Origin of the sequence: Lonepinella sp. BR2271, from assembly GCF_051851515.1 — a bacterium.
In the GTDB taxonomy this organism is placed as follows: Bacteria; Pseudomonadota; Gammaproteobacteria; order Enterobacterales; family Pasteurellaceae; genus Lonepinella.
Genome location: NZ_JBPDVF010000001.1, coordinates 1 through 57671 on the forward strand (window position 1 = coordinate 1; position 57671 = coordinate 57671).

Genomic DNA, 57671 nt, shown 5'->3' on the forward strand with positions numbered 1-57671 from the left:
AGTGGGCCGTTAGCTCAGTCGGTAGAGCAGCGGACTTTTAATCCGTTTGTCGAAGGTTCGAATCCTTCACGGCCCACCACTTAATGAGATTGAAAAATTTGCTTTAACGCTAGAAATAAGCAAAACTAAGAAAACCCCAGTGGGCCGTTAGCTCAGTCGGTAGAGCAGCGGACTTTTAATCCGTTTGTCGAAGGTTCGAATCCTTCACGGCCCACCACTTAATTAAATACCATTTTTTAATCCTAAAAGTAACAACCTCCCAGACGGGTCGTTAGCTCAGTTGGTAGAGCAGCGGACTCTTAATCCGTTAGTCAAGGGTTCGAATCCCTTACGACCCACCATGATTGTTCATTGATAAATTTTTGGCATAGTAGACAAAAGTGTTGCTATTTTCCACAATCTCGCCACATTTTCTGCGGTGGAAATTAAATTTTTACGCCCTGAATTTAGAATGTTTTCAAGACTATCCACTTGGCGAATAATCGGGAACACGGCATCAATACCTTGCTCATAAACAACCGGATAATCTTCTCGCAAACTGCCAACTATGGCAATTACAGGCTTGTTAAACCGTTTGGCTGTTCTGGCTACGCCAATCGGGGTTTTACCATGAATGCTTTGTGCGTCCATGCGTCCCTCTCCCGTGATTACAAGATCGGCCTGTTGTACGGCGTTGCTTAACTGTACGGCCTCTATCACGATTTGTACGCCAGCTTTGAGTTGCACGTTAGGGAGCAATAACAAGCCACCACCCATGCCACCTGCGGCGCCCGCCCCGGCTTGATCTCGGATATTTAAACCAAGATCCCGTTGTACGATATAGGAAAAATGTAGCAAGGCTTGATCAAGTGTTTGAACCATTTCCGCTGTGGCGCCTTTTTGTGGCCCGAATACGGCAGAGGCACCTTTTTCACCACATAAAGGATTATCTACATCACAGGCCACTTCAAAAGCCACCTGTGATAATTCGGGGTTGAGTTGGCTAACATCAATATGTTGAATCCGAGCTAATTGTTCACCCCCCAAGCCAATTTCGTTGCCTTGTTCATCTAAAAATTTTGCCCCTAGGGCTTGCAACATGCCAACGCCACCGTCATTGGTGGCACTGCCGCCAATGCCTAAAATCACTTTTTTTACACCGCAGTTTAGGGCGGCATTAATCAATTCACCGGTGCCGTAGCTCGTGGTATGCAACGGATTGCGTTTATCCATTGGCACTAAATGCAAGCCTGATGCAGCGGCCATTTCAATAAATGCCGTTTGTTTATCGCCAGATAAACCCAAAAATGCGGTAATTTTATTGCCTAGGGGAGCAGTCACCCCCACATGAATGCGTTCGCCTTGTGTGGCATCAACTAAGGATTGTACCGTCCCCTCGCCGCCGTCGGCCATGGGGATTTTGCCATATTCGGCTTGTGGAAATACCTTTTTAAAGCCAGTTTCAATGGCTGCAGCAACCTCAAGCGCAGAGAGGCTTTCTTTAAAACTATCGGGGGCAATGACAATTTTCATTTTTTCTCCTAGAATAGATGAAACACGCCAAAAATCAGGGTTGACACGATTGTCATGATCAAGCCCACCGCTGTTTCATAAGGAATTAATTTCAACCGTTCTTTCATCTCCATATTGACACTGCCGCCTGTCGCATGGAAGAACGAACCATGTGGCATATGATCGCCGACGGTAGCGCCGACATGAATCATTGCCGCAGCCGCAAGTCCGCTGACCCCCAATTCCATTAAGGGTTGACTAAATACATTCGCCGCAACCACGGTACCCGCCGTGGTAGAGGAAGTGGCCAGTGACATCAGAATACCCGAAATTGGCGCCAGTAAATAAGAGGGAAGTCCCGAGGAGGACAGGGCCTCAATAAGCACATCTTTTAGCGCAGAATGCGACACAATGCCCGCCAAGGTGCCTGTGCCTAATAACATGATCGCAACGGGCGCCATTTTGCTTAATCCACTGATGGCATATTGATTACTGTGTCGACCTTTTCCCATGGCAATGGCGCCGACGATACCACCAAGGGGTAAGGCAATTAAGGGATCTACAACAATACCGAACAAGGGGCGCAAGGCGAGCAGTAAAATTGCACACAAAGGCGCTGTGATGGCTGCGGTAAAAGAGGGAAGGGCGCTAGAATGCAGAATGACTTCCTGTTCACTGACCTTACTCCCTTTATGGATCAACTTTTTCGCCAAGAAGTAGGTCATCATTAAGCCAAATATTGCTGGAATAATACCCGCCGCCATCAACGACGTTAAGGGAATATGGAACACGTCAGAGGCGGCAATGGCATTCGGGTTCGGTGACATAATATTCCCCGCTTTACCACCGCCAACCATGGCAATTAAGATCGCCATTTTAGACAGATTGCCTCGTTTGGCTAAGGCAAGTGCAATGGGGGAAACAGTGATGACCGCCACATCAATAAACACGCCAACCGCAGTTAAAATGAGCGTAGCCAACGCTAAGGCTAATAAGGCACGAGTTTCGCCGAGCTTTTTGACAATGGTTTCGGCAATGGTGGCCGCTGCGCCAGATTCAATTAACACACCGGCTAACACCCCTGCGGCTAAAATTCGCATTACAGCGGTTGTAATGCCTTGCGCCCCGCCAATCATTAATTCGACTGTCTCTGTCAGATTGGCACCGCCGATTAATCCGCCCATTAAGGCACCGGTTAACATACCGTAGGCAGGGGAGACTTTTTTTAGAATAAGCAAAATCGCAACCGTGAGAGCCACGATAGCGCCTAATGCCGAGATAGTGGTCATGATAGATTCCTTTATTGTATCAAGGTGAGGAGCATAATATAACATAAATTGGGGTGGGAATGATAACCTTGAATATTATTCCAAAACGCTATATCAAATAATCTTTAATTCTTTCCTTACGGCGCTCAACTTTTTTATAATCCCTTTCACCAAATCACTCTTATAAAGGATCATCATTATGAAAAACGTAAAAAAAATCACCGCACTTTTAGCCACTTTATTGTTAGCCGTGGGCGTCACCGCTTGCGACAATAACAGTAAAGAAACTGCCAAAGCGGAACCGACCAAAGCCTCTGCTGTTGAACGCATTAAGCAAGCGGACAAAGTGCGTATTGGCGTGTTTGGCGACAAACCGCCATTTGGTTATGTGGATCAAAATGGCAAAAACCAAGGTTTTGATGTGGAAATCGCCAAAGATTTAACCAAAGATTTACTCGGCGATGCGAGCAAAGTGGAATTTGTGGTGGTGGAAGCGGCAAACCGAGTAGAGTATTTAACCTCTAACAAAGTAGACATTATTTTAGCCAACTTCACTGTGACGCCCGCTCGTCAAGAAGTAGTGGATTTTGCTAAACCTTACATGCAAGTGGCTTTAGGTGTGGCCTCCAAAGATGGCGCCGTGATTACTGACGTGAAAGATCTTGAGGGCAAAACGTTATTAGTCAATAAAGGCACCACCGCAGACGCTTTCTTTACCAAAAACTATCCACAAATCAAATTGTTAAAATTTGAACAAAATACCGAAACTTTCCAAGCCTTAGTGGATGGACGTGGCGATGCCTTAGCGCATGACAACACTTTATTATTCGCTTGGGCGAAAGAAAATCCAGGTTTCACCGTGGGCATTAAATCCTTAGGCGACCAAGACACCATTGCGGGTGCCGTGCGTAAAGAAGACAAAGATTTGCTTGAATGGTTAAGTGCAGAAACCGAAAAATTATCTAAAGACGGTTCATTAAAACGTGCTTATGAGCAAACATTATTACCGGTTTATGGTGATACCATTAGTGAGAAAGATATTTTAGTGGAATATAAATAAAACCATACAAATTGATGAAAAGTGCGTTCTATTTGGAACGCATTTTTTATGCGTGTTCGATAATAGTTTGTTAATTATGTAGAATAAAAATGTTAATAAAATGTTATATTTAGTTAATTTTTACTAAATTATTTTGAAATAAATCAAGTTATTTGAATTTATCGGCGAAATTGGCTTGATTTTAGTCAAAAATAGTTGAAAGAATCAAATTTTTTGATAAAATTCGTGCATCTTTTAGAAATGACATTATTTAAATAAACAGCCAAATGGAGGCACTTTATGATTAAAGGTATTCAAATTACACAAGCAGCGAATGACAATTTATTAAACTCATTCTGGTTATTAGACAGCGACAAAGGTGAAGCCCGTTGTTTATGTGCAAAAGGCGATTTCGCTGAAGACCAAATCGTTGCGATCAACGAATTAGGTAAAATCGAATATCGTGAATTACCGGTTGACGTTGCGCCAACGGTAAAAGTAGAAGGTGGTCAACACTTAAACGTAAACGTTTTACGTCGTGAAACCTTAGAAGATGCCGTGAAACACCCTGAAAAATACCCACAATTAACCATTCGTGTTTCAGGTTATGCCGTACGTTTCAACTCATTAACCCCAGAACAACAACGTGATGTTATCACTCGTACTTTCACTGAAAGCCTATAATTGGTTTCGTTGAAATCACATTTCGCACCCTGATCCTTGGTCAGGGTGTTTTATTTTATAAAAATCAACGAAAAAAAGACCGCACTTCTAGCTTAGTACCGCTATTTCAGGTACAATTCCCCGATTATCTTTTAGGAACTTATTGTTAACTTATTTTATATGCAAAATATTCGTAACTTTTCTATTATCGCTCATATTGACCACGGAAAATCCACGCTTTCTGATCGTTTGATTCAAACTTGCGGGGGCTTGTCCGATCGTGAAATGGAAGCACAGGTGCTGGATTCCATGGATCTGGAACGTGAGCGTGGTATCACGATTAAAGCACAAAGCGTCACCTTAAACTATAAAGCAAAAAATGGTGAAACTTATCAGCTTAACTTTATCGACACACCAGGGCATGTTGACTTTTCCTATGAAGTATCTCGCTCTTTGGCTGCTTGCGAGGGGGCATTGTTGGTGGTGGATGCAGGACAAGGGGTGGAGGCCCAAACCTTGGCCAACTGTTATACCGCATTAGATATGAATTTGGAAGTGGTGCCGATTTTAAATAAAATCGATTTGCCTGCCGCAGAACCTGAACGTGTCGCCGAAGAAATTGAAGACATTGTAGGTATTGATGCTATTGAGGCCGTACGTTGTTCTGCCAAAACAGGCGTCGGGATTGAAGATGTATTAGAAGAAATCGTGGCAAAAATTCCGGCCCCAGAGGGTGATCCTAATGCACCGTTACAAGCCTTGATTATTGACTCTTGGTTTGATAACTATTTGGGCGTGGTGTCGTTGGTTCGAGTAAAAAATGGTTCAATTAAAAAAGGCGATAAAATTAAAGTCATGAGTACTGGACAAGCCTATAATGTAGATCGTTTGGGTATCTTCACGCCAAAACAAGTAGATACCACTGAGCTAAAAACCGGCGAAGTGGGTTGGGTGGTGTGTGCCATTAAAGATATTTTAGGCGCACCAGTGGGGGATACCTTAACTCATCAACATCATTCAGCAACAGAGGTCTTACCCGGTTTTAAAAAGGTTAAACCACAGGTTTATGCCGGGTTATTCCCGATCAGTTCAGACGATTATGAGGCGTTTCGTGATGCCTTGGGCAAGTTAAGTTTAAATGATGCCTCCTTGTTCTATGAACCGGAAAATTCCACTGCACTTGGCTTTGGTTTCCGCTGTGGATTCTTGGGCTTGTTGCACATGGAGATCATTCAAGAACGTTTAGAACGTGAATATGATCTGGATTTAATCACCACCGCACCAACCGTCGTATATGAAGTTGAACTCACTAACGGTGATGTTGTCTATATAGACAGTCCTGCGAAATTACCGCCGTTGAGTAACATTGCGGATATTCGTGAGCCGATTGCAGAATGTAATATGTTGGTGCCACAGGATTATTTAGGCAATGTGATCACCTTGTGTATTGAAAAACGTGGGGTGCAAACCAATATGGTGTATCATGGTAATCAAATTGCCTTGACCTATGAAATTCCCATGGGCGAAGTGGTGCTTGATTTCTTTGACCGCTTAAAATCGACCTCACGAGGCTATGCGTCATTGGATTATGGTTTTAAACGTTTCCAATCGGCCAATATGGCACGGGTGGATATTATGATTAATGGCGATCGTGTGGATGCGTTGGCGTTGATCGTTCACAAAGATAATGCCCCATATCGTGGCCGTGAATTAGTGGAAAAAATGAAAGAATTGATTCCACGTCAGCAATTTGATATTGCCATTCAAGCAGCGATTGGTAACCAAATTATTGCACGTTCCACGGTGAAACAATTACGTAAAAACGTCTTAGCAAAATGTTACGGTGGGGACGTGAGCCGTAAGAAAAAACTGTTGCAGAAACAAAAAGAAGGTAAAAAACGCATGAAACAACTCGGCAATGTCGAAGTGCCACAAGAGGCGTTTTTAGCCATTTTACACGTTGGAAAAGATTAAATAAGGAAGACTATGTCAAAACTTTTTCTCCCCATTTTATTAGTTGTGGGCTTTGCGGTTTGGAAAGTGTTAGATTATCTACAATTACCAAACACATTTTCCATTTTATTGATTTTATTCACCGCACTTTCTGGCGTGCTGTGGTGCTATCATCGTTTTTCCGTGTTGCCACGTCGTCGCCGTCAAATTGCACGTACCGAACAACGCACTGGAAAAACCTTAAGCGATGAAGAAAAAGCCGTCATTGAACCCATTGGCGAGGGCGAAGAATTTATTTCTTCCTTGTTCCCTGTGTTGGCGTTCGTATTGATTCTGCGTTCTTTTGTGTTTGAACCGTTCCAAATTCCCTCGCAATCCATGGAACCGACTTTACGTGTCGGGGATTTCATTGTGGTGGAAAAATATGCTTACGGCGTGAAAGATCCGGTATTCCAAAATACCTTAATGGAAACAGGCAAAGTACAACGTGGTGATGTGATTGTGTTTAAAGCACCACCACAACCCAATATTGATTATATCAAGCGTGTGGTGGCCATGGGCGGTGACCGAGTGCTGTATAATGAGCTAGAACGCAAATTGACCATTGTTTATGGCAAAGACGGCAAGGCTTGTGAAGATGAGTGCGAAAGCAAAGAATTCACGTATAGCGAACCGCAACAAAATGATGAATTTAAAGCCATTATTGGTAAAAATCCCGACGGCAGTTTTATTTATGGCCCAAGTATGCTAGAACTCACCGAAACAGGGGATGTGAGCCATCAAATTCATTGGTTCCCTGAGCCGATTTCTGAAGGCTATCGCTACAAAGACTATGTGAAACAAGAATATTATATTACCGAATGGGTGGTGCCAGCAGGGCAATATTTCGTGATGGGCGATAACCGTAATATGAGTGAAGACAGTCGTTTCTGGGGTTTTGTACCAGAGAAAAATATTGTCGGTAAAGCCACTTATATTTGGTTGAGCTTAGATAAAAAACCAAATGAATGGCCGACCGGCATTCGTACTGAACGTTTATTTACGAAAATTAAATAATGAATGATTTAACCCGATTACAAAGCAAGATCGGCTATCAATTTACTGATCTTGCGTTGTTAAAACAAGCCTTAACGCACCGTAGTGCGGCAAAGGTGCATAATGAACGCCTTGAATTTTTGGGCGATGGGATTTTGAATTTAACCATTGCACAAGCCCTTTATCAGCAGTTCCCAAAATGTAACGAGGGCGAACTCAGCCGTATGCGAGCCACCTTAGTGCGAGAACCCACATTGGCCGAGTTAGCCCGCCAGTTTGAGTTGGGGGATTATTTAGTGCTAGGTTCAGGCGAGCTAAAAAGTGGTGGATTTCGTCGAGCTTCCATTTTGGCCGACTGTGTAGAGGCCATTATCGGTGCCATGTCCTTAGACAGTGATTTAGTTCATGCCATGTCGATCATTTGCCAATGGTATCAGCCACTTTTAGCCACCATTAAACCAGGCGAAAATCAGAAAGATCCGAAAACACGCTTACAAGAATATTTGCAAGGCAAAGGATTAAGCCTACCAAGCTACCAAATTATCAAAACCACAGGCGAGGCTCATTGTCAAACTTTCACCGTAGAATGCCATGCGGAAAATTTTGACCACACTTTTATTGGGGTGGCCAATAGTCGTCGCAAAGCGGAACAAGCCGCTGCCGAACAAATTTTAAAAGAACTGGATATAAAATAATGACAGAAGAACAGTTACCCACTGACCTAAACAACGAACAACCTACCGACACCTATTGTGGCTTTATCGCCATTGTGGGTCGCCCGAATGTGGGAAAATCCACCTTATTAAATAAAATATTAGGGCAAAAAGTTTCGATTACTTCACGCAAAGCCCAAACCACTCGCCACCGTATCGTTGGCATTGATACTGACGGTGCCTATCAAGCGGTTTATGTGGATACCCCCGGATTGCATATTGAAGAAAAACGAGCCATTAACCGCTTAATGAACCGTGCGGCCAGCAGTGCTATTGGTGATGTGGATTTAATTATTTTTGTGGTGGACGGTACTCATTGGAATGAAGATGATGATATGGTGTTAAACAAATTACGCCAAGTCAAAACGCCAGTGGTGTTAGCCATTAATAAAATTGATAACGTCAAAAATAAAGATGAATTATTGCCATTCATCACCGAATTAAGCAAAAAATTTAATTTCAAAGACATTGTGCCGATTTCTGCTCAACGTGGAAATAACGTACATAATTTGAAAAAAATCGTGCGTAATGCGTTGAAAAAGGGCGACCATCATTTCCCCGAAGATTACGTGACTGACCGCTCACAACGTTTTATGGCCTCCGAAATTATCCGTGAAAAACTCATGCGTTTTATGGGCGAAGAATTGCCGTATTCGGTAACCGTTGAAATCGAACAATTTAAACTCAACGAACGAGGTACCTACGAAATCAACGGCTTAATTTTGGTGGAACGTGACGGTCAGAAAAAAATGGTGATTGGTCAAGGAGGACAAAAAATCAAAGTGATCGGCACCGAGGCTCGTCAAGATATGGAACGCTTATTTGATAACAAAGTGCATTTAGAGCTTTGGGTTAAGGTCAAATCAGGTTGGGCAGATGATGAACGTGCCTTGCGTAGTTTGGGGTATATGGAAGAATATTAGTTTTTCTAAGCCAATGAACATGAATCCCTATGCTTGTGTATAGGGATTTTTATTTCTCCTGAATTCTATTGATAATTAGAATCAATTCGAGTATATTAAAGCATCTTTCTACGGAAAATAATCTGAAAATCAATAGGAAACGTATTATGACACAAGAACAACAAACCTTTTCTGAACGTTTAAAAGCCGCTAACCGTACCACACATGATAGTGTAGATAATCTTGTGATGTCGGTGGAACCGTTTAAGAATAATGAGAATTATGCGAAATTTTTACAATTACAATCCGTGTTCCACAAGATTGTAGATGATATTTACAAAGATCCTGAACTCAATAAGAAAATTCCAGAATTAGAATATATGGCACGCTATGATAGAGTGTTGAAAGATCTTGCCGTGTTAAATAGTCAACCTTATGAATTTAAAGGTCATTTACCCCATCCACAAGGCAATGCCGCCATTGGTTGGTTATATTGTGCAGAGGGTTCCAATCTTGGGGCGGCGTTTTTATATAAAGCCGCCGAAAAAAGATTAAGTTTTGATGCCGAAAATGGGGCAAGCCATTTAGCCGGCCATCCTGATGGGCGAGGTAAACATTGGCGTGAATTTAAAGTGTATTTGGATAATTTAGGCCTAGACGCCCAAGCAGAAGATGAGGCCATTCAAGGGGCAAAAGATGCTTTTGCATTTTACAAGGTGATTGTGCGTCAGATTTTTGGTTTACCAGAAAATTATGAGGCACCGAATCAAGGGCCGTTTCATCCTTAATTTTCACCTTTAAATACATATCATAAAATAGGGCGAGTCTATTAGAACGACTCGCCCTTTTGCCCATTATGTCGAATATAGTTTTTTTTGATAGAGCCCCAAAAATATAGTACATTTGGATTGTGCTTTTTTACATGATAGTTCAATTATACCATTGCAATATAGCCATATAACAGGCAATCATTAATAATATCCATGCCAATAATCTTGTCGTTACCTGTGGGCTGAGTTTTCCCCTTAATTTCATCGAAAAGAAACTCATTGCAAAGGAGGCGGAGACTACAATGGCAACAATGGTAAAATTGACGTAACCAATTTGCCAACTACCACTTAAGGCTTTAGGTAAATCAATGTGACGTGATATATAACCGATAAGGCTACCGAATCCGCCAATAAACATCATATAATTGGTGTAAACTGCAATCTGCTTGGTTTGGACACTTTTTAATTGATTAACCAAAGGTGCCATTATAGAACCACCACCGATCCCTGTAATGCCTGCGATAAATCCCCCAAAAGCACAAACTAACATCCCTGTAATATATTCTTTTTTATCAGCTTTTTGTGTATTTTCTTGATTTCTTTTTTTAGAAAAAAATGTTTTGATCGCCAATAGGATTAAAGTGACAACAAAAATGCTCACAATACCAGTTTCTGCCAAGATGAAACTTAATTCAAAGCCAAGTTGTACACCGATAATCATTCCGATTGACCACAGTAACATACTTTTGATGTTAATATTAATATGTTGATGGCGAAATAAAATCAGGTTAATTAAGGAGGTGGACATCACAATGGTTAATGATGTGGCAGCAATAATCTGCATGGGGATATTGGGAAACAGGGTTCGCAAAATCGGCACCATTAATACGCCTCCACCAATACCAAAGAGTGCGGAAACGATATTCGTCATTATCCCACTTAGTATTAAAACAGCAATCATTGTTATTGTCATTGTTATCTCTCACAAAATATTTTTTGGGTATTTTGCCGTTGTCTTATTTGTTGATGTTATGATAGGGATCATAATGAGTCAAAATTATTGCCATTTATACTTAAGTTATATTCCTAAAGTGCGGTTAAAAAATAAGGATATTTTATGCAAATTCATCCCTTTCAAATTATGGCAAAGCCCGCAGGTTCAATCTGTAATTTAGATTGCCATTATTGCTTTTATTTAGCAAAACCGCACCTTGCTCAACGCCATATGGATTTTGACTTATTGGAAAGATATATTGAAAGCTATATTCGCCAAGCTCCACAACAAGAAGTCACCTTTCTCTGGCAAGGGGGCGAGCCCACATTGGCAGGCATTGATTTTTATCGGCAAGCGGTGAAATTACAACAGCGTTATGCTAACGGAAAAAAAATTTATAATGCGTTGCAGACTAATGGTGTGTTACTCAATTCAGAATGGGTAGATTTCTTGCGAGAACATCAATTTTTAGTTGGGCTTTCCATTGATGGTACGGAAGCAATGCACGATGCTTATCGGGTGAGTAAAAGTCAGAAAGGGACATTCAAACAGGTGATGGCAGCCTTGAACTTACTCAAGCAATATCAAATAGACTTTAATACGCTCACTGTTGTGCATAAAGCCAATGTGCAATCAGGGGCGGAAGTCTATCAATTTTTGCGAGAAATCGGCTCAACCTATATGCAATTTATTCCTTTAATGGGAGAATGGGAACAAAAAGCCACCGCCAAAGACTACGGAAAAATGATGCGAGATATTTTTGATCAATGGTATCCCCATGACATTGGACGTATTGGTGTACAGTTTATTGAACAATGGTTAATGGCATATTTGGGATTAGAGCCAAGTCTTTGCATTTTTCGCAAAGCTTGTGGCGATCAAATGATTATTGAGCAAAATGGCGATCTTTATAGTTGTGATCATTATGTTTATCCTGAATACAAACTAGGCAATTTAATAGAAACGCCGTTGCGAGATATGACCTATTCTTCACAGCAACAGCGTTTTGGCAAAATGAAATCACAGCTTTCTCAACGTTGCCAACAATGCCGTTTTCAATTTGCTTGTCACGGTGGTTGCCCGAAACATCGTACCGTACAGGGTTTTGGCGAACCCCATAATCAACTTTGTGAAGCCTATTATTCTACCTTGGAATACCTTGATCCTTACTTGAAACAGTTAGCAAATTACCTAAAACAACAGCATAAATATTCTCATTAAATTTAAACTATTTTCTTATTTTGTGATCTAGCTCACATTCCAAATATGACAATGATCATACTACTTCTCTAAAATCTTGGTTATGCTAATCCCCATATTAACAACACAAAGGTGAACATTATGAAAAGTTGGAAAAAAATGTTGGCAACCCTGGTTGCTGGAGTCTTGGGCTTATCCTTATTAAGCGGTTGTAAAGACGAGAAAAAGGTTGAAAATGCCAGTTGGCCAACGCAACCTGTGACCATTATCACTCCGTGGGCGGTGGGTGGTTTAGCCGATCAAATTGCTCGAGCAATGACGGAATATGGCAAAGATCAATATGGTCAACCCTTGTTGGCGGACAATATTTTAGGTTCAGGCGGTGCGGTGGCGTTGACCGAATATTTGAAAGAAAAACCGAATACCCATAAATTGATTTTAGGTGGTGAAGGTAGTTTTGCCATTGCTCCGATTTCAATGAAAGTCGCCTATAAATTTGAAGATTATGTGCCAATCATCAATATTTATTCATCTACTTTTGTTCTATTGGCAAACCCTAAAGCCGGCGTAGCCAGTTTTGATGATTTACAAAAACTGATTGCAGAAGGTAAAGACGTCAAAATTGCAGCTAATGGCACAGCATCCAGTGAGGCAATGCAAGCGGCAGCATTGTTCACTGAAATGGGCGGCAAATTCAAAATTATTCCTTATGAGGGGGCGAACGAAGCCTTAACAGCGGTGGTATCGGGTGAAGTGGATTTTGCCGTCACTCACGCATCGTTGGCTCGTGAATTTGTCAAAGCAGGCAATGTAAAACCTGTGGTGGCATTTGATGAAAAACGCTTGGTGGATGATGTGTATAACCTAGATAGCGTGGTGCAACACGGGCACGATACGTGGATGACCAACATTTGTGCGGTCTTTATGCGTGCAGGTACCGATCAAGCCATTATTGACAAAAATTACACCGCACTAAAAGCGATTTTGGAAAATCCGAAATTGCAAGCTACCGCAAAAAATATTGGTTTAACCCTTGATATTAAAGATGGTGCGGCAGTGAAAGCCTACATTGATTCAACCATTGCGAAAGCGGAGAAATATTCCAAATTAGTGAAATAAATTCGCTCCATTGCCCTGATTTGCTAAGCGAGTCAGGGCGATTGGCTCGATGTGCAAAAGGTGCAATAAAAAGTGCAATAGGAGTGTGGCAATGAAAGTGCAATTTAGACAAGATTTAGTGGGTGCGGTGGTTTTTCTCGTGGTTTCAGCGGTGATTTGGTGGTTGATTCCGAGCCAAATTGTGCTGAGCCACGATGATCCGATTAATTCCCAAACTTTTCCCCGTTTGATTATTGGCTTAATGGGGTTATGTAGTTTGATTTTGTTGATTAAAGAACTGATTAAATGGGGACGTAAACAGCCCGTTAAAATGGTGGAACTCCAGTTTAAACAGGAATCCCGTTCCCTGATGGTGCTGCTGTTGCTGGCGTTATATTGGGGGTTAATGCACTGGTTGCCATTTGCTATTGCATCAATGCTTTTTTCTGCGGCAATGTTGCGGTTCTGCGGTTGTCGCAATTGGCGATATTACGCCATTGTGGCGGCAGTGATTGTGATGATTTCCGTGCTATTTGAATATGTGTTAAACGTGTCATTGCCATAAGGAGATTTCTATGTGGGATTTAATGGTTTCAGGTTTTGGCGAGTTTTTTAACTGGGGTAGTTTTCTGTGGATGAATCTTGGACTGTTTTTAGGCATTGTGTTTGGTTCTATCCCCGGTTTAACCGTAATGCTCTGTTTGGTATTATTTTTGCCGATCACCTATTCTTTAGGGGCAATTCATTCCTTTATGTTCCTGTTGGGAATCTATTGTGCTGGGAGCTACGGCGGTTCTATTTCAGCAATTTTAATTAAAACCCCTGGTACACCGCACGCTGCCGCCACAATGTTAGATGGACATCCCCTTGCGACTCACGGGCAAGCTCAAAAAGCCTTGAATATTGCCCTGTATGCGTCTTTTGTCGGTGGCATTGTCAGTGCGTTAGTATTGCTGTTTTTAGCACCCGAAGTGGCCAGCGTAGCAATGAAAATGGGATCGCCCGAATATTTCTTAATCTGTGCTTTTGGTTTAACCATTATCGCTGGTGTGAGCGGAGAAAGCCTATTGAAAGGCATTATTTCGGGTTGTTTAGGCTTGTTTTTATCCTTTATTGGAATGGATTTAATCAGCGGCAGTACAATGCGATTTGCCTTTGATAACATCAATTTATACAGCGGATTTGATTTGGTGGTGGTGTTGATTGGCTTATTTGCCTTGATTGAAATTATCAACAAAGGATCGACGTTAAAACCCGATCACACCGAGAATGTGATGAGCAAATCATTGGATAAGGGTCGACTACAAAAAGGCGAATGGGGACGATTAATTAAACCAATGGGAATTGGATCCTTGTCGGGGATTTTAGTGGGGATTATCCCAGGAACAGGGGCATCCATTGCGTCTTTCTTAAGTTATGACACATCACGCAAAGTGTCCAAAAAGCCCGAAGAATTTGGACACGGATCCATTGAAGGCATTGCTGCTGCCGAATCCGCCAATAATGCCATTACGGGAACCGCATTAATCCCATTGCTCACCTTGGGAATCCCTGGTGATGCGGCTGTGGCGTTAATGTTGGGAGCCTTGATGATTAACGGCTTAACCCCTGGGCCGAATCTCTTTGAAACTCACGGATCATCGGTGTATGCCATTATGATCGGGTTGTTATTCGTCAATCTGTTTATGCTGCTTCAAGGCAAATATTTGCTGCGTTTCTTTGCTAAAGTGGTGAAAATTCCACAGGAAATTCTGATTCCGATCATTGCCGTATTCTGTTTTGCGGGGGCGTATTCACTCAAAGAATCAATGTTTGATGTGGGGACAACCATTGTGTTTGGCTTGATTGCCTACCTTATGGAAAAACTCGGTTTTTCTGCGGTGCCAACCTTGTTGGGAATGGTACTCGGGGCATTAACCGAGAAAAATTTCCGCCGTTCCTTAATGATTTCAGATGGCAATTGGGATATTTTCATCAATCGCCCATTTTCATTGGTATTTTGTATTTTAATTGGCTTAGTCATTTTGAGCATTATTTGGAATAACACCCAAAAAGTGCGGTCAAAAAATCCATCATTTTAGAGAAGGAAACCTATTATGAGCAAACCGAATATTTTATTCTATTTTACCGATCAACAACGTTGGGACACCGTGGGGGTATATGGTCAACCCCTTGATATTACGCCGACCTTAGACAAATTAGCCGAAGATGGCGTGGTGTTCGAGCAAGCCTATTCATCACAACCTGTGTGTGGACCTTGCCGCTCCATTTTCCAATCGGGTTTATATCCAACCCAAACAGGCTGTTTTCGCAATAATGTCGCCTTGCCATTGAATATTAAAACCTTGGCGGATTATTTCACCGAAGACGGCTACGACACCGCTTATGTGGGCAAATGGCATTTAGCCAGCGATGGCGAACTGGAAAAAGCCCCTGAAATTGATTACACCGTCACCGCCATTCCCCCTGAACGACGGGGCGGTTACAAAGGCTTTTGGCGTGCGGCAGATGTGTTGGAATTTACGTCGCACGGTTATGACGGCTTTGTATTTGATGAAAATATGAATAAATGCGAATTTAAAGGCTATCGGGTAGATTGTATCACTGATTATGCCTTGGAGTATTTGGATCAATACAACGGTGAAAAACCGTTCTTTATGACCATTTCCCATATTGAACCGCACCACCAAAACGATCACCATTGTTACGAAGGTCCTGAAGGTTCAAAAGTGCGGTTTAAAAATTTCCAACTTCCGCACGATCTGGATGTGTTAAAAGGCAATGCCGCAGAAATGTACCCTGATTATCTCGGTTGCTGTCGCCGTTTGGATGATAATCTCGCTCGAGTCATTGAGAAACTCAAAGAAAAAGGCTTATATGACAACACCATTATTATATTCGCATCCGATCACGGTTCGCATTTTATGACCCGTAACCGAGATGAAAATCTCAACGGCTATGATGATTACAAACGTTCTTGCCATTCTTCCGCAATGCACGTGCCACTGGTGATTACAGGTGGTGCATACAAAGGCGGCAAACGCATTAAAGATTTGGTGAGTACCGCCAGTCTACCAAAAACTTTCTTGGCAATGGCAGGCATTGATGTGGGCGATAAAATGATCGGTGAAAATTTGCAAAACGTGGTGGAACACAAGGATCCAAACCGTTTAAATGAAGTCTTTGCTCAAATCAGCGAAAGCCGAGTGGGGCGTTGCATTCGTACCGAAAAATACCTTTACAGCGTGTTTGCACCGAATAAAAACGGGGGAGAATATGCGGCAAGTGATGTGTATCAAGAAGATTTTCTGTATGACTTGGAAAAAGACCCGTATGAGTTGACAAATTTAGTCAAAGATCCGAATTATGAAACGGCAAGAATTGAGTTGCGTGAAAAACTGTGTCAGCATTTAGCGATTGCGAAAGAAGCGAGACCAACGATTTTACCTGCGGTGTAATCGATCCGATTTTTTTTCAAAAAAGCACCACCTAGTTGAAATTTGTGGTGATTTTTTCACAAAAATTTAAAAAGAAATGTGAGCTTGCTCACAAATTTATGATTTAACTGTGTGTTTTTAGTGGAATCTTTAATATTATTTATTTTAGTAATAATGGCAACCAATGAGATGATAAAGAAAAAATGGATTTTTTACCGAACGAATTGAAAAATTGCAAGTTATCGCAATCTGAAATACAAGAAAAAACGACTGTCATTTACAGTCAAGGTCAGCGAGCAACCGAATTTTATTATGTTAAAAGTGGTTTAATTGGTTTATTCCATTTATTGGAAAATGGAAAAGAAAGTTTGTTACGTATTTATCAAGCGGGTGACTACTTTGGCTTTCGTACCTTGTTTAGTCATGATAGTTACCATTGTAGTGCTAAAGTATTGCAAGATGCGGTGTTAGAGAAAATTGAATTACGTGATTTATCTGCTTTTATTACGTCGAATCCTGATTTCGTCCACCATTTGATAATTCAACTAGCAGATGAGTTACAGGAGGCGGAGCAACGTTTAGCCAAAGCATCTTATACTCGTAGTCTAGATCGTGTTGCTGACAGCATTATGTATCTTAAAAAAGCATTTCCAGAATATGCTTGGACACATCGTGAAATTGCTGAATTCTCAGGATGTGAGACAGAAACAGAGATCAGGATAAATCAAGAGCTAAAAAGAAAAGGAATAATTTAAATTTGACAGTACTAGCTTGTAGTATAGTTTATACTACAAGCTAATATCATTAATGATAAAAATTCGCACACATCACTTGTGCCACCGTACCAAGGGTTGATCCATCACGTGGTTTCACTTGATGTTCACGATATTTTTTCGGTGTAAACACCGTTCCTTCACCCCAGAAATCGGAATATAAATGCGATCCTGTGTGTTTCATGGTGTTGGTTTGACAATCTAACACTTTGTGTTGGCGTACTGATTTGGTCATCAGGTTTTTATCTTCAAAAATGCGATGGCCAATGTGTAAATTAATCACCGTGTCGAAATTAATCAGATTATTTTTGCTACTGTCCACCCAAATAGAAGAGGTATCCACATAATATTGTGAATTTTGTGACAAGCGAATAAAACCGACTTCGGTTTTTTGTGGGGTATCTAGTTGTTCACCGTTAATTAACGCTTGCCGTTCTTCGGAATTGCTACAAGCACTGATGATAAACGCAGTGAGTAATAAAATAACTTTTTTCATATAATCTCCTTAGTGCTAGGTAGTAAGAAATTCAATGCTACTTTTCAGTCTATTATGGCACATTTCCCGTAAATGTGACGTTTTTTATTTATTTTCATTGTAGGATAAATCTACATAAATGAAAAGTGCGGTAGAAAATTCGTCGATTTTTCACCGCACTCTAAGCCGAGAGAACAGGCATTTAGCGTTTTAATATCCCTCCTAAACCGCCAAGACCACCCAGTCCTCCCATGCCACCGCCCATTAAGCCTTTCATGCCTTTCATCATTTTTGACATACCACCACTACGCATTTTTTTCATCATGCGTTGCATATCGTCAAATTGTTTGAGTAATTTATTGACATCTTGCACTTGCGTGCCTGAACCTAAGGCAATACGGCGACGGCGTGAGCCTTTGATAATGTCGGGGTTAGCTCGTTCTTTTAAGGTCATGGAATTGATGATCGCTTCCATTTTGATAAACATTTTATCATCTACTTGATTTTTAACATGATCAGGCAAGTTTTTTGCCCCAGGGAGTTTGTCTAACATCGACATCATACCGCCCATTTTTTTCATTTCGATCAGTTGTTCACGGAAATCTTCAAGGGTAAATTGATCGCCCTTTTTGAATTTCTTCGCCATTTTTTCGGCTTTTTCTTGGTCAACGGAACGTTGTAAATCTTCGATTAAAGAAAGGACATCACCCATCCCTAAAATACGTGACGCTACACGTTCTGGGTGGAAAGGTTCTAACGCCTCAGTTTTTTCACCTACCCCTAAGAATTTAATCGGTTTACCGGTAATTTGACGAATAGATAAAGCGGCACCACCACGAGCATCACCATCTACTTTGGTTAAGATTACCCCTGTGAGTGGCAAGGCCTCATTAAAGGCTTTGGCGGTATTGGCTGCATCTTGACCTGTCATGGCATCCACGGTAAACAGGGTTTCAATCGGTTCAAGTGCGGTGTGAATTTGCTTAATTTCTTCCATCATCTCACCGTCAACATGCAAGCGACCTGCCGTATCCACAATCAATACGTCATAGAATTTTAATTTCGCATCGGCTTTAGCGGTTTTGGCAATTTCGACTGGATTTTGTTTGACATCAGAGGGGAAGAAATCTACGCCCACCGATTGAGCTAAGGTTTCAAGCTGTTTAATCGCCGCCGGACGATATACGTCAGCTGACACGACTAATACTTTTTTCTTATGCCGTTCTTTTAAAAATTTCGCCAATTTACCAACGGAAGTGGTTTTACCCGCCCCTTGTAACCCCGCCATTAAAATGACCGCTGGCGGTTGGGTAGCAAGATTTAATTCTTCGTTGGCTTGCCCCATGGCACTTTCTAATTCACTTTGTACGATTTTTAGAAATTCTTGTCCGGGTGTTAGGCTTTTATTGACTTCTTCACCGATAGCACGCTCTTTCACTTTATTGATAAATTCACGCACCACAGGCAAAGCAACGTCGGCCTCGAGCAATGCCATGCGGACTTCACGTAAGGTATCTTTAATATTGTCTTCGGTTAAACGCCCTTTACCCGTAATATTACGTAGGGTTTTCGACAGGCGGTCGGATAAATTTTCAAACATATTTCGTTCTCGTCTTCACAAAAAATTTCCCCGATTATACCTGAATTTCCTTGTTTTCACTAGCAAAGGCAGTCTCTAATTGATATTTCAATTTAGCACGGTTAAAATGAATCATTATTTTGCACAAACAAAGGACGAAATAAATTGACAACACCGCCGTATGCTATTTTTGCCATGCTGTTTTACAGTTTCAATATCTTGCTGATTATGCCGATGTTGCTGAAAATTGATGGGCAAACCAAACCGAAAAGAACGCTGTTTTTATGCACCGCCTTTTTAGCGGTGATTTGTCATTATTTAAGTTTTTCTGAACTATTTACACACTTGACGTTAGGTGCCGATATTTCTTTACTTGAAGTCAGTTCCTTAATGAGTTTCTTTATTGCCTTGTTAAGCACGGTACCCATGCTCTGGAATGTACGAACCTTGGCTTTTGTGTCACCGATTGTGTATGCTTTTGCTTTGATTAATTTGTTAATGACGGAATTTATCCCGAGCCAAATTGTGCATTTACAGGTTAATTTATTGCTCCATATTCTGATTTCCATGTTAGCTTATGCGGTCTGTTTTATCGCTATGTTGTACAGCATGCAAATTGCGTGGTTGGATCGCCATTTAAAACGCAAAAAAGCCTTGCCGTCATCTGATTTACCGCCGTTAATGTTAGTAGAACGCCATTTTTTCCGAGTGATGTTAAGTGGAGAAATTTTATTAACTATTATCTTATGCACTGGCACCTATCATTTATTGCATGCGTTGCAGTTAAGCAATATTCATAAAGCCGTGTTTTCGCTATTTGCTTGGATTGCTTTTGGTATCCCATTGGTTGGGCATTGGAAATGGCATTGGCGTGGAAAAAGAATGATCATTTTTACGATCTCAGGTATGATATTGCTGACGATTGCTTATTTTGGCAGCAAATTTTTCCCAGCGTAAGTGGGAAAATTGGAAGTGCGGTATAAAAAAACGAGATTTTTCACCGCACTTATTTGATGAACGAACACAAGGAACAACCTTTGGACAGTATTCCCCTTAGTACCTTATTTATTATTCTTTTCATTTTATTAATCCTTTCAGGGTATTTTTCCAGTTCGGAAACAGGCTTGTTATCCGCTAACCGTTACCGCATGCGTTATTTAGCGGAAAAAGGGCATAAAGGTGCCAAAAAAGCGGAAAATTTGCTGAAAAAAACCGATAAACTCCTTAGCTTGATTTTAATTTGTAATAATCTAGTCAATATTTCCGCCTCCGCCTTAGCGACGATTATTGGTATGCGTTTATATGGTGATGCAGGGGTGGCGATTGCCACTGGAGCGTTGACTTTTGTGATGTTGGTGTTTGCGGAAATCTATCCAAAAACCGTGGCAGCCCTTTATCCGGAAAAAGTCGCCTTTTTATCCAGTCATTTGCTTTCGCCATTAATGAAATTATTTACGCCGTTAGTGTTCTTGATGAACCTGATTATTAAAGCCTTAATTAAGATCACGGGGCTGAAAACAGAGGTCAAAGGCAATCATATTAATGCGGAAGAATTGCGTTCTATTGTGAATGAAAGTGGCAAATTTATTCCCTCTGCTCACCAAGAAATGTTGTTGTCAATTCTCGATTTAGAAGAAGTCTCGGTGGACGATATTATGGTGCCACGCAATGATATTGCAGGGATTGATATTGATGATGATTGGAAATCCATTATGCGTCAGTTAAATCATGCCGCACATAGCCGAGTGGTGTTGTATAAAGGCAATATGGATGAAAATGTGCTGGGCATTTTGCGAGTGCGAGAGGCCTACCGCTTGATGTTAGATAAAAATGAATTTACCAAAGAAACCCTAATTCGTGCTGTGGATGAGATTTATTTTATCCCAGAGGGCACCGCATTGACCGCTCAATTATTGAATTTCCGTAATAACAAGGAACGTGTTGGTCTAGTGGTGGATGAATATGGGGATATTAAAGGTTTAGTCACCCTTGAAGATATTTTGGAAGAAATTGTGGGGGAATTTACCACCTCAACCGCCCCCTCTATTGAAGAAGAAGTCACCGCTCAATCGGATGGATCCATTCTCATTGAGGGATCTACCAATATTCGAGATTTAAATAAATTATTTGATTGGAATTTAGATACCGACGAGGCTCGCACGTTTAACGGCTTGATTTTGGAGCATTTGGAAGATATTCCCGACGAAGGGGCTGAATTTGAATTGAACGGCCTGAAAGTCACGGTGTTAGAAGTGGCGGATAATATGGTGAAACAGGCGAAAGTGGTGAAAGTATAAGGATTGAATATAAAAGGGGAGTGTTGTTCTCCCCTCAAATTCAGTTAAAGGTTTAATAACGAAATAACTCACGTCTATCTTGATTGTATAATAAATTGAGTTCCCTTGCGTTTATCAAGGGAATTTTGTTTATTTAGCAATCCCATCAATCCAGTCAAACAATTCAGCTAAATCATAATCGCCCGCATGGCCCACGCCCCAAGGTAAAGCGTAGTCGACATTTTTGCCTGACATGCGCAATTTCACCGCAAGCATGGCGGAAATGGCATGGGAGGTGTCGTAGTCCTCGGCGCCGACACGAATACGCCAATGTGGCGCGGCCTTGCTGTTATCGGTGTAGTTCATGGCGTTGAGTAATTTGATGTTTTCGGCATCCGCCATACCACCGTTGACGGTGCTGTGTTTTAAACTGTATGGCGTAAAGTGTAAGGCTTGCACGGTGGCGGTGCCAAATTCATCATTTTCGCCAGAACTTAAATCTAATGCGTCAAAGGCTGGCGGGGATTTCATGCGTTTTTTGTTGGTGACAAATTCGGCTAGATTCACCGTACTGACGTTTTCATTGCTATAGCTTAGGCCTTTATATTTGGCCATAAAGGCTTTTTTCTCTTCTTCGGTTAAGCCTGTTAACGCCTGATTAGCGGATTGTACTAAGGCATTTTCGACGTAATGACGGAATGTGCCGTTGCCCGCTTTATCTAAGGTTAATGCTTGGCCGTCGCTATCTTTTAGTTGCAAGCTGTTAAGATAATCGGGGAATTGCGCTTTTAATTGATCGGAAATGTTAATTTGATCTGCGGTTAATTCGCCCTCAACCACCGCTTGTTTCATGGAGCGGTCATTAAAACTTTTGGCGTCCAATTTGCTCATGTCCATACGGCTATACTGATGTAATCCGTTGAATTCCCATTCATAGGCGGCATCCGCATGTTCTAAATTGGTAATTGGGCAATAGGCGGATACCGCAAAGATGGCATCACTGGCATTGACGGCACCTATTTCTTTTAATAAGCGGTTGTAATCTGCACTGTCGCCACTGGCACCGAGTAATGCAGACATGGCACCACCGGCACTGGTGCCGTTTGAGATGATTTTATTGGCATCACCTGGCATATTGGCGTCGTTGGCGTGTAAATAACGTACTGCAGATTTCAAATCTACAATCACAGTTGGGGCTTTGCCCGTATAGGTGTCGCCTTGTTTGAGCGTGCGTCCACGAGCACCGACGCTTGCCACCACATAACCACGTTCAAGGGCTTGTAAAATCGTGCTGGTTTTGCCACCGTGACCGGCTTGGCTTGCTGCGGCTGCCATGGCAGGCATGTAACCACCAATAGCATTAGGTAAGAATATCGGGGCGGTTTTGGCATTGTAGCCATTAATGTCTTTGCCTTGATAATATTCTTCTGGCACATAGAAATTTAAGGTTTGGTAGTCTGGTTCCACAGGATTGGCCACATACACAATTTTTTCGTAGGCACGGTAAATAATGTCTTTACCATTCACGGTGGCGGTTGCCGTGGTGTAATGGGTGCCGTCGAATTCAAGGTTGTAACCCTTGTCGGTTTTATTGGCATAAGGTAAATCGGCCAATGGATTTTTTTGTGCCGGTGGCGCCGCAAAAACTTGCGTGGCTAAACTGCCAGCGACTAAACTGCCGGCGAAAAGTGCGGTGCTAATTTTTGATAATTTCATGATGTTCTCCGAGTAGAAAAAAGACGTAAAATGTTGTCGTTTTCGACCGCACTTTACGCCTCGAGTTCAATTTAGTTTAGGCTTTTCGCCACGTGGTACCATTTGCCCCATCTTCCAACACCACGCCCATGGCGGTTAAAGCATTGCGGGCGGCGTCTGCGGTAGGCCAATCTTTGGCGGCACGGGCATCATTGCGTTGTTTGATTAAGGCTTCAATTTTAGTCACTTCATCATCCGCATTATCGCCTTGTAAAAAGAGGGCAGGATCCTGTTGTAATAATCCTAATACGCCGGCCAGTTGTTTTAATCGGCTCGCCAGTTGATTCGCTTGCGCCAGATTTTCGGTTTTTAATTTATTGATTTCACGGGCTAATTCAAATAAGACGGCCAAGGCACCGGGGGTATTAAAGTCATCATTCATTGCCTCTTTAAACGCAACAACATACGGATCTTCGGTTTCCAAGCTGAGATCGGTTTCACAGCCACGTAAGGCCGTATAAAGCCGCTCTAAGGCTTTTCGTGCCAAGCCAATATTTTCTTCGCTGTAATCTAAAAGACTACGATATTGCGCCGTTAAGAAAAAATAACGTACACTTTCGCTGTCGTATTTGCTTAAAATATCTCGAATAGTGAAGAAGTTATTGAGGGATTTTGACATTTTTTCTTCGTTAATTGTCAACATGCCCGTATGTAGCCAATAATTCACATAGTCGCCATCATGGGCGCAGCAAGATTGCGCAATTTCATTTTCATGGTGTGGGAACATTAAATCCGAACCGCCCCCGTGAATATCAAAATGATGACCCAATTCTTTGCTGTTCATGGCGGAGCATTCAATATGCCAACCGGGGCGACCTTTCCCCCAAGGACTGTCCCAACTTGGCTCGTTGGGTTTCGACATTTTCCATAACACAAAATCCATAGGATTACGTTTTACGGACTTAATTTCCACTCTGGCGCCGGCTTGTAATTGTTCCAAATTTTGGCGAGATAAACGCCCGTATTGCTGAAAACTTTCCACATCAAACATCACGTCACCATCTTCCGCCACATAAGCATGTTGGCGTTCAATCAGACTTTGCACCATGGCAATAATTTCGCTGATATGTTGCGTGGCTCGAGGCTCAATATCAGGGCGTAAAATGTTTAACGCATCAAAATCTTGGTGCATTTCCTTGATCATGCGAGCGACTAATTCATCACAAGTTTCATTATTTTCTAAGGCACGTTTAATGATTTTGTCGTCGACATCAGTGATGTTGCGCACATAACGGACATCATAGCCCAAATAGCGTAAATAACGCACAATCACATCAAAGGACACAAAGGTACGACCGTGTCCAAAATGGCATAGATCGTAAACCGTCACGCCACACACATACATGCCGATTTTATTCGGATTGATGGGTTTAAATTGTTCTTTTTCTCGAGTGAGGGTGTTGAAAATTTTTAACATATTATTTCCTATATACTCTCCCAAGGGGAGAGGGGACTTATTTTTAGGTTAAGCATAGCACTAGACGGCATTTTATGGAATAATGCTCCAGCAAAATATTTACTTAACAAGGAAAACACAATGATTACATTACATACTAATTTCGGCGACATTAAAATTGCGTTAAATTTTGAAAAAGCACCGATCACGGCCAAAAACTTTGAAGATTACTGCAAATCTGGTTTCTATAATAACACAATTTTCCACCGTGTGATTGATGGTTTTATGATTCAAGGCGGTGGCATGGAAAGCGGTTTACGTGAAAAAGCCACCAATGCGCCGATTAAAAATGAAGCCAATAACCGTTTAAGCAATAAACGTGGCACCTTGGCTATGGCACGTACTAGCGATCCGCATTCCGCCAGTTCACAATTTTTTATTAACGTGGCGGATAATACGTTCTTAGATTACCGTTCAAAAGAAATGTTTGGCAAAGAAGTGGTGCAAGAATGGGGTTATGCGGTATTTGGTGAAGTGGTTGAGGGCATGGACGTGGTGGATAAAATCAAAGGCGTCAAAACGGGCAATGCAGGTTTTCACCAAGATGTTCCGAAAGAAGATGTGGTGATTACGTCGGTGACCGTAGAATAAGGTAGATAGGGCGGAGCAATGTATCCGCCCGTTATTTTGGGGATTTTGTAAACGATGTTTTTTGACACCCACGCTCACCTTGATTATTTGCAGCAAGACACCGGCGAAACATTGTCGCAGTTGGTGCAGAATGCGCAACAGGCGGGCGTGCAAAAAATGCTGATGGTGGCGGTATCGCAACAGAATTTCGAAACTCTTGAAAAAATTACCGCACTTTTCCCCGATAACCTTTATTATGGTTTAGGGCTACATCCCTTATATATTCAACAACATCAGCGTGCCGATTTAGATTTATTACATCAGCAACTTCGTCAACCAGCCAAAAACTTAACGGCCGTGGCGGAAATTGGGTTAGAGCGAGCCGTGCCAGAATTAATTGAGGATCCCTTATGGCGTAAGCAATGCGATTTTTTAGAGGCGCAATTACAGCTGGCTAAACAATATCAGTTACCCGTGAATTTACACAGTCGCAAAGCACATGATCAACTTTTCCCGTTTTTGAAACGTATTCAACTGCCAAAGTGCGGGGTGATTCATGGCTTTGCGGGCAGTTATACACAAGCCAAGCGCTTTGTGGATCTCGGTTATAAAATCGGTGTGGGCGGTACGATTACCTATGCACGCGCTAATAAAACTCGCCAAACGATTGCCAAATTGCCCCTTGATGCCTTGTTGTTAGAAACCGACAGCCCTGATATGCCCGTGTTTGGGTATCAAGGCCAACCGAATCGACCGGAGCGAGTAGTACAAGTGTTCGAACAGCTCTGTCAACTTCGCCCAGAATCGCCAAGGGTGATTCAACAACAGATTTGGCAAAATTCAGTGGCTTTGTTTGGTCAGATTTAGAAAAACAAAAAGTCAGGTGATTGCCTGACCTTGTCATTGCATAAAACTGCGGTTATTTTTTAGCTGGTTCTTGAGCGGGTTGCGCTTGTGCTTGTTTTGATGCGATTATTTTATAAAGTTTCTCACGAATCTGTTGTAGTTCTTGGGAAGAGGCGGTTAAATGTTGATAAATGTTACTTAATTTTTGTTTTTCTTCCTCGTTGGGTTGTTTACCTTGAATTAAATAAGCAAAAGATTCGTTCACAAAATAGAGGGATAAGAGCAGATTCTCTTTCGCTTTATCTTTTAATAAATTGACAGTTTCATCTTTAATATCCAATTTATCCGAATCGGCCAACACTTTTTGCACCAGTTCGTTTAATTGTGTTAAGGCATCCTGAATTTTCGCCACATCTTTGGCTTCCGTCGCCACTTTTAACTGGTCTTGTGGCGTTTTTAAAAATTCAATTTGTTGCGCGTCCCAAGCTAAGAGTTTTTTCACATCATCAATATTTTGCTCGCTTACCGTTAAGGTCACTTGCTTGTTTTGCGGCGCTGATTGTTGTGTCGTTTGTTGTGGTTGAGTCGCTTGTGGGGCTTTTTCTGCCGGTTTGTCACAAGCAGTGAAACATAACGCAAATAATGATACTGCACTGATTTTGGTCAATTTGTTCATTTAATATAATCCTAATTAAAAAGTAAAAATCACCTTACACTCTGAATTTGGGTAAGGCGTGCTATTCCGTCCTCACTAAGGCAATGATTTAAGAAATTGGTTCACATTGGTTACCTGTTTGATTGTTTTTTATTCGATTTTGGCGATATTTTCCAATCGTAAGCGTAAATCTTCCGCCGTTTGACAGGTTTTAATCTGCTCAAACACAACACTTGCCTCGGCATATTCTTTGTTTAGATAGTGTAGCCATTGCTTAATGCGGGCAACATGATAAAACCCCGAATCATGTTGATTTTCTATGTTGGCATATTTTTGCAACAGGGACAGAATGGAAGACCAACTTGATTTTGCTTGGTTATACTTTAACACATAGCTGAGGTTCGGAATCGTTAATGCGCCACGCCCAATCATGACATCTTGACAACCCGTCATGGTCAGACAACGTTGCGCATCTTGATAATGCCAAATTTCACCATTGGCAATCACAGGAATACGCAATTTTGCCCGAACTTCACCGATTTTTTGCCAATTAATCCGATCGGCACGGTAGCCATCCGCTTTGGTGCGGCCATGAATGGTGATTTCCGTGGCGCCCCCTTGTTGCACTGCCTCTGCAATTTCTAGGGCTTGTGAAATATCGTCCCAACCTAACCGCACTTTGACGCTCACAGGCAAATGGCATGGTACAGCTTGGCGTAAGGCGAGCGTCGCTTGATAAATTAATTCCGGATTTTTCAGCAAACTGGCACCGCCATGGCTACCATTAACGGTTTTTGATGGGCAACCACAATTTAAATCAATACCATGGGAGCCTAATTCTATGGCCCGATTGGCATTTTCGGCTAACCATTGCGGGTGTTGACCGAGTAATTGCACCCGCACGGGTGTGCCTGATGGCGTATATCCCTGATGAGACAATTCGGGGGCAAGACGATAAAATACCTTGCTAGGTAATAACTGATCAACAACCCGCACAAATTCAGAAATGCACAGATCATACTCATTGATTTCAGTGAGTAATTGGCGTACAAAAGGATCCAGTACGCCTTGCATGGGGGCGAGAATAATGCGCAAAGAAATAATGTCCTACTCTGTATTGGAAGGTGTTGAATCTTCATCAAAATATGCCATTAATTTAGACATCCTTTTTTCTAAATTTTTAATTCGGCATGCTCGTTTTAAATATTTGTCTTGGAACGTGTCACTGCTTAAATCATAATTTTCTTGAGAAAGCCATTTCAGCACGTTCTTTAAAAAAGTATAGTTTTTTAGAATGTTATTAATGGCTTTTTGATGAGAGTTACAATGGTGCGCTTTCCAAATTGGTTCGTGATGAAACAACCTATTTCTCAAATCTAACACTCGTTGAAAATTATCAAAGATAGCTTTAACAGACATTTTGAGTTTGGGATTTAAGGGACTGTATGCGTAGGGAAATACATTACTTTGTATATCAGGGGACCAAATGTAACAATCTAATGACGTATTTCTATAATCTGCATCAAGCATATATACCCAGAAACCGAGAGTGAGTCGGCTAATTACATCATTTCGGCTCGCATTTTGGGGTAATGTACTTGTAGCTTGTCGTACTAATTTTTTAGAGGTATCAGATTGAGGAATAAATAGATACCAATCAGGGCCGTAAAGTTGGATGAGTTCTCTATCAAGCGCATTTCTCATAGAAATTTCAATTAATTGAATAATGGGTAGAAAATAGCTTGATAGTTCTTGATAGGCAAAATAGGCACTTAACTTTTCCGCACCTGTTTTGCAATTTAAGTATTTTTCGTAATAAGTTAATCTTGGTTCCGAAATTAATTCAAGTAGATTTTGTTGTTTTTTATTTATCATAGTTGTATAATCAAACACATCAAGGAGCAAGCGAACTTAATATAAATGGGTTTTCTTGTGTACCTTTAGAATGTAAAACGGCCACACATTGATTGTGTGGCTTTTTTATTACTTCCAGCCTTTCGCCTTACAAATCAAATCGTAAGCGGCTTGAATTTGTTGCGCTTTTTCTTTGGCCATTTCAAGCATTTCTTTAGGTAACCCTTTTGACACCAATTTATCGGGGTGATTTTCGTTCATTAAACGGCGATAGGCACGTTTAATGGTTTGTTGATCGTCAGAGGCGCTGACCCCAAGCACTTTATAGGCATCTTCCACTGTTGGGCCAGATTGATAGCCGTAATTTCCTCGTTGGTAACTGCTTTGTTGCTGATAGCCACCCTGATATTGTTGTTGCTGTTGTTGATATTGCTGATAGGCTTGTTGATAGAAACCACCATTGGAGAACTGGCGACGGGCCAATTCCATCATTATCATTTGCTCAAACTGCATGGAGGATAAGCCCAGTTCTTCCGCTACAATACGCAATACTTCTTTTTCATTTTGGTGTAATTCGTCGTCAGCGAAAGCGGTTTGCACTTGAATGCTGAGGAACATCCGCAAGAGATCCGCCCGTTGGCCACAACCTAAGCGAAATTCACGGATCACCTGACGTAATGGAAAATCAGCTTCTTTACCTCGATTAAAGGCTTGTTGAGCCAGTTTGCGGTTGGCCTCATCAAGTTGTAATTGCCCCATCACGTTGGTGGCTAACTGAATATCTTCTTGCGTGACTTGGCCTTTGGATTTGCTTAAATGGCCCATCACCGCAAAGGTGGTTTGCATAAATAAGGCTTGGCGAGTGATTTTCTTACCAAAAAAGGATGAACTCACGGTGCCTAATTCATATAATTTTTTCTCTGCCCAATGGCCTACCACGGCACCGGCAATCCCGCCGAACACGCCAGCTAATCTATAACCAATCAAAAAACCTAACAGTTTACCGATAAAATTCATTGTGATATGTTTTCCTTAATAAAGCGTACCAAAAGTGCGGTGATTTTTTGATTAGATGGTGATTCCTGGCAAAAATTCAACCGCACTTTATGATTTTTTTATTCAAACCAAATCAAACTGGCCATTCGTCCTGTTTGACCGTCACGGCGATAAGAGAAAAAATCCTCCGCTTGCCGATACGTACAATGTTCACCGCCATAAATGTGCGTGATACCTAATTTCTGTAAGCGTTGTGTGGCTAATTGATACAGATTGCCATAATATTTCCCATTGTTCACGGGATCAGGAGTAAACGCTGATAGGGCATTAGGATCCAGTGCCACAAATTGATCTACCACTTCTTGCCCCACCTGAAAGGCGGTTGGGCCAATGGCGGGGGCGAACCAAGCCATCATCTCCGTTGGCGACGCTTGAAAATAGCTGATTGTTTGTTCCAAAATCCCGTCACATAAGCCTCGCCAACCCGCATGGGCGGCGGCCACTTCGTCACCTTGTCGGGTGCAAAATAACACGGGCAAACAATCTGCGGTCATGACTAAGCATACTTGATTTTTTTCTCGGGTATATACCGCATCCGCTTTGGTATCGTCACCCGCATAAGGCAACTGAATCACCCTTGTGCTATGGGTTTGCGTTAAAAACAGCGGAAACTGCGGCAAGCCTAACTGTTCGGTTAATAAAAGTCGATTATTTTGCACCGCAGTTTTATCGTCTCCCACATGATCGCCGAGATTAAAGCTGTCATAAGGTGGTAAACTCACACCGCCTTGACGAGTGGTGCTAAAGACTTTCACGCCATGAGGTGTGTCCCAATTTGGCGAAAGTGCGGTGATTTTTGGTGAGATTTTTTGCGCCATGATTAATAATCCAATTCGTCTTTATGCAACTGATAATCCGCTTTCAGGGCGTTGATCAATTCCACAAAATCCTCTGGCAACGGTGCGTGCCATTCCATGGTTTCACGGGTGATCGGATGTTCTAAGCGTAACATCACCGCATGCAAGGCTTGACGCTGAAAATGGCGCAATACCGTACTAAATGCTTCCGTGGCATTTTTCGGTGGACGTGGACGACCGCCATAGGTTTGATCGCCTAATAACGGGTGAGCAATATGCGCCATATGCACCCGAATTTGATGGGTGCGACCGGTTTCTAAGCGCAAGCGTAAACGGGTGTAATTGCGAAAATGCTCCATAATCCGATAATGGGTCACCGCCGGTTTGCCCATGGGGTGAACGGCCATTAACGTGCGTTTGGTGGCATGGCGAGCCATAGGTTGATCCACCTTTCCCCCTTTGGTCATCACCCCAAAGGCCACCGCCTCATATTCTCGGGTAATTTTACGTTTCTGTAAATCCCGTACCAACTGAGTTTGGGCGGGAATGGTTTTGGCCACTACCATAAGCCCTGTGGTATCTTTATCCAAACGGTGAACAATGCCTGCCCGTGGCACTTCAGCAATAGCTGGATAATGATAGAGTAGAGCATTTAACACCGTACCATTTGGATTGCCCGCCCCAGGATGAACCACAAAATCTTTTGGTTTATTGATCACCAAAATATCATCATCTTCATACACAATATCCAACGGCAAATTTTCTGGCGTATAATGGGTTTCATCTTCCACTTCTACACAAATTTCAACTTGCTCACCGCCTAACAACTTATGTCGTGGCACATTGAATAACTGACCATTGACACGCACTAAATCGGCCTCAATCCAAGTTTTTAAACGTGAACGTGAATAATCGGGGAACAATTCCGCCAAGGTTTGGTCTAAACGTTGTCCCATTTGCTCAGGCTGCACTTCTGCCGAGAGCGTAATTTGTTTGGTATTTTGTGCCATAAAGAATAAAATTCCGTGAATTATTTTGTAATGTCAGATAGAATATGACGGAGATAACAGATATTGTACCTTAAGATGACATTTTTACATAGAAAAGGATTAATAGGCTATGCGTAAATTAAAATCGCTCACACTTATTGCATTAACGGCGTTAGCCATTTCAGCCTGTTCCAGTAACAAAGCAGTGGAACAAGCCTCCGAACAAGAGTTATTTAACATCGCACAAACCTATACGCAAGAGGGGAGCTATACTGATGCTATTCGTTATTTTGACGCTTTAGACACCCGTTTCCCCGGTAGCACTTATAGCGAACAAGCGAAACTCAATATTATTTATGCCGCCTATAAAACCCAAGATTACACCAAAGCCATCACTACCGCTGACAGTTTCTTGCGTACATTCCCAAACAGCCAACATGTGGATTACGCCTTGTATATGGTGGGTTTAACCAACACCTCCATGGGCGATAACTTTATGCAAGATTTCTTTGGCATCGACCGTGCCACCCGTGAAAGCACCTCCATGAAAACGGCTTTTAGTAATTTCCAAACCTTGGTCACGCATTTCCCAAACAGCCCATATACACCAGATGCCTTAGCGCGTATGGCCTATATTAAAGACCATCTCGCTCGCCACGAATTAGAAATTGCCCGATTCTACACCGAACGCAAGGCTTGGGTGGCCGTGGCCAACCGTGTAACGGGCATGTTGAAAACCTATCCAGATACCCAATCTACCTTAGAGGCCTTGCCATTAATGCAAAACGCCTATCACGAATTGGGATTAACACAGCTTGAACAACAAGCCGCAACATTGGTGAAAGCCAATGAAGGCAAACAAATTCAACAAGCGAAAAAACCAGATGAACCGTTTTTGAGTATTCCATCTTGGATGAAGTTTTGGGATAAGAAAGATGACACTGGCGTATCCGCGCAATAAATCATTAGCTTGAAGGAAAAAGCGGAACCATAGTAGTGAATGGTTCCGCTTTTTGTTTGTTAGAAAGTGCGGTGAAAAAAGTGGTATTTTCAGCAATAAGCCCTAATTCATGAGCTTTTTGATTTCATCAACAGCTAAACCCACCATTTCAGAAATAATTTGGTGGAGGTAAACGGGATCGAACCGATGACCTCTTGCATGCCATGCAAGCGCTCTCCCAACTGAGCTATACCCCCGAAAGTGACGATATAATAAATTCCGCCACGCTGAATGTCAATAGGAAATTTCGCTTATTTTTGAATAAATTCAACTGCTTTAGCGATTCTGGCTAAAGTGCGGTCTTTTCCTACAAGTTTTGCTGTAATATCCATCGATGGCGATTGGCCAGAACCCGTCACAGCCAAACGGAATGGCATGCCGACCTTACCCATACCGATTTCTAATTCCGCAGCGGTATCATTCATGGCTTGATGAATATTTTCCACCGTCCAGTCAGTCTCAGAAAGTGCGGTCAATTTTTCGGCTAATTTTTGTAATGGTACAACGGCCTCTGGTTTAAAGTTTTTCGTTGCGGCTTTTTCATCATAGCTATCAAACTCTTCATAGAAATAACGGCTTTGAGTCGCTAATTCTTTCAAGGTTTTCGCACGTTCACCTAACACAGGAATAATCTCTTCCAATGGCACACCATTTTCATAATCAATGCCTTGATCTTGCATATGCCATGCTAAATGTTTCGCCACATAGCTTGGATCTAAGGTACGAATATAATGCTGATTCAACCATTGCAATTTTTCCGTATTGAACGCACTGGCCGATTTGCTGACAGAATGAATGTCAAACAGCGAAATCATTTCATCTCGTGAAAAAATTTCTTGATCGCCATGTCCCCAACCCAAACGTACCAAATAGTTGATCAAAGCCTCAGGCAAATAACCGTCATCACGGTATTGCATCACACTCACGGCACCGTGGCGTTTTGAGAGTTTCTGACCGTCATCACCATTAATCATGGAAACATGTGCATAGGTCGGCACAGGAGCATTTAACGCTTTTAAAATATTGATTTGACGTGGCGTATTATTAATGTGATCTTCACCACGCACGACATGGGTAATGCCCATGTCCCAGTCATCTACTACTACACAGAAGTTGTAAGTCGGTGAGCCATCAGTACGGCGAATAATCAGATCGTCTAATTCACTGTTGCTAATTTCAATACGACCACGCACGGCGTCATCAAATACCACAGAACCCTCTTGTGGATTTTTAAAACGAATCACATGGGGTTCATCTGGAGAATGGCTATGATCATGTAAACAATGACGATCATATTTGGCTTTTTCTTTATTTTGTTCTTGTTGATGACGTAATTCATCTAAACGTTCTTTAGAACAATAACAACGGTATGCGGTGCCTTCTTCTAACATTTGATCAATCACTTGATTGTAACGGTCAAAACGTTTGGTTTGGAAATAAGGGCCATGATCCCAAGCTAAATTTAACCATGCCATGCCCTCTAAAATCGCTTGTGTTGCCTCTGGCGTTGAACGCTCTAAATCGGTATCTTCAATACGTAATACAAACTCACCTTGATGATGTTTGGCATATAACCAAGAATACAACGCCGTTCTTGCTCCTCCAACATGTAAATAACCAGTTGGACTCGGTGCAAAACGGGTACGCACGTTCACATTGGGATCTAAAGGAAATAAATTGTCGATTTTCATGAGTTACCTTTCTTATTCTTATTTAATTTGTGGGCTATTGTACCTTCTTTTCGGATTTAGCTTAACTGAATTTTGCATTTTATGGCTATTTTTACGGCAATTAAACCATTTTTTGCAGAAATAGATTGACTGAAATTCAAGAATACTTATAATGCACTCCACAACGCAATTAGCGGTGCAAGGGCGATTAGCTCAGTTGGGAGAGCACCTCCCTTACAAGGAGGGGGTCACTGGTTCGAGACCGGTATCGCCCACCACTTTTCAACGATGTAATATTGATAAGTTTCTTGCAACGTTTATGTGTTTTCCCTTGTTTAAGTGGGCGATTAGCTCAGTTGGGAGAGCACCTCCCTTACAAGGAGGGGGTCACTGGTTCGAGACCGGTATCGCCCACCACTTAAACAATCTACAAACAGGCTTTTATAGCTGTTATCGTAGGGCGATTAGCTCAGTTGGGAGAGCACCTCCCTTACAAGGAGGGGGTCACTGGTTCGAGACCGGTATCGCCCACCACTTTGATTATATTTTAGATAAGATTGAGTAAAATAGAGTGTCATTTCTAAACCTTGAAACGCTTATCGTTACGCTTTATTTGGTATTTTTTTATTTACTAGGTTTTGCCTTATTTCATCGTGAAATCATGATAAAAATGTTTGTAACAAAAGAAGTACGAGAAAGTCAGCAATATGCACCGCACTTTAAACGATTACGTATACTCGGTATGCGATTTGATGCTAAATATATTGCGATTATTTTATCTCTCCCTTTTCTTATCGGTTCATTATTCAGCTTTATTAATACTCACCTCTCTGTCAATGCTTGGATCTTGTCGGGCTATATTTTTATTATTTCTTTTATTTTTATCAGCATTCTCATTGGGAATTATTTTTACTTTAAAACCTATCAAAATTACTATGATATTTTCATGTTCGGCCTAAAAGAAGATGATACGCAAGCCGTACTGAAAAATATCTATGAAGATTATCCCGTGATAAAAATGTTGTTTTTATGCCTGATTTTAGCCTATCTTCCAGCTAGTTTTAGTTATTATGCGACCCAAAATCAAGTTTTCTCTTTTTCAGACAGCATTTTTATACTCATTTTAGTTTACTTCATGACTTTTCTCGGTATTGCATTCTTAGCTCGTGGCACGATTCGTTCTTTACCCTTAGGGAAATCTCATGTCCAAATTTCCACATTGGCGATTTTAAATAAAATGGTACCTAATGGGATTGTGGCAATGGAATGGGCATTTAAAGATAGAAAAAGAGAAATCACATTTGAACCCGTGGATTTGGAAACAGGGCGTGCTTTAATGCAAGTCGCATTACAGAAAGATTCCTTGCTCGATAGCGTTCCACCATCAGATTATCTCGCTAAGACTCGTCCAAATGTGGTGCTAGCTTTGATGGAAAGTTTTGCCATGAATTGTTTGGTATTAGACGATCCCATTCATAATGATTTACTCGGAAAACTCCGTCCATTTTACGAGAACAGTTTCACGTTCAAACGTTTTTTATCTTCATCCAGTGGCACGGCGCCAAGTTTGGCTTATCTTTATTTTAATAGCCCGATACAAAATATTAGCCAATCCATTGCACAAAAAACACCATTAGCTCATACGCCATTTTTAGCTTATAAAAAACAAGGCTACAAAACTATTTTTATTACCTCTGGTAACATTATGTGGCGTAATTTGAGCAATTATCTCCCTTTACAGGGTGTAGATGAGATCTACGATCAAAGCCATATTATTGACGTTTTCCCTGAGGCTCGTAAGACCTTATCTTACTGGGGAATTGCGGATGAATTTGCTTTCGCCTTAGCTGAAAAATGTTTATTGGAAAATGATGAACCCGTATTTATTAACATTTTAACCATTACCAATCATCCGCCCTATCAAGTGCCGAATCATTATCAAACCTTACCGATTCAACCCAATTTGTTGGAAAAGAGATTTGGTAAAAATCATGAAGAACGCAGCAATATGCTCAGTACATTTCAGTATGCCAGCAATGCGTTAGGGCAATTTATGCAAAATATTACCCAAAGTGCGGTAAAAAATAAGACGATTTTAGCCGCAACAGGTGATCACCATGTGAGATCCTTGAGCGCAAACTTGCCTGAACAATATTTCATTGCCCATGCGGTTCCTTTTATCTTGCATATTCCAGATGAAATACAACAAAATCTGAACATTACCTTTGATCCTAAACGAATAGGATCACATAAAGATATTATGCCAACCCTTTATGCGGTGAGCTTATCCGATATAGAATACTGGAATTTGGGCGGGCAAAACCTGTTAGCGCCATCCGTGAATGATCATTATAATTTTGCTTATAATGAACAAATATGGGCGGATAATCATGGCGTGATTTGCCATTCAGATAATCTCACCAAATATACTTGGAAAGATGATATGTTAGTGGCAGATGAAACTCACTTATCTACGACAGAAGAAACCAATAAAATTAATGCCTACAAAAAATTATTATTTTGGCAAATCAATTTTCAAGTAAAAGGTTCAAATTAACCCGATAACAATAACGAGAATTTTATGAACAAAAACACCTTTATTGTCGGCTTTATGCTTTTTGCTATCTTTTTTGGTGCTGGCAATTTAATTTTTCCGCCTAAATTGGGCCTAGAAAGTGGCGAGCACATGTGGCTAGGTGCCTTTGGGTTTATCGTCACCGGTGTTGGATTACCGCTATTAGGCATTATGGTTAGTGCGTTTTACCCTGGTGGTTACAGCAAAGCACTAAAAAAAATTAATCCATGGTTTTCCTTACTTTTTTTGAGTGCAATTTATCTGAGTATTGGGCCGTTTTTAGCCATACCTCGTACGGCGGCGACTTCTTTTGAAATTGCGGTACAGCCCTTTTTACAATGTGATACCCAAATTCCACAATTTATTTTCACCGCACTTTATTTTATTTTATCCCTTTGGCTAGCCTTAAGTCCCTCTAAAATGGTTGAGCGAGTGGGTTCTATTCTAACGCCAGCACTGCTGATCTCCATTGCGGCATTAGTGATTAAAGCGATTTTCGCCCTATCAAGTGTGGATTACGTCCCTAGCACAATTCATGAACCCTCCTTTTTTAAAGGCTTTGTTTCGGGTTATCTCACTATGGATGCTTTAGCCTCTATTGCCTTTTCCATGATTGTGATTTCCGCCATTCAGTCAAAAGGCGTCACACAAAAACAACTGACCCAACAAACCATTTTTGCTGGCCTGATTGCCGCCGCTGCATTAGCATTTATTTATCTCTCGTTAGCTTGGATTGGCAGTAAATCACATTTGAGTGAGCAAGCCTTGGCTTATATTCAAGAAAGAAATCTGGATATGGGTACCTATTTGCTGAACAATATTGCTCAACAAACCTTTGGTGAACTAGGGCGTATTATTTTAGGCCTTATCGTGACCTTGGCCTGTTTAACCACGGCGATTGGCTTAATTGTGTCGGTCAGTGAATATTTTTATGAAATTTATCATAAAATTTCCTACAAAATTTATGCCTTATTTTTCACGGTGATTAGCTTTATTATTGCCAATCAAGGCTTGAATACGGTGTTAAGTAAATCGGTACCAGTGTTATTGGTGTTATATCCCATTGCGATCACGGTGATTTTGCTTATGGCAATCCATATTTTCATCAAACTGCCTATGCTTGCTCAACGCTGTTCCATTGGTTTGGTATCAATTATTTCATTCTGTTCTGTGTTAGGTGTGAGCTTTACGGAACAATTACCGCTTAAAGCCTATTCTATGGAATGGGTGATTTTCTCGGTGATTGGTTTGGGTATGGGTTATCTACTGCATGCGGTATTAAAAAAGTCCGAGAACGAAAAAGTGCGGTAATTTTCACCGCACTTTCATCATGTTATCGTTTATTCGACCCTTCGGGGTGTAATCCAATGCCTTGGTGGCGTTCTTTTAGTTTGTCCATCACATTCGCCCAATTTAAGTTGGCGTCTTGTAATAATACGCTAAGATGATAAAGCAGATCCGCAGTTTCAGAAACCACTTCATCCGGATCTTTCGCCATGGCTGCTAAGGCCGTTTCTACCCCTTCTTCACCGACTTTTTGCGCAATCTTCTTTGTTCCTTTCGCATACAGTTTAGCGGTATAAGAACTGTCCGGATCGGCGTTTTTGCGTGATTGAATCAGATTTTCTAATTTGCTGAAAAACACCCAATCGGGCAAGGTTTGTAATTCACTAAAACAGCTTTCGGTGCCTTTATGGCAAGTGGGGCCAATCGGATTGACTAAAATTAATAAGGTATCCTGATCGCAATCCAACGCCATGTCCACCACATGCAAAAAATGCCCCGATGTTTCGCCCTTTGTCCACAAACGCTGTTTTGTGCGAGAATAAAAGGTCACTTTCTTTTCCGCCCGCGTTTTATTTAAGGCTTCGGCATTCATATAGCCGAGCATTAACACTTCGCAAGTTTGCGCATGTTGCACAATCACAGGGAGCAGATTGTCGACTTTTTGCCAGTTGATTTGTTGGATATTGATCATCTTCTCACTTCCACCTGTTGTGTGGCTAAATAGGTTTTTAACTCACCAATATTAATCACTTGCTTATGAAACACACTCGCCGCCAAGGCGCCGTCAACATTGGCGTCCACAAAAGCGTCCCGAAAATGCACCATTTCGCCTGCACCGCCTGATGCGATTAATGGCACATGACAAACCTCACGCACTTTTTTTAATTGCACCAAATCATAGCCATTACGCACGCCGTCTTGGTTCATCATATTCAACACGATTTCGCCCGCACCCCGTCGTTGCACTTCAGCGACCCAGTCCAATAATTGCCAGTGGGTTTGACGAGTACGCTGTTCATCACCGGTATATTGGTTCACCCAATATTTCCCCGTTTCTTGTTCAAACCAACTATCAATGCCTACCACAATGGCTTGCACGCCGAAACGTTGAGAAAGTGCGGTGATTAATTCGGGATTTTCCAACGCAGGCGAATTAATTGAAATTTTATCCGCCCCAAAGGCGAAAAGCTGTTCTGCGTCGGCAATGGTTTTAATGCCACCGGCCACGCAAAAGGGAATATCAATCACTTTGGCGACACGTTCCACCCAGCTTTTATCCACGGTGCGACCGTCTGATGAGGCGGTAATATCATAAAAGACCAATTCGTCCGCCCCTTCTTCGGCATAACGTTTTGCCAGTGGCACAATGTCGCCAATCAGTTCATGGTGGCGAAATTGCACGCCTTTCACCACTTGACCGTCTTTGACGTCTAAACAAGGAATTATCCGTTTTGCCAACATGCAATCGCCTCAGCTACATTAAATTTACCCTCTAATAAGGCACGTCCCACAATCACGCCCGCTACGCCAGTGCCTTTTAAGGCTTGAATATCCGACAATGCGCCAATACCGCCCGAAGATTGAAAATGGATTGCGGGGTATTTGGCACAAATTTCATGATATAAATCCACATTAGACCCCGCTAAGGTGCCATCTCGGGAAATATCGGTACATAAAACATGTTGCAAACCCACGGATTGATAATCTTCAATTAAGGCTTCCAACGACACCCCGCTAGCTTCTTGCCAACCACTGATGGCAATGATTTTATTGCCGTTTTCATCAATATTGACATCTAACGCCAAGACAAATTTTTCTGCCCCATATTTTTCAAACCAACCTTTTACAAGGTCTGCATTTTTCACCGCGGTTGAACCGATCACGACCCGATTTGCCCCCACGGCGAATAAATCCGCCACATCTTGTTCGCTGCGAATACCGCCACCCACTTGAATGTGACATTGCGTGGTTTCAATAATGTGACCAATGAGCTTGGTTTGACGTTTGGCCGGATCTTTCGCACCGGTTAAATCCACCAAATGCAACTGTTCCGCCCCTTGTGCTAAATAATGCGCAAATTGCGCAATGGGATCGTCACAATAGGTCGTTTGTTTGGCATAATCCCCTTGATGTAAGCGTACGACTTGGCCGTCAATCAGGTCAAGTGCGGGGATAATGATGGATTTTTTCATGGCGTCGTCCTAAACCTATTAACGTAAACGTAAGGTGGAACCCACTTTGAGCTTCGCCGTGGATGAAATGCCGTTTAAGCTCGCAATATCATTGATACTTTTCCCGCTTAAATAGCTAATTAAATACAACGTATCATATTTGCCGACGGTATAACTGGCATTGGTATAGCACCCTTTTTGAATTTGGCTATACACTGGCGTATTGGCACCGTCACGCACCACCGTACAATTGCCCACTTGCTCGCTGCTGTTGCTTGCGTCATAACTGGCTTGTGGCGGATTATAGGCGGGCTGTTGAATGGTCGGTTGTTGATAGGTCGGCTGTCCCATATTGGTTGGCATTTCCGTTACTTGCACATTGCTATAAGGTTCACTGACATCCACCACTTCCGTTGATGACGCGGTATCTGTTGAACTACTACTGGTACAAGCCACTAAAGCGAAAGCGGCCAAAGGGAAGATAAAACGTGATTTTTTCATTTGATTGTCCTATTTAAATAACATATAAATTCTGGTTGAACATGGAGATTATAGCCTATCATAAATCTGTATTGAACGTAACCAATTCCAGCGCATTACGTTAGATATTTTCCACAAAATTGCGTAATAATTGTGCGCCATTTTGGCCGGAACGTTCAGGGTGGAACTGCACGCCATAGAAGTTGTTATGCGCAATGGCCGCTGAAAAATCTACTCCATATTGACTGCTGGCAATGGTATGCTCATTCGGTAACACTGCATAACTATGCACAAAATAAAAATGGCTAGCTTGCTCAATCTCCGCAAATAATGGGTGATCCGCTTGATAACGCACCTTATTCCACCCCATATGTGGCAACGGTAAACCGGTATCAGGGATTAATTGCGTATTGCCAGTCATCAGATTTAAGGTGGATACATTACCCTCGGCAGAATAGGCCGTCATTAATTGCATGCCTAAACAAATACCGAGCGTGGGCTGGGTTAAATTTTGAATAACCTCAATTAATTGTCGATCTGCCAAGTTTTTCATGGCAGCGACTGCGGTGCCAACCCCCGGTAAAATCAATTTATCCGCAGCGCGGATCGCATTTATCTCGCGCGAAATGTCAGCACGATAACCCAAACGATCAAACGCAAATTTGACCGAAGAAAGGTTGGCACAACCCGTGTCAATGATAATAATATTTTTCATAATTTATTGCCCAACGGTAAGTTATTGCAAATCTTTAATCGCACGTATAAAACTTTCATCTGGTTTACCCATTGCATGCAGTTCGTCTAACCACGCCCAATCATCAACAATCGGTTCAAGGATCACCTTTTGGCCTTCTTTTTGAATGCTGACTTCTTTCGCATTAAAGCGAAATGCTTTAGGTAAGCGTAAAACCTGAGAATTACCGCGCCAAAATAATTTTGCTGTTGCCATAGTTTACTCCGAATTCTTGTTTGTATATATGAGAACTACAACACCCCTTTACTACTCGGCAATACATCCCCTTCAATCCGAATTGCCTGTCTTAAGGTGCGTCCAAACACCTTAAACAAACTTTCAATTTTATGATGATCATTCTCACCTTGCACACTCAAATGCAAGGTAGCTAACATTGTAAAGGCAATGGATTGGAAAAAGTGTTCGGTGAGTTCGGTGCTGAAATCGCCCACTTTGTCCCGTTTGAAATCCGCATGAAATTTAATAAACGGACGCCCCGATAAATCTAACGCACATTCTGCTTTGCATTCGTCCATGGGCAATACAAAGCCAAAACGCGCGATACCACGCTTGTCGCCAATCGCCTGTTTTAAGGCGGTGCCTAAGGCAAGTGCAGTATCTTCCACACTGTGATGTTCGTCAATCCATAAATCCCCTTGGCAAGACACATTCATGCGAAAACCGCCGTGGGTGGCAATTTGATCGAGCATGTGATCGAAAAAGCCAATGCCTGTTTTGATTTCATTGACACCGGTTTCATCTAGCCAAACTTGCACATGAATATCGGTTTCTTTGGTTTTACGCACCACTTCCGCATAACGTGGCGCACGGTGGCCAATATTGGTGACCGGTTCATCTAGCAATTTTTCCGCAATTAAATCCCAATTTAATTTTTCAGGGTGATATTGCAAGGCGCGAATGCCTAAATTTTCCGCTAACTGCACATCCGTGGCACGGTCGCCAATCACAAAACTACTGGCAGGATCAAAAAGTTGTCTGGCAATATATTTTTCCAATAATTTGATCCGCGGTTTACGGCAATCGCAATGATCTTCTGGCTTATGCGGACAAATCAGCACATCATCAAATTCAATCCCTTGCGAACGAAAAATGTCCATCATGGCATTGTGCGGTTTATCAAAACTGTCTTGCGGAAAAGAATCCGTTCCCAAGCCGTCTTGATTACTCACCATCACAAAACGATAACGTTCTTTCAGTTTAAGTAAGGCAGGAATCACATTTTTTTCCAGTTTTAATTTCTCCAGACGATCAATCTGAAAATCGGTTTTGGGTTCATCAATTAATGTCCCGTCACGGTCAATAAATAAAATCGGTTGTGCAGTCATAGTCAGGCTTCCTTTTGTCTGTGATTGACATTATTTTTAACAGCAAACGCCATAGAATTCAATCATTAATTGCTTGATGGCGTTTCTCTTTCACGGATTGTCTGATAAATCGCCTCTAAATCTGCCGCAAAATGAATTTTTTTCAATTCAACCACCGCATTGGATTTCACGATCATGCGCAACGGCTGAAATTGCATATTGCACATATAAAGTTGTTGATGTGGCAACATGTGTTGCACAAAGCGGGTTAAGGCATGAATGCCCCCTGTATCCAACACCGTCACCGTATCACATTGCAATACAATATGCTTGATTTCGTGATCCGTATGCACGGTTTTTTCGTGTAAATCCGCAAACAGATTATCCGCCGCCGCAAAAAACAGCGGGCCACTAATGCGATACACCAACACATCATTTAAATCTTCGGGGTGGGTTTGCTCAATGGATTTGGTCATTTCCGCAATGGTACGAATAAACAGCAAACTGGCCAATAACACGCCCACCGTAATGGCAATCACCATATCGAAAATCACGGTTAAAAAAATACAGGTTAATAACACCGCAATTTCATTGGCCCCCGAACGGCGCACTAAGTGAATAATATTCCGAATATCCGCCATATTCCATGCCACCATTAACAACAAGGCCGCCATGGAGGCTAACGGTAGATAAGACAGGGCGGGGGCGAATAACAGCAACGCAAACAGCACCAACAAACCATGCACCAAACTGGCAATCGGGGAGAACGCCCCCGATTTCACATTGGCCGCTGAACGTGCAATGGCGGCCGTGGCCGTAATCCCGCCTAAAAATGGTGCGACAATATTGCCCAACCCTTGCGCTAATAATTCGTTATTAGAATGATGTTTGGTATTGGTCATATTATCCAACACCACCGCACACAATAAGGACTCAATCGCCCCCAACACCGCCATGGAAAACGCTGCTGGCAATAAGGCTTGCAGGGTATCAAAATTCCATTCTACCAATTTTCCTTGTGCATTCGGCATATTCCAAGGCAACACAAATTCAGGTAACACATTGGGAATCCCTTGTCCCACCGTGCCGTCTGCCAGTTGGTATTGGAACGCCGATCCAATGGTTTGCACCTCATAACCGCACGCAATCAGCCCCAAGGATAACAGCGTGCCGAGCAAAACCGCCGGCAAATGGCCAGGAAAGGGGAGGCGCAAACGGTGCCATTGGGATAGCGTCAATAACGTAACCACACCAATCGCCGTATCGCCCCAGTTTATGCTCGGAAGTGCGGTGAAAATCGCATAAATTTTTTCCACATAATGAGCCGGCATCACCGCAATATCTAACCCCAGAAAATCTTTGATTTGTAACGTGGCAATGGTAATCCCAATCCCACAGGTAAACCCGAGCGTGACAGGCAACGGAATATATTCAATTAACCGTCCCAATCGAAACAGCGCCATCAGCACTAAAATCATCCCCGATAGCAGGGTCGCCATCAGCAAGCCACCCAGCCCAAATTGTTGGGTAACCGGATATAAAATCACCACAAAGGCCGCAGTCGGTCCGGAAATATTAAAGCGAGAACCGCCCAATAACGCAATCACCATGCCCGCCACAATCGCCGTATATAACCCATGTTGCGGTGGCACGCCACTGGCAATCGCCAAGGCCATGGATAATGGAATGGCAATCACCCCCACGGTCAACCCCGCAATAATATCTTTCACCAACTGCGTTTTGCCATAACCTAAGCGAAACGAATCTTGTAACGCACTAAAAGGCTTAACCGCCAGCAGGGCATTTTTAGTTAGAAACCATTTATTTAACATTTTTCTCTCTCGAAAATTAAACGTGACGGACTATTCTAACCAAAATTTCAGCAAAAAACCTTGCGTTATCTCAAAAAATGCAAAAAAGACTAGACGAACGCAGCGTTAATTCTTATAATCACGCCCGCTTATTCCGATTAAGCAATCAAATTAACGGTGAGATGTCCGAGTGGTTGAAGGAGCACGCCTGGAAAGCGTGTATGTGGGAAACTGCATCGGGGGTTCGAATCCCCCTCTCACCGCCACTTCCTATCCTAACCCAACAATCCATTCTCCAAACGGAGTAGAACAATGACAATATACCGCATTTACGCTTTAATCACGCCCGCTCTATAAAGTATATTTTCCCTCTTGCGCACTCCAAAAGATAGTAGTATAATTCCTAATTCCTAATTCCTAATTCCTAATTCCTAACACGTCACATACTGCTTAATTTTTTGCGTTGTGAACGCAGAGAATGGGGTTTTTGTGTATTTTTTTAGCGAGTTAGTGATTGACTATGTGTGAAAGATAGACAATTTAGTTGTCTATTTTTTTATTGTGATCCACTTTAGGGCATGTTTTCTAGGTGAAAAACATGATCCCTAAAAATAGAATTTTTTATATGAACAAAATTTTTAAAGTTATTTGGAGCCACACGTTACAACGTTTAGTGGTTACCTCAGAATTAAGCAAAGCGCACGGTAAAAGCGCAAAGAAAGTTGATTTGCGTAAAGATATTAGTACAGTGGCCTTATCCGTTGCGGCGGGTTTAGGCACGGTAATAGGTAGCGGTGCAACATTAACCGTGGCTACTGCCTTTATGACATCTGAAGCTCAGGCTGCTACAACGAATTCCGCAACAGGTTCATCCAATAACGCTGGTTCAGCGATTTTTTGTGCCAATGCAACGGGCGATGTAAACACTCTTGCGATTGGTGCGAACGACTGTCAACGTCCTGCAACATCAACAGGTAACGGCTCAATTGCTATTGGTACAAGTACTAATGCGTCAGGGCACGTCAGTATTGCTATGGGCTGGGGCGCAAATGCAACAGCAGATAGCAGCAAGGAAGGTATTAGTAGCGTTGCTATTGGTCATATGTCTAACGCCGTTCACGGTGGCACATCAACTGGTGATCATGCAAATAGCGGACGCTTTGCTTCAGCCTATGGTACATACGCGAATGCTAGTGGTGGTTCTGCAGTTGCCATTGGTAACTACTCTAACGCTACGCAAGCAAATGCGGTTGCTATTGGTAACAATACCAATGCAAACTTCACTGGCGCAGTTGCTATCGGTAATGCAACTCAAACAGGTGGCTTAAATGCTACCGCAGTGGGTTCAAATGCTGTTGCAGGTGAGCAATTCGCTTCTGCCTATGGTGCAAACTCAAATGCGACTGGTATGTACACCACCGCGCTTGGTAACGGGGCTTATGCCTATTCTGATACAAGCCAAGTAAATGGCGAGGGCAACCCAATTCTTGCAGGGGCAACCGCAGTCGGTGCTTCTGCGAGCGCTACGGATAACCGTGCTACGGCTGTCGGTTTCCAAGCGCGTGCAAACGGCAACTACTCTACCGTAGTCGGCTCAAATGCCACCGGTGAAGCAGGTGCGTCTGTTTTAGGTTATAACGTTATTGCGAATGCCACGGATACCGTCGCTATCGGTTCAAGCACCACAGCAACTGCACAATACGCCACCGCAGTCGGTCAAAGTGCAGATGCAACGAGACAATCTGCTTCTGCCTTTGGTCAAAATACGCAAGCAACTGGAAATAATTCCACCGCACTTGGTGCTGAAGCTAATGCGTCACAAGATTTTGCTACCGCAGTCGGCTCAACCGCACGTGCATCAGGCATAAATTCTATTGCGATAGGTAGGGATACTAACGCAACAATGTTAGATTCCATTGCCATTGGTACAAACTCCATTGCTTCGGCTAACTCAACCACTGCATTAGGGGTAAATAGCAAAGCCTTGGCAGAAAACACCACAGCACTCGGTGCGGGCAGTATCGCAACCCAAACGAATGCAACAGCGGTCGGTTATGCAACACAAGCCTGTGCAACCAATGTTACTGCAATGGGTGTAAATGCGTCATCTAATATTAAAAACAGTGTGGTGGTCGGTACAGACGTTTCAGCTATTGCAACAGGTGACGCAGCCTCTGTGGCAATGGGTAGCAATGTTAAAGTGACTAACCAAGACGTTGTTGCCGTGGGTACAAATATTAGCACTTCCGCAAATGAAACCGTGATATTCGGTTCAGACAGTAACGTATCATCTGGTGCTTACCAATCAACGGTAATCGGTACGCTTGCAAGCTCAGACGCCACCAAAGGTATTGCAATGGGTTATAACACCAGCGTTTCAGGGACAGCAACCACAGCAATTGGTTCTGGCGCACGCGCCAGTGGCACATCTGCCATTGCAATGGGGACAAATTCTAACGCTTCAGGCTGGATCGCCACTGCAACAGGCTGGAACTCTACCGCTGTGGGCAACGCTACCGCAACCGGTGGTAACGCCAAAGCGACGGCTGAATTTGCCAGTGCCTACGGTGTGAATGCCAATGCCTCTCAGGCGAATGCTACCGCAATCGGTGCGAACGCCAAAGCGTCTCAAACTAACGCCACCGCAGTGGGTTCAAACGCCAATGCAGCGCAGACTAACGCCACCGCACTCGGTACAAGCACTTATGCAACTATCAACGCAACCGCAGTCGGTGCGAATGCCAATGCGAGCGGTCTAAACTCTGTTGCACTGGGTAACGGCACAGCCGCAACTGGAACTAACGCGGTTGCCATTGGTTCAGGTGCGAATACATCAGGTGTTGCAGGTTCGGTCGCGTTGGGGAATGGCAGCGTGGTTGCGGCTGTGGATGATTCAGCTGAGAATACAGTCCTAAGCTATACCAATGCCTTAGGTCAATCAACACAATATAATTTTGCAGGTACTGGCGCAAGCAGCGCGGTGTCTGTCGGTAATGTAGGCAGCGAACGCCGTATTCAAAACGTGGCAGCAGGTAATGTGACTGCAACATCTACTGACGCAATCAACGGTAGCCAGCTTTATGCCGTGCAACAAGTTGCACAAGAAAGTGTTACCGTTGCCAGCACCGCATTAAGCACCGCAACCGTAGCGAACAGCACCGCAAGCACAGCATTCAGCACCGCAACTGTGGCAAATAACACCGCAAATGCTGCTTCAACTTCTGCAAGTTCAGCAGTAAGCACCGCAAATGTGGCTAATACCACCGCAAATGCTGCTTCTACTTCTGCAAGTTCAGCAGTAAGCACGGCAAATGTTGCGAATACCACCGCAAATGCCGCTTCTACTTCTGCAAGTTCAGCGGTAAGCACCGCCAATGTTGCTAATACAACGGCAAACGCTGCTTCTACTTCTGCAAGCTCTGCGTTAAGCACGGCAACCGTAGCAAACACTACTGCAAATGCCGCTTCTACCTCTGCAAGTTCAGCGGTAAGCACCGCGAATGCAGCCAATACCACAGCAAGCTCGGCATTAAGCACAGCAACAGTGGCGAATACCACCGCAAGCTCAGCAGTAAGCACCGCAACTGTGGCAAATACCACTGCAAGCACAGCATTTAGCACGGCGACTGTGGCGAATACCACTGCAAGCACCGCGTTCAGCACCGCAACTGTGGCAAACACCACTGCAAGCACCGCGTTCAGCACGGCAACTGTGGCGAACACGACTGCAAGTACAGCGCAGGCGGGTGTAGACGCGATCAACAGCCGTACATACACCTTCCAAACCAAAAACGCAGATGGCACAACCAGCACTGCCGACACTTGGTCTACCAACAGCAACGACAGCATTACGTTTGCAGCAACATCTGATTTAACAGTAACCACAGACGAACAAGGCACAATTACTTACGGTTTGTCGGACGCAGCAAAACAATCTATTGCAGACGCCTCAAGCGCCGCGCAAATCGTAAACGAAAATTTAAGCAAAATTGAAACCGCCGCCAGCGCAGCAGCAAGCTCAGCAACCGCCGCGTCAACCAGCGCAACAGCAGCAGATAGTTCTGCGAAAGCTGCAGACAGCTCAGCGAAAGCAGCGGATAGTTCTGCGAAAGCGGCAGATAGCTCTGCAACAGCTGCAGACAGCTCAGCGAAATTAGCGGATAGCTCTGCGAAAGCAGCTTCAACTTCTGCAAGCTCAGCAGACAGCTCAGCGTCAGCGGCGTCAACTTCTGCAAGCTCAGCAGACAGCTCTGCATCAGCAGCTTCTACTTCTGCAAGCTCAGCAGACAGCTCTGCATCAGCAGCGTCTACATCAGCAAGCTCAGCAGACAGCTCAGCATCAGCAGCTTCAACATCAGCAAGCTCTGCCGATAGCTCAGCAAGTGCAGCATCTACATCAGCAAGCTCAGCAGATAGCTCTGCATCAGCAGCATCTACATCTGCAAGCTCAGCAGACAGCTCAGCATCAGCAGCATCAACTTCTGCAAGCAGTGCCGATAGCTCAGCATCAGCAGCATCAACTTCTGCAAGCTCTGCCGATAGTTCTGCATCAGCAGCTTCAACATCTGCAAGCTCAGCGGATAGTTCAGCGTCAGCAGCTTCTACATCTGCAAGCTCAGCAGACAGCTCTGCATCAGCAGCGTCAACTTCTGCAAGCTCAGCCGATAGTTCTGCATCAGCAGCTTCTACATCAGCAAGCAGTGCCGATAGTTCTGCATCAGCAGCTTCAACATCAGCAAGTTCAGCAGATAGCTCTGCATCAGCAGCGTCAACTTCTGCAAGCTCAGCGGATAGTTCTGCATCAGCAGCTTCAACATCAGCAAGCTCAGCGGATAGCTCTGCATCAGCAGCATCAACTTCTGCAAGCTCAGCGGATAGCTCTGCATCAGCAGCGTCAACTTCTGCAAGTTCAGCAGATAGCTCTGCAAGCGCTGCTTCTACTTCTGCAAGCTCAGCAGATAGTTCTGCAAGCGCAGCATCTACATCAGCAAGCTCAGCGGATAGTTCTGCAAGCGCAGCATCAACTTCTGCAAGTTCAGCGGATAGTTCTGCATCAGCAGCGTCTACTTCTGCAAGTTCAGCAGACAGCTCTGCATCAGCAGCTTCAACTTCTGCAAGCTCAGCAGATAGCTCTGCATCAGCAGCTTCTACATCAGCAAGCTCAGCAGATAGCTCTGCATCAGCAGCTTCTACATCAGCAAGCTCAGCGGATAGCTCTGCATCAGCAGCGTCAACTTCTGCAAGCTCAGCGGATAGCTCTGCATCAGCGGCTTCTACATCTGCAAGCTCAGCAGACAGCTCTGCATCAGCAGCGTCTACATCAGCAAGCTCTGCGGATAGTTCTGCATCAGCAGCTTCTACTTCTGCAAGCTCTGCCGATAGTTCAGCGTCAGCAGCTTCTACATCAGCAAGCTCAGCAGACAGCTCAGCATCAGCAGCGTCAACTTCTGCAAGTTCAGCAGATAGCTCAGCGTCAGCAGCTTCAACATCAGCAAGTTCAGCAGATAGCTCAGCGTCAGCAGCTTCAACATCAGCAAGTTCAGCAGATAGCTCTGCATCTGCAGCGTCAACTTCTGCAAGTTCAGCGGATAGCTCTGCATCAGCAGCTTCAACATCAGCAAGCTCTGCCGATAGTTCAGCATCAGCAGCATCTACTTCTGCAAGCAGTGCAGATAGCTCAGCGTCAGCAGCTTCTACATCTGCAAGTTCAGCGGATAGCTCAGCATCAGCAGCATCTACTTCTGCAAGTTCAGCAGACAGCTCTGCATCAGCAGCGTCAACTTCTGCAAGCTCAGCGGATAGCTCTGCATCAGCAGCGTCAACTTCTGCAAGTTCAGCAGATAGCTCTGCATCAGCAGCGTCTACTTCTGCAAGCTCAGCGGATAGTTCTGCATCAGCAGCGTCTACATCAGCAAGTTCTGCGGATAGCTCTGCATCAGCAGCGTCTACTTCTGCAAGTTCAGCAGACAGCTCTGCATCAGCAGCTTCTACATCAGCAAGCTCAGCGGATAGTTCAGCGTCAGCTGCATCAACTTCTGCAAGCAGTGCCGATAGCTCAGCATCAGCAGCATCAACTTCTGCAAGCAGTGCCGATAGCTCAGCATCAGCAGCATCAACTTCTGCAAGCTCTGCCGATAGTTCTGCATCAGCAGCTTCTACATCAGCAAGCAGCGCTGATAGCTCTGCAAGCGCAGCATCAACTTCTGCAAGCTCAGCGGATAGTTCTGCAAGCGCAGCTTCTACATCAGCAAGCTCTGCCGATAGTTCTGCATCAGCAGCGTCTACATCAGCAAGCTCAGCGGACAGCTCTGCATCAGCAGCGTCTACATCAGCAAGCTCTGCCGACAGCTCTGCAAGTGCAGCTTCTACTTCTGCAAGCAGTGCCGATAGCTCTGCATCAGCAGCATCTACTTCTGCAAGTTCAGCGGATAGCTCAGCGTCAGCAGCGTCTACTTCTGCAAGCTCAGCGGACAGCTCTGCATCAGCGGCATCAACTTCTGCAAGCAGTGCCGATAGCTCAGCGTCAGCAGCGTCAACTTCTGCAAGCTCAGCGGACAGCTCTGCATCAGCAGCGGACAGTTCAGCAAGTTCTGCGGATAGTTCTGCCTCAAGTGCGGCAAGTTCAGCAAGTGCAGCCAGCACCGCAGTGGGACAAGCGCAAGATATCGCGGATCGTGTGTTAGGCACAGATGACGGTGATCCAAGCACAACCCAATATGGTGAAGGTGCCGTGGCTAACGCAACCAACGCCAGTGCCTTCGGTGGTGATGCGAAAGCAACCGCTGAAAACACCACCGCAATCGGTCAAGGTACCACCGCGAATGCGGCGAATACCACCGCCGTCGGTCAAGGTGCAACAGCAACCTCTGACAGCGCAACAGCAATTGGTCAAGGTGCAGTGGCAACGGGCGCAAATTCTGTCGCCTTAGGTGCAGGATCCGTGGCAAGCGAAGCGAATACCGTTTCTGTGGGTAGTGCAGGCAATGAACGCCGTATTACTAACGTGGCCGCGGGCGTGAACCCAACAGACGCCGTGAATAAAGCGCAGTTGGATAAAGTGTCTAGCGATCTACGCAGAACCGACCGCAAATTGCGTGCCGGTATCGCGGGTGCGGTGGCAACGGCAAATATTCCGCAAGTCACGAAACCGGGTGCGAACCTTGTGGGTGTCGGTGTTGGCAACTACAATGGACAAAGCGCCGTCGCCGTGGGTTACTCACGTCTCTCTGATAATAACAACGTGATTATCAAAATGAGTGCGGGTGCAACCACGCAAGGTGATTACAACGTCGGCGCAGGTATCGGTTACCAATGGTAATCTGACAACAGCGAAATATAACAAAAAGGACGTGCCGAAAGGTGCGTCCTTTTAGTATAATAAGCGCAATCGAATAACAATAGGAAACCCTATGAGCAGAAAATACAAAATCGGCATCACCTTTAATCTTGAAGCCAAAGTCACCGATATTTGGGCAAATGGTGCGAATCAAAACGTGATTTTTTTATATGACTTATTCAAACACTCGCAAATCGTTGAAGATGTGGTGCTAGTGTCTTGGGGGCCAGAAAAACGTACCACACCGCCCGCAGGTTTTATGCTAGATGAGCTAGATTTAAAATTTGCCTATGTGGAAGATGTGATTGATGATCTTGATGTGCTGATTGAAGGCACGCTAGTAATCGAGAAAGCATACCGCGAACGTATCAAAGCCCACGGTGGCAAGATTGTGTGCTACAAAATGGGCAATGATTATGTGATGGATATGGAATATTTCCTGTTTGACAAACCCGCGGGTCGTACTTTCAACGGCACAGTGTTTGACGCAAACTGGTATATCCCACAACACGCGAACACTTGCGTGTCTTATTTAAGCATTATGAACCGCTGTCCAAGCTATGAAGTGCCAGCTATTTGGAACAGCACCTTTTGCGATATCGTGATTAAGCGCTTGAAAGAAAAGCATAATCTCACTTTTGGTTATCAGCCGAATAGTGTTGAAAAAGGTAAACGAATCGCCAGCTTTGAGCCGAATATTTCCGTCTTAAAAAGCTGTTTTACCCCTGTCTTGATTTATGAACAAGCCTATCGCACCGATCCGAGCAAAATCAAACACATTTATTTGTGCAACAGCTATGAAAAACGCAACAACCCGACCTTCTTTAACTTTATCGGGCATACGGATATTGTGCGCGATAATGTGATGACGGTAGAAGGTCGATATCAAATGCCTGATTTCTTAACCCGTTATGTAGACGTGGTGATGTCGCACCAATGGGAAAACGGCTTAAACTATTCCTATAATGACGCCCTATACGGCGGCTATCCGTTTATTCACAACTCAAAACTGTTACCAAAAGGCGTGGGCTATTATTACGAAGATTTTGACGCCTTTGACGGCGCAAAAGTCTTGCTAGACGTAATTGAAAACCACGACAAAAATCACGAAGCCTATGTAAAACGCGCCAATGAATATTTGGATTCCCTACAACCGACCAATCCAATGAATATTTATTTGTATGAAAAAGAGTTGAAGCGGTTGTTTGATGAGTAAATAAAAAATGGCTTTCTATGATGAGAAAGCCATTTTGTTTTTTCGAGGGACATTTCGAGGGACATTTCGAGGGACATCTCGAGGGACATTCCGAGGGACATTCCGAGGGACATTCCGAGGGACATTCCGAGGGACATTCCGAGGGACATCCTGAGCGACATTGTCCTTACTTACTTTTGATCATTAACACCAAGCAAAATATGCTCGCCAAATAATAACAAAATTTCTCCTATAATTCATTGACATTTTTTAGTATAATCAATCAACTATCATCACCAGAACAAAACTATGAAACGCATTTTATTCTACACCGATAACCTAAAAATTGGCGGTATTCGCACTGTCGCATTAAGTTATTTAAAACTATTGGTAGCTAATCCAGATTATCAAGTGGATTTACTATTAAATAATCAACCACGCGATAATGTATTTGACTTATTGCCTAAAAGTATCAATAAACATTATATTTGTACTGATGCGGAAAATGAATTTGAAGTATTTTGCACTTTGGTTTTAGGTGGTGGCATCAGCATAAACCGACCAAAGGAGTATTTTCAATCTTGGGCTAATGCGATCAGACATAAATATAAACAAAATTTGCTACATTATTTAAACGATCGCCCATCTTATGATGTGATTATCAACTTTAATGGCGATCTTGAAGCATTTTTGTGCGATTATGATATAAACCAATACACAAAAATTATTCGTATTGTACACAGTGATATCGATATTAAACGTTTACACAATAATCCAAATTATCATCGTATTGTATTAGATAAACAACAGGCTTTTATTCTGATTGCCGAAGATATGCAACGCCATTTTGAACAAAGGGCGGAGCAAATTGGCTTGAATTTAGCGCCCAAAAAAGTCGTGACTTTATATAACCCTATTGATAGAGAAACGATTTTGCATAAACTCACAATAAACAATAACGATCCAGTATTACAGCAAGATTATATTCTGTCCGTCGGCGGTTTATATGACGGTAAAAACCAAATACAAATGCTGGATATTTATGCTACGCTCAAACAAAAAGGCGTTAATCAAAAATTGTACATTATTGGTGAGGGCTATACGCGTTCACAATTAAGCGAAAAAATCACCGCACTTGGCTTGGAAAATGACTGTTTCTTGTTAGGACTTAAAGATAATCCATTCCCTTATATGCAAAATGCCAAGCTATTTATTCATACTTCGTTAAATGAAGGGTTACCCACTGTATTTATTGAAAGTATGATTTGCGGTACGCCTATTGTTGCTTTTGATTGCCCTACGGGTGTCCGTGAAATTCTGGATAACGGCAACTACGGCGGTTTAATCCCTATGGGTGATGAACAAGCGTTTGTAAACAAGGTGTATCAACTCTTAAATGATGAAAATCAACGCCAAGCCTATATTGACAAATTCCCCGAAGCGGTAGAACGTTTTAGTTTTGAGCGGATTGGTTCGCAGTTATATCAGTTAATTGATGATTTATCCGAGAAAAGATGATGAAAAAAATCTTAATAATCCACCCAGCCTTAGTAGTCGGTGGTGCAGAAGCGGTTTTATTAAATTATTTACAGATTTTAGCTAAAAATCCTGCCTATCAAGTAGATATGGTGTTTTTAGAAAATCGCGTTAATGCCAATAGAGATAAAATCCCAGCTAACGTGAATGTTTTCTTTATGCTAGATCGCTTTCAATCTGAGTTTTTTATTTTATCCGCCATTGCGCAAGAGAACCGATCATATTGGAATTCCTGGAATATTGCCTTAAAACAAGAAGTTAATCAAAGATTGCTTAACCATATCAATCAACATTCGTATGATGCCATTATTGATTTTCATCGGAATGACACGTCATTTTATGATTTCTTAGCCAAATATGATTTGAATTCTAGGATTGCGGTAGTGCAGTGGATACATAGTAGTACGACTGCGGCATCTTGGCGAGAAGATCCGCAGTATGCCAAGATTGTGATGAATAAATATAGCCATTTTATTGCTATATGTGAAGATATGGCAGGGGATATAAAAAACACGTTAGCCCATTTATCTATACCAAATAAATCCGTTGAATTACTTTATAATCCTTTAGATATTGCCCTAATTAAAGAAAAATCCCTACTCATTGAGCCACAGGATCAGGGTTATTTAAATGATGACTATATTCTCCAAGTAGCACGTTTAGATGAGCGCCAGAAAAATCATTTAGGAATGATTGAAATATTCTATCAACTGAAACAAAAAGGGATAAAAGAAAAACTCTATATTGTCGGTGATGGCGGTTCTAAGCCTTTGTTAGAAGAGAAAATCAAATCGCTAAATTTAGAAAATGACTGTTTATTGCTCGGCGAAAGAGCTAATCCTTTCCCTTTGATGAAAAATGCAAAATTATTTATCCATACAGCGAATTTTGAAGGTTTACCAACGGTATTGATTGAAAGTATGACTTGCGGCACACCTATTGTTGCCTACGATTGCCCGACAGGTCCAAGTGAAATTTTAGACAACGGCAACTACGGCGGTTTAATCCCGATGGGCGATAAACAAGCGTTTGTAGACAAGGTTTATCAACTTTTAAATGATGAAACTCAACGCCAAACCTATATTGACAAATTCCCCGAAGCGGTGGAACGTTTTAGTTTTGAGCGGATTGGGAAACAGTTGTACGAATTGATTGATGGATTGGCTTAATTCCCTACGGTTTTGCCCCTCTTTTTTGCGATTTTTGTGATCTGCATTCCAAAACTGCGGTAAATTTATTGTGTATTTTACCGTTTTCCTTGAAATTATGTCTTGTTGAACTTGGTTAGAACAGGTTCAACATCACATTATTATTCATTTTTCAACAAGGAAACATTATGAAATCCATAAAAACACTCGTCAGCACTATGTTATTTGCCGGTACATTATTAAGCAGTAGCGCGGTATTGGCAGACACGCCAGCGACCACGGCGACGCCACAAGTTGCCACGCAAACGGAAACTGTTACCGTGGCTCAAGCGACGGCATCTGTCGGTGATAAGCTGAATATTAATAGCGCGAGCGCCGCGGATATCCAAAAAGCCTTAATTGGCATTGGGGCAAAAAAGGCGGAGGCGATTGTGCAATATCGTGAAAAGCATGGCGCCTTTACGTCCGTAGAACAATTATTGGAGGTGCAGGGCATTGGTCAAGCCACTTTAGATAAAAATAAAGATCGGATTATTTTCTAGTTATTGGCCAATCATTAATCAAAAGCCATTGCAATGTCATGGCAATGGCTTTACAATTTCGGTACTTTATATCAGAAACTGAAAGGATAAAAAAATGACTAGCATTAACTTTAATATTCGTCTGGACGCTGGCTTAAAAGAACGCGCATTTTCGGTGATCGAAAGCTACGGATTAACGCCGTCACAAGCCATTAAGCTATTTTTAAATCAAATTGCAGATACTAAATCGGTGCCGTTATCATTTGATCATCATGCAGATACGCCAAATGCGGTGACCAGATTGGCGATAGAAGAACTGATTGAAAATCGTAAGACTAACCATCTAAAAACCTACAATAGCTTTGAAGAAATTGTACAAGATAGTTAATACGATTGATCAGACTTGGCACGCACGCCGAACTCTTTTAAATATTAATCTATGGCATATCCTTGTGGTGAAAGTAATTGACCATCTAAATAGGCTTTGCCATCAATTTCTTTCAAACGATCATCAACAAACCATTTCACCACCAAAGGATAAATTTGTAATTCTTGCTCTCTGACGCGTGCTTCAATATCGGCGACGCTATCTTCAGGAAAAATAGGCACTTTTGCTTGTAAAATCACCGCACCGCCATCTACTTGCTCATTGACAAAATGCACCGTAGCACCATGTTCCGTTTCGCCAGCGTCTAACGCCTGTTGATAGGTGTTTAAGCCACGGAATTTTGGCAATAATGACGGATGAATATTTAAAATCTTGCCGGAAAAGCGTTGGGTAAATTCCGCGGTGAGAATTTTCATATAGCCAGCTAACACGATCAAATCTGCCCCAAGACCAGCAATAAAATCCCCGATAGCTACATCCATTTCGACATTGCTTTGATAATGTTTACGTTCAAAAAGTGCGGTGGGAATATGGGCATTTTTGGCACGTTTTAAACCGTAAGCATCCGCTTTATTGCTGATTACCGCCACAATCTGCCCATTAATTATGTTATTTTCGCAAGCCTTGATAATTGCTTGTAAATTGGTGCCTGAACCTGAAATAAGAATAACGATTTTTTTCATAAAGATAGGTCGTAAATTGAAAAATGAAGGGCGGACATAGGGATCCGCCCTGAATATTATTGAATAATGACTTGTTGTTCGCCTGCTTGTAACGGTTCAATTTGACCGATTAACCAAGCGTCTTCACCTGCTGCACGCAACACGGCCAAGGCTTTTTCCACATCTGCT

55 protein-coding genes, 8 tRNA genes and 1 pseudogene (1 of these 64 running past the window's edge) are annotated in these 57671 nt (G+C 42.8%); 35 read left to right on the forward strand and 29 right to left on the reverse strand.

The window, feature by feature from the left end; all coding sequences use genetic code 11:
* The first annotated feature begins 3 nt into the window (after positions 1-3).
* The 3 genes from ACTG7X_RS00005 (at position 4) to ACTG7X_RS00015 (ending at position 341) form a co-directional block, all read left to right on the forward strand.
* Positions 4-79, forward strand: a tRNA-Lys gene (locus ACTG7X_RS00005).
* A gap of 62 nt (positions 80-141) precedes the next feature.
* A tRNA-Lys gene (locus ACTG7X_RS00010) sits at positions 142-217 on the forward strand.
* Positions 218-265: 48 nt separating this feature from the next.
* Positions 266-341 (forward strand) — tRNA-Lys (locus ACTG7X_RS00015).
* 7 nt (positions 342-348) lie between these two features.
* Here the strand turns inward: ACTG7X_RS00015 and ACTG7X_RS00020 are convergent.
* Both ACTG7X_RS00020 and ACTG7X_RS00025 read right to left on the reverse strand, forming a co-directional pair.
* Positions 349-1512, reverse strand: a complete 1164-nt coding sequence (locus ACTG7X_RS00020; RefSeq protein WP_439256537.1) for a glycerate kinase — start codon at positions 1510-1512, stop codon at positions 349-351.
* Positions 1513-1520: 8 nt separating this feature from the next.
* Positions 1521-2780, reverse strand: coding sequence for a GntP family permease (locus ACTG7X_RS00025; protein WP_439256538.1), 1260 nt, complete (start codon positions 2778-2780; stop codon positions 1521-1523).
* A 178-nt stretch (positions 2781-2958) separates the two neighbouring features.
* Here ACTG7X_RS00025 and ACTG7X_RS00030 point away from each other — a divergent pair, with 178 nt between their 5' ends.
* From ACTG7X_RS00030 to ACTG7X_RS00060, 7 genes are all read left to right on the forward strand, one after another.
* On the forward strand, positions 2959-3819 hold the full coding sequence (locus tag ACTG7X_RS00030; RefSeq protein WP_439243485.1) for a cysteine ABC transporter substrate-binding protein: 861 nt from the start codon (positions 2959-2961) through the stop codon (positions 3817-3819).
* A 279-nt stretch (positions 3820-4098) separates the two neighbouring features.
* The gene (gene grcA, locus ACTG7X_RS00035) at positions 4099-4482 is read left to right on the forward strand and encodes an autonomous glycyl radical cofactor GrcA (RefSeq protein ID WP_439243481.1); all 384 of its coding nucleotides are present in this window, start codon (positions 4099-4101) and stop codon (positions 4480-4482) included.
* A 159-nt stretch (positions 4483-4641) separates the two neighbouring features.
* A complete protein-coding gene (gene lepA, locus ACTG7X_RS00040; RefSeq protein WP_439243478.1) occupies positions 4642-6435 on the forward strand; it encodes a translation elongation factor 4 in 1794 nt (597 codons plus the stop codon).
* A 12-nt stretch (positions 6436-6447) separates the two neighbouring features.
* On the forward strand, positions 6448-7470 hold the full coding sequence (gene lepB / locus ACTG7X_RS00045; protein ID WP_439256539.1) for a signal peptidase I: 1023 nt from the start codon (positions 6448-6450) through the stop codon (positions 7468-7470).
* Entirely contained in the window at positions 7470-8144 is a 675-nt protein-coding gene (rnc, locus tag ACTG7X_RS00050; RefSeq protein WP_439256540.1) for a ribonuclease III, read from the forward strand. The genes lepB and rnc overlap by 1 nt, the downstream gene beginning before the upstream one ends.
* Positions 8144-9085: a GTPase Era gene (era, locus tag ACTG7X_RS00055; protein ID WP_439256541.1), complete on the forward strand. Its 942-nt coding sequence runs from the start codon at positions 8144-8146 to the stop codon at positions 9083-9085. Before rnc ends, era begins: the two co-directional genes overlap by 1 nt.
* A gap of 146 nt (positions 9086-9231) precedes the next feature.
* A complete protein-coding gene (locus ACTG7X_RS00060) occupies positions 9232-9852 on the forward strand; it encodes a biliverdin-producing heme oxygenase (RefSeq protein ID WP_439256542.1) in 621 nt (206 codons plus the stop codon).
* A 142-nt stretch (positions 9853-9994) separates the two neighbouring features.
* Here the strand turns inward: ACTG7X_RS00060 and ACTG7X_RS00065 are convergent, their stop codons facing one another.
* The gene (locus ACTG7X_RS00065) at positions 9995-10807 is read right to left on the reverse strand and encodes a sulfite exporter TauE/SafE family protein (protein ID WP_439256543.1); all 813 of its coding nucleotides are present in this window, start codon (positions 10805-10807) and stop codon (positions 9995-9997) included.
* Between the two features lie 150 nt (positions 10808-10957).
* Between ACTG7X_RS00065 and ACTG7X_RS00070 the strand changes: the two genes are divergently transcribed.
* The 6 genes from ACTG7X_RS00070 (at position 10958) to ACTG7X_RS00095 (ending at position 17318) form a co-directional block, all read left to right on the forward strand.
* On the forward strand, positions 10958-12049 hold the full coding sequence (locus ACTG7X_RS00070) for an anaerobic sulfatase maturase (protein ID WP_439256858.1): 1092 nt from the start codon (positions 10958-10960) through the stop codon (positions 12047-12049).
* Between the two features lie 120 nt (positions 12050-12169).
* Entirely contained in the window at positions 12170-13147 is a 978-nt protein-coding gene (locus ACTG7X_RS00075) for a tripartite tricarboxylate transporter substrate binding protein (protein WP_439256544.1), read from the forward strand.
* A gap of 91 nt (positions 13148-13238) precedes the next feature.
* The gene (locus ACTG7X_RS00080) at positions 13239-13691 is read left to right on the forward strand and encodes a tripartite tricarboxylate transporter TctB family protein (RefSeq protein WP_439256545.1); all 453 of its coding nucleotides are present in this window, start codon (positions 13239-13241) and stop codon (positions 13689-13691) included.
* A gap of 10 nt (positions 13692-13701) precedes the next feature.
* The gene (locus ACTG7X_RS00085) at positions 13702-15207 is read left to right on the forward strand and encodes a tripartite tricarboxylate transporter permease (protein ID WP_439256546.1); all 1506 of its coding nucleotides are present in this window, start codon (positions 13702-13704) and stop codon (positions 15205-15207) included.
* Positions 15208-15222: 15 nt separating this feature from the next.
* A complete protein-coding gene (locus tag ACTG7X_RS00090; protein WP_439256547.1) occupies positions 15223-16584 on the forward strand; it encodes a sulfatase-like hydrolase/transferase in 1362 nt (453 codons plus the stop codon).
* Positions 16585-16766: 182 nt separating this feature from the next.
* Entirely contained in the window at positions 16767-17318 is a 552-nt protein-coding gene (locus ACTG7X_RS00095) for a Crp/Fnr family transcriptional regulator (RefSeq protein WP_439256548.1), read from the forward strand.
* 49 nt (positions 17319-17367) lie between these two features.
* On the opposite strand, the gene ACTG7X_RS00100 is transcribed toward ACTG7X_RS00095, so the two are convergent.
* Positions 17368-17832, reverse strand: a complete 465-nt coding sequence (locus tag ACTG7X_RS00100; RefSeq protein ID WP_439256549.1) for a surface-adhesin E family protein — start codon at positions 17830-17832, stop codon at positions 17368-17370.
* Between the two features lie 181 nt (positions 17833-18013).
* A complete protein-coding gene (ffh, locus tag ACTG7X_RS00105) occupies positions 18014-19411 on the reverse strand; it encodes a signal recognition particle protein (protein ID WP_439256550.1) in 1398 nt (465 codons plus the stop codon).
* Positions 19412-19585: 174 nt separating this feature from the next.
* Between ffh and ACTG7X_RS00110 the strand changes: the two genes are divergently transcribed.
* Positions 19586-20347, forward strand: a complete 762-nt coding sequence (locus ACTG7X_RS00110; RefSeq protein WP_439256859.1) for a cytochrome C assembly family protein — start codon at positions 19586-19588, stop codon at positions 20345-20347.
* Positions 20348-20427: 80 nt separating this feature from the next.
* On the forward strand, positions 20428-21687 hold the full coding sequence (locus ACTG7X_RS00115; protein ID WP_439256551.1) for an HlyC/CorC family transporter: 1260 nt from the start codon (positions 20428-20430) through the stop codon (positions 21685-21687).
* Between the two features lie 129 nt (positions 21688-21816).
* Here the strand turns inward: ACTG7X_RS00115 and ACTG7X_RS00120 are convergent, their stop codons facing one another.
* Both ACTG7X_RS00120 and cysS read right to left on the reverse strand, forming a co-directional pair.
* On the reverse strand, positions 21817-23382 hold the full coding sequence (locus ACTG7X_RS00120; RefSeq protein ID WP_439256552.1) for a subtype B tannase: 1566 nt from the start codon (positions 23380-23382) through the stop codon (positions 21817-21819).
* Positions 23383-23458: 76 nt separating this feature from the next.
* Complete coding sequence (gene cysS, locus ACTG7X_RS00125) at positions 23459-24838, reverse strand: cysteine--tRNA ligase (protein ID WP_439256553.1); 1380 nt, start codon at positions 24836-24838, stop codon at positions 23459-23461.
* A gap of 120 nt (positions 24839-24958) precedes the next feature.
* On the opposite strand from cysS, the gene ACTG7X_RS00130 reads away from it, so the two are divergent.
* Positions 24959-25468, forward strand: coding sequence for a peptidylprolyl isomerase (locus ACTG7X_RS00130; RefSeq protein ID WP_439256554.1), 510 nt, complete (start codon positions 24959-24961; stop codon positions 25466-25468).
* Positions 25469-25522: 54 nt separating this feature from the next.
* Positions 25523-26314: a TatD family hydrolase gene (locus ACTG7X_RS00135; RefSeq protein WP_439256555.1), complete on the forward strand. Its 792-nt coding sequence runs from the start codon at positions 25523-25525 to the stop codon at positions 26312-26314.
* Between the two features lie 52 nt (positions 26315-26366).
* Here the strand turns inward: ACTG7X_RS00135 and ACTG7X_RS00140 are convergent, their stop codons facing one another.
* The 6 genes from ACTG7X_RS00140 to rluD form a co-directional block, all read right to left on the reverse strand.
* Positions 26367-26969, reverse strand: coding sequence for a hypothetical protein (locus tag ACTG7X_RS00140; protein ID WP_439256556.1), 603 nt, complete (start codon positions 26967-26969; stop codon positions 26367-26369).
* A gap of 129 nt (positions 26970-27098) precedes the next feature.
* The gene (gene dusC / locus ACTG7X_RS00145) at positions 27099-28043 is read right to left on the reverse strand and encodes a tRNA dihydrouridine(16) synthase DusC (protein WP_439256557.1); all 945 of its coding nucleotides are present in this window, start codon (positions 28041-28043) and stop codon (positions 27099-27101) included.
* 12 nt (positions 28044-28055) lie between these two features.
* On the reverse strand, positions 28056-28823 hold the full coding sequence (locus ACTG7X_RS00150; RefSeq protein ID WP_439256558.1) for a hypothetical protein: 768 nt from the start codon (positions 28821-28823) through the stop codon (positions 28056-28058).
* A 108-nt stretch (positions 28824-28931) separates the two neighbouring features.
* Positions 28932-29819, reverse strand: coding sequence for a co-chaperone DjlA (djlA, locus tag ACTG7X_RS00155; protein WP_439256559.1), 888 nt, complete (start codon positions 29817-29819; stop codon positions 28932-28934).
* Between the two features lie 98 nt (positions 29820-29917).
* A complete protein-coding gene (gene pgeF, locus ACTG7X_RS00160) occupies positions 29918-30652 on the reverse strand; it encodes a peptidoglycan editing factor PgeF (protein WP_439256860.1) in 735 nt (244 codons plus the stop codon).
* 26 nt (positions 30653-30678) lie between these two features.
* Entirely contained in the window at positions 30679-31665 is a 987-nt protein-coding gene (rluD, locus tag ACTG7X_RS00165) for a 23S rRNA pseudouridine(1911/1915/1917) synthase RluD (protein ID WP_439256560.1), read from the reverse strand.
* Between the two features lie 109 nt (positions 31666-31774).
* Between rluD and ACTG7X_RS00170 the strand changes: the two genes are divergently transcribed.
* Positions 31775-32605 carry an outer membrane protein assembly factor BamD gene (locus tag ACTG7X_RS00170; protein WP_439256561.1) on the forward strand — a complete coding sequence of 277 codons (831 nt, stop codon included), beginning with the start codon at positions 31775-31777 and terminating at the stop codon, positions 32603-32605.
* 160 nt (positions 32606-32765) lie between these two features.
* On the opposite strand, the gene ACTG7X_RS00175 is transcribed toward ACTG7X_RS00170, so the two are convergent.
* Both ACTG7X_RS00175 and gltX read right to left on the reverse strand, forming a co-directional pair.
* Positions 32766-32841 (reverse strand) — tRNA-Ala (locus ACTG7X_RS00175).
* Positions 32842-32895: 54 nt separating this feature from the next.
* The gene (gltX, locus tag ACTG7X_RS00180; protein ID WP_439256562.1) at positions 32896-34335 is read right to left on the reverse strand and encodes a glutamate--tRNA ligase; all 1440 of its coding nucleotides are present in this window, start codon (positions 34333-34335) and stop codon (positions 32896-32898) included.
* 181 nt (positions 34336-34516) lie between these two features.
* Between gltX and ACTG7X_RS00185 the strand changes: the two genes are divergently transcribed.
* The 5 genes from ACTG7X_RS00185 (at position 34517) to brnQ (ending at position 38200) form a co-directional block, all read left to right on the forward strand.
* A tRNA-Val gene (locus ACTG7X_RS00185) sits at positions 34517-34592 on the forward strand.
* Between the two features lie 63 nt (positions 34593-34655).
* Positions 34656-34731: transfer RNA gene (locus ACTG7X_RS00190), tRNA-Val, on the forward strand.
* A 41-nt stretch (positions 34732-34772) separates the two neighbouring features.
* A tRNA-Val gene (locus ACTG7X_RS00195) sits at positions 34773-34848 on the forward strand.
* Positions 34849-34984: 136 nt separating this feature from the next.
* Positions 34985-36871, forward strand: coding sequence for an LTA synthase family protein (locus tag ACTG7X_RS00200; RefSeq protein WP_439256563.1), 1887 nt, complete (start codon positions 34985-34987; stop codon positions 36869-36871).
* A gap of 24 nt (positions 36872-36895) precedes the next feature.
* Positions 36896-38200, forward strand: a complete 1305-nt coding sequence (gene brnQ, locus ACTG7X_RS00205; RefSeq protein WP_439256564.1) for a branched-chain amino acid transport system II carrier protein — start codon at positions 36896-36898, stop codon at positions 38198-38200.
* A gap of 22 nt (positions 38201-38222) precedes the next feature.
* On the opposite strand, the gene hisIE is transcribed toward brnQ, so the two are convergent.
* The 8 genes from hisIE to dauA form a co-directional block, all read right to left on the reverse strand.
* Positions 38223-38867, reverse strand: coding sequence for a bifunctional phosphoribosyl-AMP cyclohydrolase/phosphoribosyl-ATP diphosphatase HisIE (gene hisIE, locus ACTG7X_RS00210; RefSeq protein WP_439256565.1), 645 nt, complete (start codon positions 38865-38867; stop codon positions 38223-38225).
* Positions 38864-39637 carry an imidazole glycerol phosphate synthase subunit HisF gene (gene hisF, locus ACTG7X_RS00215; protein ID WP_439256566.1) on the reverse strand — a complete coding sequence of 258 codons (774 nt, stop codon included), beginning with the start codon at positions 39635-39637 and terminating at the stop codon, positions 38864-38866. The genes hisIE and hisF overlap by 4 nt, the downstream gene beginning before the upstream one ends.
* Positions 39619-40368 carry a 1-(5-phosphoribosyl)-5-[(5-phosphoribosylamino)methylideneamino]imidazole-4-carboxamide isomerase gene (hisA, locus tag ACTG7X_RS00220; RefSeq protein WP_439256567.1) on the reverse strand — a complete coding sequence of 250 codons (750 nt, stop codon included), beginning with the start codon at positions 40366-40368 and terminating at the stop codon, positions 39619-39621. Before hisA ends, hisF begins: the two co-directional genes overlap by 19 nt.
* An 18-nt stretch (positions 40369-40386) precedes the next feature.
* Complete coding sequence (locus ACTG7X_RS00225; RefSeq protein WP_439256568.1) at positions 40387-40848, reverse strand: LysM peptidoglycan-binding domain-containing protein; 462 nt, start codon at positions 40846-40848, stop codon at positions 40387-40389.
* A 100-nt stretch (positions 40849-40948) separates the two neighbouring features.
* Positions 40949-41542, reverse strand: a complete 594-nt coding sequence (hisH, locus tag ACTG7X_RS00230) for an imidazole glycerol phosphate synthase subunit HisH (RefSeq protein WP_439256569.1) — start codon at positions 41540-41542, stop codon at positions 40949-40951.
* 21 nt (positions 41543-41563) lie between these two features.
* The gene (locus ACTG7X_RS00235; protein WP_439256570.1) at positions 41564-41776 is read right to left on the reverse strand and encodes an antitoxin; all 213 of its coding nucleotides are present in this window, start codon (positions 41774-41776) and stop codon (positions 41564-41566) included.
* Between the two features lie 35 nt (positions 41777-41811).
* Positions 41812-42906, reverse strand: a complete 1095-nt coding sequence (gene hisB / locus ACTG7X_RS00240; RefSeq protein ID WP_439256571.1) for a bifunctional histidinol-phosphatase/imidazoleglycerol-phosphate dehydratase HisB — start codon at positions 42904-42906, stop codon at positions 41812-41814.
* A gap of 65 nt (positions 42907-42971) precedes the next feature.
* Positions 42972-44717, reverse strand: a complete 1746-nt coding sequence (gene dauA / locus ACTG7X_RS00245) for a C4-dicarboxylic acid transporter DauA (RefSeq protein ID WP_439256572.1) — start codon at positions 44715-44717, stop codon at positions 42972-42974.
* Between the two features lie 155 nt (positions 44718-44872).
* Between dauA and ACTG7X_RS00250 the strand changes: the two genes are divergently transcribed.
* Both ACTG7X_RS00250 and ACTG7X_RS00255 read left to right on the forward strand, forming a co-directional pair.
* A tRNA-Ser gene (locus ACTG7X_RS00250) sits at positions 44873-44962 on the forward strand.
* Positions 44963-45321: 359 nt separating this feature from the next.
* Positions 45322-45447: pseudogene (locus ACTG7X_RS00255) on the forward strand (ESPR domain-containing protein); the annotation flags it as partial.
* A 1007-nt stretch (positions 45448-46454) separates the two neighbouring features.
* Here ACTG7X_RS00255 and ACTG7X_RS00260 read toward each other — a convergent pair.
* The 4 genes from ACTG7X_RS00260 to ACTG7X_RS00275 form a co-directional block, all read right to left on the reverse strand.
* A complete protein-coding gene (locus tag ACTG7X_RS00260) occupies positions 46455-46619 on the reverse strand; it encodes a hypothetical protein (protein WP_439256871.1) in 165 nt (54 codons plus the stop codon).
* Between the two features lie 538 nt (positions 46620-47157).
* Positions 47158-47328, reverse strand: a complete 171-nt coding sequence (locus tag ACTG7X_RS00265) for a hypothetical protein (RefSeq protein WP_439256872.1) — start codon at positions 47326-47328, stop codon at positions 47158-47160.
* A gap of 446 nt (positions 47329-47774) precedes the next feature.
* The gene (locus ACTG7X_RS00270) at positions 47775-48458 is read right to left on the reverse strand and encodes a hypothetical protein (protein WP_439256873.1); all 684 of its coding nucleotides are present in this window, start codon (positions 48456-48458) and stop codon (positions 47775-47777) included.
* A 144-nt stretch (positions 48459-48602) separates the two neighbouring features.
* Positions 48603-51383 carry a hypothetical protein gene (locus ACTG7X_RS00275; RefSeq protein ID WP_439256874.1) on the reverse strand — a complete coding sequence of 927 codons (2781 nt, stop codon included), beginning with the start codon at positions 51381-51383 and terminating at the stop codon, positions 48603-48605.
* On the opposite strand from ACTG7X_RS00275, the gene ACTG7X_RS00280 reads away from it, so the two are divergent.
* From ACTG7X_RS00280 to ACTG7X_RS00310, 7 genes are all read left to right on the forward strand, one after another.
* Positions 51373-52014, forward strand: coding sequence for a YadA family autotransporter adhesin (locus ACTG7X_RS00280; protein WP_439256875.1), 642 nt, complete (start codon positions 51373-51375; stop codon positions 52012-52014). The genes ACTG7X_RS00275 and ACTG7X_RS00280 overlap by 11 nt on opposite strands.
* A gap of 91 nt (positions 52015-52105) precedes the next feature.
* On the forward strand, positions 52106-53248 hold the full coding sequence (locus ACTG7X_RS00285; RefSeq protein ID WP_439256573.1) for a DUF2827 family protein: 1143 nt from the start codon (positions 52106-52108) through the stop codon (positions 53246-53248).
* A 20-nt stretch (positions 53249-53268) separates the two neighbouring features.
* On the forward strand, positions 53269-53463 hold the full coding sequence (locus ACTG7X_RS00290; RefSeq protein WP_439256574.1) for a hypothetical protein: 195 nt from the start codon (positions 53269-53271) through the stop codon (positions 53461-53463).
* A gap of 73 nt (positions 53464-53536) precedes the next feature.
* The gene (locus ACTG7X_RS00295; RefSeq protein WP_439256575.1) at positions 53537-54745 is read left to right on the forward strand and encodes a glycosyltransferase; all 1209 of its coding nucleotides are present in this window, start codon (positions 53537-53539) and stop codon (positions 54743-54745) included.
* On the forward strand, positions 54745-55932 hold the full coding sequence (locus ACTG7X_RS00300) for a glycosyltransferase (RefSeq protein ID WP_439256576.1): 1188 nt from the start codon (positions 54745-54747) through the stop codon (positions 55930-55932). The genes ACTG7X_RS00295 and ACTG7X_RS00300 overlap by 1 nt, the downstream gene beginning before the upstream one ends.
* 167 nt (positions 55933-56099) lie before the next feature.
* A complete protein-coding gene (locus ACTG7X_RS00305; protein WP_439256577.1) occupies positions 56100-56453 on the forward strand; it encodes a ComEA family DNA-binding protein in 354 nt (117 codons plus the stop codon).
* A 94-nt stretch (positions 56454-56547) separates the two neighbouring features.
* Positions 56548-56820 carry a type II toxin-antitoxin system RelB/DinJ family antitoxin gene (locus ACTG7X_RS00310; protein ID WP_439256578.1) on the forward strand — a complete coding sequence of 91 codons (273 nt, stop codon included), beginning with the start codon at positions 56548-56550 and terminating at the stop codon, positions 56818-56820.
* Between the two features lie 44 nt (positions 56821-56864).
* On the opposite strand, the gene purN is transcribed toward ACTG7X_RS00310, so the two are convergent.
* Together purN and purM are read right to left on the reverse strand one after the other, a co-directional pair.
* Complete coding sequence (gene purN / locus ACTG7X_RS00315) at positions 56865-57503, reverse strand: phosphoribosylglycinamide formyltransferase (protein WP_439256579.1); 639 nt, start codon at positions 57501-57503, stop codon at positions 56865-56867.
* Between the two features lie 56 nt (positions 57504-57559).
* Positions 57560-57671, reverse strand: the final stretch of a protein-coding gene (gene purM, locus ACTG7X_RS00320; RefSeq protein WP_439256580.1) for a phosphoribosylformylglycinamidine cyclo-ligase. It continues 926 nt past the right edge of the window; the window shows 112 of its 1038 coding nt (coding positions 927-1038); its start codon lies beyond the right edge, outside the window; the stop codon is at positions 57560-57562.

Coding starts and splice junctions, on each gene's coding strand:
- ACTG7X_RS00020 (WP_439256537.1), bottom strand. CDS start 1,512: ATGAAAATTGTCATTGCCCCCGATAGTTTTAAAGAAAGCCTCTCTGCG.
- ACTG7X_RS00025 (WP_439256538.1), bottom strand. CDS start 2,780: ATGACCACTATCTCGGCATTAGGCGCTATCGTGGCTCTCACGGTTGCG.
- ACTG7X_RS00030 (WP_439243485.1), top strand. CDS start 2,959: ATGAAAAACGTAAAAAAAATCACCGCACTTTTAGCCACTTTATTGTTA.
- grcA (WP_439243481.1), top strand. CDS start 4,099: ATGATTAAAGGTATTCAAATTACACAAGCAGCGAATGACAATTTATTA.
- lepA (WP_439243478.1), top strand. CDS start 4,642: ATGCAAAATATTCGTAACTTTTCTATTATCGCTCATATTGACCACGGA.
- lepB (WP_439256539.1), top strand. CDS start 6,448: ATGTCAAAACTTTTTCTCCCCATTTTATTAGTTGTGGGCTTTGCGGTT.
- rnc (WP_439256540.1), top strand. CDS start 7,470: ATGAATGATTTAACCCGATTACAAAGCAAGATCGGCTATCAATTTACT.
- era (WP_439256541.1), top strand. CDS start 8,144: ATGACAGAAGAACAGTTACCCACTGACCTAAACAACGAACAACCTACC.
- ACTG7X_RS00060 (WP_439256542.1), top strand. CDS start 9,232: ATGACACAAGAACAACAAACCTTTTCTGAACGTTTAAAAGCCGCTAAC.
- ACTG7X_RS00065 (WP_439256543.1), bottom strand. CDS start 10,807: ATGACAATAACAATGATTGCTGTTTTAATACTAAGTGGGATAATGACG.
- ACTG7X_RS00075 (WP_439256544.1), top strand. CDS start 12,170: ATGAAAAGTTGGAAAAAAATGTTGGCAACCCTGGTTGCTGGAGTCTTG.
- ACTG7X_RS00080 (WP_439256545.1), top strand. CDS start 13,239: ATGAAAGTGCAATTTAGACAAGATTTAGTGGGTGCGGTGGTTTTTCTC.
- ACTG7X_RS00085 (WP_439256546.1), top strand. CDS start 13,702: ATGTGGGATTTAATGGTTTCAGGTTTTGGCGAGTTTTTTAACTGGGGT.
- ACTG7X_RS00090 (WP_439256547.1), top strand. CDS start 15,223: ATGAGCAAACCGAATATTTTATTCTATTTTACCGATCAACAACGTTGG.
- ACTG7X_RS00095 (WP_439256548.1), top strand. CDS start 16,767: ATGGATTTTTTACCGAACGAATTGAAAAATTGCAAGTTATCGCAATCT.
- ACTG7X_RS00100 (WP_439256549.1), bottom strand. CDS start 17,832: ATGAAAAAAGTTATTTTATTACTCACTGCGTTTATCATCAGTGCTTGT.
- ffh (WP_439256550.1), bottom strand. CDS start 19,411: ATGTTTGAAAATTTATCCGACCGCCTGTCGAAAACCCTACGTAATATT.
- ACTG7X_RS00110 (WP_439256859.1), top strand. CDS start 19,586: ATGCTGTTTTACAGTTTCAATATCTTGCTGATTATGCCGATGTTGCTG.
- ACTG7X_RS00120 (WP_439256552.1), bottom strand. CDS start 23,382: ATGAAATTATCAAAAATTAGCACCGCACTTTTCGCCGGCAGTTTAGTC.
- cysS (WP_439256553.1), bottom strand. CDS start 24,838: ATGTTAAAAATTTTCAACACCCTCACTCGAGAAAAAGAACAATTTAAA.
- ACTG7X_RS00130 (WP_439256554.1), top strand. CDS start 24,959: ATGATTACATTACATACTAATTTCGGCGACATTAAAATTGCGTTAAAT.
- ACTG7X_RS00135 (WP_439256555.1), top strand. CDS start 25,523: ATGTTTTTTGACACCCACGCTCACCTTGATTATTTGCAGCAAGACACC.
- ACTG7X_RS00140 (WP_439256556.1), bottom strand. CDS start 26,969: ATGAACAAATTGACCAAAATCAGTGCAGTATCATTATTTGCGTTATGT.
- ACTG7X_RS00150 (WP_439256558.1), bottom strand. CDS start 28,823: ATGATAAATAAAAAACAACAAAATCTACTTGAATTAATTTCGGAACCA.
- djlA (WP_439256559.1), bottom strand. CDS start 29,819: ATGAATTTTATCGGTAAACTGTTAGGTTTTTTGATTGGTTATAGATTA.
- rluD (WP_439256560.1), bottom strand. CDS start 31,665: ATGGCACAAAATACCAAACAAATTACGCTCTCGGCAGAAGTGCAGCCT.
- ACTG7X_RS00170 (WP_439256561.1), top strand. CDS start 31,775: ATGCGTAAATTAAAATCGCTCACACTTATTGCATTAACGGCGTTAGCC.
- gltX (WP_439256562.1), bottom strand. CDS start 34,335: ATGAAAATCGACAATTTATTTCCTTTAGATCCCAATGTGAACGTGCGT.
- ACTG7X_RS00200 (WP_439256563.1), top strand. CDS start 34,985: ATGTTTGTAACAAAAGAAGTACGAGAAAGTCAGCAATATGCACCGCAC.
- brnQ (WP_439256564.1), top strand. CDS start 36,896: ATGAACAAAAACACCTTTATTGTCGGCTTTATGCTTTTTGCTATCTTT.
- hisIE (WP_439256565.1), bottom strand. CDS start 38,867: ATGATCAATATCCAACAAATCAACTGGCAAAAAGTCGACAATCTGCTC.
- hisF (WP_439256566.1), bottom strand. CDS start 39,637: ATGTTGGCAAAACGGATAATTCCTTGTTTAGACGTCAAAGACGGTCAA.
- hisA (WP_439256567.1), bottom strand. CDS start 40,368: ATGAAAAAATCCATCATTATCCCCGCACTTGACCTGATTGACGGCCAA.
- ACTG7X_RS00225 (WP_439256568.1), bottom strand. CDS start 40,848: ATGAAAAAATCACGTTTTATCTTCCCTTTGGCCGCTTTCGCTTTAGTG.
- hisH (WP_439256569.1), bottom strand. CDS start 41,542: ATGAAAAATATTATTATCATTGACACGGGTTGTGCCAACCTTTCTTCG.
- ACTG7X_RS00235 (WP_439256570.1), bottom strand. CDS start 41,776: ATGGCAACAGCAAAATTATTTTGGCGCGGTAATTCTCAGGTTTTACGC.
- hisB (WP_439256571.1), bottom strand. CDS start 42,906: ATGACTGCACAACCGATTTTATTTATTGACCGTGACGGGACATTAATT.
- dauA (WP_439256572.1), bottom strand. CDS start 44,717: ATGTTAAATAAATGGTTTCTAACTAAAAATGCCCTGCTGGCGGTTAAG.
- ACTG7X_RS00260 (WP_439256871.1), bottom strand. CDS start 46,619: ATGGCAATGGAATCTAACATTGTTGCGTTAGTATCCCTACCTATCGCA.
- ACTG7X_RS00285 (WP_439256573.1), top strand. CDS start 52,106: ATGAGCAGAAAATACAAAATCGGCATCACCTTTAATCTTGAAGCCAAA.
- ACTG7X_RS00290 (WP_439256574.1), top strand. CDS start 53,269: ATGAGAAAGCCATTTTGTTTTTTCGAGGGACATTTCGAGGGACATTTC.
- ACTG7X_RS00295 (WP_439256575.1), top strand. CDS start 53,537: ATGAAACGCATTTTATTCTACACCGATAACCTAAAAATTGGCGGTATT.
- ACTG7X_RS00300 (WP_439256576.1), top strand. CDS start 54,745: ATGAAAAAAATCTTAATAATCCACCCAGCCTTAGTAGTCGGTGGTGCA.
- ACTG7X_RS00305 (WP_439256577.1), top strand. CDS start 56,100: ATGAAATCCATAAAAACACTCGTCAGCACTATGTTATTTGCCGGTACA.
- ACTG7X_RS00310 (WP_439256578.1), top strand. CDS start 56,548: ATGACTAGCATTAACTTTAATATTCGTCTGGACGCTGGCTTAAAAGAA.
- purN (WP_439256579.1), bottom strand. CDS start 57,503: ATGAAAAAAATCGTTATTCTTATTTCAGGTTCAGGCACCAATTTACAA.